This is a genomic window from Cupriavidus yeoncheonensis, assembly GCF_905397275.1.
In the GTDB taxonomy this organism is placed as follows: Bacteria; Pseudomonadota; Gammaproteobacteria; order Burkholderiales; family Burkholderiaceae; genus Cupriavidus; species Cupriavidus yeoncheonensis.
Map to the genome: position 1 here is coordinate 55,550 of NZ_CAJPUY010000021.1, position 56,006 is coordinate 111,555.

Sequence of the window (56,006 nt, forward strand, 5' to 3'; positions counted from 1 at the left end):
CACGATCTCGGCCACGTACTCGGCGTGCGTGGAAAACTCGTTGCCTTCCGTGCGGACCTTCGGCGCTTCACGCAGGGCCTGGTCATACTGCTCCGGCGTGATGTAGCGCAGGTCGCGCATGCGCTGCAGGATGTATTCTTGGCGTACCTTCGCGCGCTTGGGATTCACCACCGGGTTGTAGGCGGACGGCGCCTTGGGCAGGCCGGCCAGCATGGCGGCCTCCGCCGGCGTGACGTCGCGCACCGACTTGCCGAAGTAGACGCGCGCGGCGCTGTCGAAGCCATAGGCGCGCTGGCCCAGGTAGATCTGGTTCATGTACAGCTCGAGGATCTGGTCCTTGCTCAGGTTCGCCTCGATCTTGTACGCGAGCAGCATTTCGTAGATCTTGCGCGTGTAGGTCTTCTCGCTGGACAGGAAGAAGTTGCGCGCCACCTGCATCGTGATCGTCGAAGCGCCTTGCGACAGCCCGCCGCGCAGGTTTGCCAGGCCCGCCCGCATCACCCCGACAAAGTCCACGCCGCCGTGCTCGTAGAAGCGGTCGTCCTCGATCGCCAGCACCGCCTTCTTCATCACGTCGGGGATCTCGGCGATCGGCACGAAGTTGCGGCGCTCTTCGCCGAACTCGCCGATCAGGACATTGTCGGCGGTGAAGATACGCAGCGGAATCTTGGGCCGGTAGTCCGTGATGGTATCGAGCGACGGCAGGTTGGGCGCAGCCACCAGCAACGCGTAGCCAAGCAGCAGCGCGACCGCCACGATGCCGGCGACGATCAGACCGACCACCCAGAACGTGAGCCGCGCCCAGAGCGGGCGGCGGGCAGGGAGGGACGGCTTCTGGTGTGCTGTGGCCATAAGGGAAAAACCTAGTCAGGAGTGCGGGGGATTATATCGCCCGGGATAGCGGCACCTTCCTGCACAGTGGCGCCTGCGGCGCTACTGTGCTGTTACAAGATGTAATGTCCCCGACAGCGGAAGCTTGCGCCGATGTGCGAGCAGGAAAAAGGCTGGGAAGGGAACCCGACGACCGTGGGGTTTTGGCAACGCTTTGGAGGAGCCGTCGCAAAAATAAAAGCGTGGCCAGACCGGCACATTGCCAGCACTGCCGGTTTTTGTGAGAATCGGCCAACATAAAAGAGCAAAACGTTTCATCGAGAAACAGGGCTCGCCCGATTAGAGCAGTCAAGCCAGGGGTGAGTTCAAATGTGAGGGGGTCACCTTGCGACGGGGCATTTTGTCGGGGCTTCTGCGCCGGACTACGGTCGGCGTAGATATCGGGTCGTCCAGTGTCAAGGTAGTCGAGCTGTCCGTGGGGGGCAGCAAACATGACTACCGGCTGGAAAAGTGTGCCAGCGAACTGCTGGACCGCAATGCCGTTGCCGACGGCAACGTGGTCAATATCGAGGCTGTCGGCATCGCGCTCAAGCGCGCGCTCGGCAAGGCCGGCATCCGCACCAAGGACGTGGTGCTTGGCGTGCCTTCGATGCTGACCGAATCACAGACGGTCAGTCTGCCGGACAACCTGTCCGAAGACGAACTCTATTCCCAGGTCGAATCCGAGGCGCACCGGCTGTATCCGCCGTCGCAGACGGTGAATTTCGACTTCGCCGTGATTGGCCCGAGCGAAACCGAGGGCGGTATCGGCGTGCGCGTGACCGCGGCCAACAGCGATCGCGTGCAGGAGCGCGTCACCGCCGCCGAAATGGCGGGCCTGCGCCCGCAGGTCATGGACGTCGAGGAATACGCGGTGCAGCGGACCATCGTGCAGATGCTCGGCGTGCCGCGCGATATGCCTGAAGCCGATGCACGCGCGCTGCCGGTGGTGGCCGTCGTTCATCTCGGCGGCAGCCGTTCCAAGGCCATCTTCTACCAGGGCTGGAAAGAGCTGTACGAGCAGCCCCTGAATAGCTACGGCGACCAGCTCACGCAGAGCGCCGCGCGCATGTTCACGCTCGACGCGCTCAAGGCCGAGATCAAGAAACGCAAGAACACGCTGCCGGAAGCCTGGCGCGCCCAGCTGCTCAAGCCGTCGCTCGAAGCGCTGGCCATGGAAGTGCAGGCCGCGGTGGGGAATTTCATCGCGAGCTCCAGCCTCGGCCGGGTCGACGAGATCCTGCTGTCGGGCGGGCATGCGTCGCTGGTCGGCGTGCAGGCGGCCATCCAGCAGCAGACCCAGATCACCACCACGCTGGCGAACCCGTTCGCCAACATGATCACCAACGGCAAGGTCAACGAGCGCTACCTGCAGCGTGACCTGCCGGCGTATATCGTCAGCGCCGGACTGGCCTTGCGCGGCCTGCAATAACGCACCCCGGGGGAAACCGAATGTCAACGAACACGCTCCCGTCGGTCAACCTGCTGCCCTACCACGAAGCCCGCAAGGCCGCCCGACGCAAGCGCGTCTACGCGATCCTTGGCGGTGCGGCTGCGGGTGGGGCGCTGGTGGTGCTGCTGGGCGGGCTTTATATCGATCGCCAGATCGAATCGGTCGTCGGGCTGAACCAGGTCCTGACCACCGAGAATGCGCGGCTGGACGGCCAGATCCGCGAGGTCAACACACTCAAGAAGGACATCGAGGCCCTGCTGCAGCGCCAGCAGGCCGTGGAAAGCCTGCAGACCGAACGCAACCGCCCGGTGCAGCTGCTTGAAGAGCTGGTGCGCCAGGTGCCGGAAGGGGTCTACCTGACCAGCCTGAAGCAGACCGGCGAGGCCTTCACGATTGCCGGCGTGGCGCAGTCCAACGAGCGCATTTCCGAGCTGTTGCGCAATGTTGGCGCGGTGCCCTGGCTCGACAAGGCAGAGCTGGTCGAGTCCAAGGCGGTGACGATGACCAACAACCTGCGTGAGCAGCGCCGCCTGTTCGATTTCTCCATGCGCTTCGCCTACCGCGCTCCCGAAACGCCGGCCGACAAGAAGGATGGTCCGGCACGCCCGGCCCAGACGCCGGCCGCCAACGGAAAGGCCTGACCATGGCGCTCAACTCCGACATCAACCTGGCGGACCTGGCAGGCCAGTTCCGCGGGCTCAACTTGAACGAGCCCGAAACCTGGCCCACGGCGCCGCGCGTGGCCTTCGCCATCCTGGCGGCGGCGATGGTGCTGGTGCTTGGATGGCAGTTCTACTGGAGCGGCAAGTCCGAGGAGCTGGACCGCCAGCGCGCCGAGCAGGAGACCCTCAAGCAGGCCTACCAGTCCAAGATCGCGCAGGTGGCAAACCTCGAGGCGCTGCGTGAGCAGAAGAAGCAGGTCGAGCAGCGTGTCGCGCAGCTGGAGCGCCAGCTTCCCAACAAGACGGAGATGGATGCCCTGCTGGCCGACGTCAACCACGCCGGCGTGGCGCGTGGCCTGCAGTTCGAACTGTTCAAGCCGCAGGCCGCCGTGCTCAAGCCTTACTTTGCCGAGATCCCGGTGAACCTGAAGGTGACTGGCCGCTACCACGACGTCGCGCAGTTCAACGCCGATGTCGCCGCCCTGTCGCGGATCGTGTCGATGCAGAACCTGCAGCTCGCCAATACCAAGGACGGCGCGCTGACCATGGAGGCGGTCGCGATGGCCTACCGCGCGCTGGACCCGGACGAGCAGGCCGCGCAACGCAAGGCTGCCGCCAACGCCGCCAAGCCGGCCGGAGGTGCCAAATGAGCCGCCTCGTGAGCCTTTCCATGCATCGCGCCCGCGTGCTGGCCGCTGCCGCGCTGGCCGCAGGCCTGCTGGGCGCATGTGGCTCCAGCGACGAACAGGCGCTGCACCAGTGGATGGACGCCACGCGCAACGCCAAGGCGCAGCCGCCGGCGCCCCTGCCCGAACCCAAGCCCTACGTGCCGCGCGAATACGCAGGGCGCAGCGCACCGGAGCCATTCGCACAGACCAAGATCGGCGAACTCAACAAGATGCTGGCGGAGTCGCCCGAAGCCGGGCGGCACCGCGAGCCGCTGGAGGACTATCCGCTCGAAAACTTCAAGATGCTCGGCATGATGAAGAAACACGGCGAGACCTTCGGCATTGTGCGTGTTGATAACAAGATCCACCACGTCAAGGTGGGTCAGTATCTCGGCCAGAGCTACGGCCGGGTGGTCCGCATCACCGATCAGGAGATCGTGTTGCGCGAATTGGTCCGGGAAGGGGTATCCGAGTGGAAAGAGAAAATGACCAGTCTGAAGCTGGAGGTGTCGGCATGACCCTGAGTCGCTGGTACCGAGCGCTTGCGGGCGCGGCAACGATGGCTCTGGTGCTGGCCTCTCCGGCCGCGCTGGCACAGACAAACCAGGTGAAGTCGGTCGACTCCAATGTCGTGGGCGAGCAGACCGTGTTCACCATCGACCTGCAGTCGCCCCTGGCGCAGAAGCCGGCGGACTTCACGACGCAGAATCCCGCGCGCGTCGCGATCGATTTCTTCGATACCGGGTTTTCCGCCGGACGCGCCCAGTATGACTACGGCAGCAAGCTGCTGCGCGGCGCCAACGTCATGCAGATCGGCGACCGTACGCGCGTGGTGCTCGACCTGACGCGCACGGCGACCTACCGCACCGAAGTCCGCGGCAACCAGTTCGTGGTACTGCTGGACAACGTCGCACCAGGGGCCAGGGCGGCCGCGCCCACCTTCGCGGCGCCTTACGCGCCGACCTCGGCTGCCGCGGGGCGTGCCTCGGTGCGCAATATCGACTTCCGTCGCGGTACGGATGGAGCGGGGCGCGTGGTGGTTGACCTGTCCTCGCGCGATTCCGGCATCAATATCGCGCAGCAGGGCCAGAACGTGGTGGTCGACTTCCTTGGCACCTCGCTGCCCGACAACCTGCGCCGCCGCTTCGATGTGAGCGACTTCGGGACGCCGGTGCAGGGCATGCGCGCCACGGACAGCAGCGGCAATACCCGCCTGACCATCGAGCCGCGCGGCAACTGGGAGTACAGCTCCTACCAGACCGACACCCAGTTCGTCGTGGAAGTGCGTCCCGTCAAGGAAGATCCGACCAAGCTGATCAGTGGTCCGGGCTACCGTGGCGAGCGCCTGTCGCTCAACTTCCAGAACATCGACATCCGCTCGCTGCTGCAGGTGTTTGCCGATTTCACCAACCTGAACATCATCACCAGCGACACCGTGCAGGGCAACATCACGCTGCGTCTGAAGGACGTGCCGTGGGACCAGGCCTTGCAGATCGTGATGGATGCCAAGGGGCTGGCGTCGCGCCGCAATGGCAATGTGCTGTGGGTGGCGCCCAAGGCGGAACTGGCGACCAAGGAGAAGCTCGAGCTGGAGGCGCAGCAGCAGATCAATGACCTGGAGCCGATCCGCAGTCAGGTGTATCAGCTGAACTACCAGCGTGCCGAAGACGTGCGCAAGATGCTGCTGGGCGTGACCACGGGTGCTCCCGGTGCGGCGGCTCCGGCCATTGGTGGCGCGGCCGGCCTGGCGTCGCGCATGCTGTCCAAGCGCGGTTCGCTGACGGCCGATGCCCGTACCAACCAGCTGTTCGTATCGGACATTGCCAGCAAGCTCGAGGAAGTGCAGAACTTCCTGGTCAAGATCGACATCCCGGTGCGCCAGGTCATCATCGAGGCGCGCATCGTCGAGGCGACCGATACGTTCAGCCGCAACCTTGGTGTCAAGCTCGGCTTCGCCGGCCAGTACAACAACGCCAAGGTGGGGAACACCTACGGCAACGTGCTGCCCGGTGCCACATCCGACAACGGCCCGTTCCTGAGCCTGCCGGCCGGCGCGATCAACGGCGCGAACCCGGCGAACATCGCGGTCAGCATCTTCAACAGCGCGGCCACCAAATTCCTGGCGCTCGAGCTGTCGGCGCTCGAGGCGGACGGCAAGGGCAAGATCATCTCCAGCCCGCGCGTGGTCACGGCCAACAATATCAAGGCATTGATCGAGCAGGGCACGGAGCTGCCTTACCAGGCGGCGACGTCCAGCGGTGCCACGTCAGTCCAGTTCCGCAAGGCCAACCTGAAGCTGGAGGTGACGCCTCAGATCACGCCGGAGGGCAATGTGCTGCTTGACGTGGACGTGAACAAGGACAGCGTCGGCATCCAGACCACGTCGGGCTTTGCCATCGATACCAAGCATGTGCAGACCCAGGTGCTGGTGGACAACGGCGGCACGGTGGTCATCGGCGGTATCTACACGCAGACCGAGTCCAACGACACCGACAAGGTGCCGTTCCTGGGGGATATCCCCGTGCTCGGCTACCTGTTCAAGAGCAACGCCAAGGTGCGCAACCGTACCGAACTGCTGGTCTTCCTGACGCCGCGTGTCCTGAATGAGAGCGTCACGCTGAAATAAGGCACGCCCCGGTGCGAATGAGGCGTAATTGGCGCCCGGGACGCTGGATGCAGTAGACTGCAAGGCCGCATCGACCGATGCGGCCTTTTTTTGTCCGTGACGGCCAATCGCAAGGCCATGCCGCATCCGGCACTTGCTGCATGCGGCCCAACATAAGAAGATGATGCAGTTTCCAACGGAGGAGGGCGGACCGGAATCCGCGTTCCCAAGCGACAATCCAGTGATAGCCTTGCCGACGGCCACGGAGACCGGCCGTCCCAATCTCTTCTTCGTCGGCCTGATGGGCGCCGGCAAGACTACCGTGGGCCGTACGGTCGCGCGGCGCCTGCACTATCCGTTCTTCGATTCCGACCATGAGCTGGAAGCGCATTGCGGCGTGCGCATCCCGGTGATCTTCGAACACGAGGGCGAGGAAGGCTTCCGCGACCGCGAGGCCGCGATGATCAGCGAGCTGACCGGGCGCAGCGGCATCGTGCTGGCCACCGGCGGCGGCGCGGTGCTGCGGGCGGAGAACCGCGAGCTGCTCAAGTCCCGCGGCACCGTGGTCTACCTGCGCGCCAGCCCGCACGACCTGTGGCTGCGCACCCGGCACGACCGCAACCGCCCGCTGTTGCAGACCGAGGATCCGAAGGGCAAGCTGGAAGCGCTCTACGCCGCGCGCGACCCGCTGTACCGCGAGGTGGCCGATTTCATCATCGAGACCGGCAAGCCCTCGGTGGCGCAGCTTGCTAATATGGTGCTGATGCAACTGGAAATGGCCGGTTTCCGCATCGATCCCGTCGCTGAGGCGCCGGAACAGCCGGCTAACGATACGCATTCATGATCACGCTACAAGTCGACCTGGGAGAGCGCAGCTATCCCATCCATATCGGTACCGGCCTGCTCGGCAATGCCGAACTGCTGCGCCCGCACGTGCGTGGCCAGCATGCCGTCATCGTCACGAACGAAACCGTCGGTCCGCTTTACGCGGCGCGCGTGGAAGCCAGCCTGAAGGCGCTGGGCAAGACCGTGCGCGTGGTGACGCTGCCCGACGGCGAGGCCTTCAAGCAGTGGGAAACGCTCAACCTGATCTTCGACGCGCTGCTGTCTGCCGGCGCCGACCGCAAGACCACGCTGGTCGCGCTGGGCGGCGGCGTGGTGGGCGACATGACGGGGTTTGCGGCAGCCTGCTACATGCGCGGCGTGCCGTTCGTGCAGGTGCCGACCACGCTGCTGTCGCAGGTGGATTCGTCGGTGGGCGGCAAGACCGGCATCAACCACCCCCTTGGCAAGAACATGATCGGCGCGTTTCACCAGCCCAACGCGGTGATTGCCGACATCGACACGCTGCGCACGCTGCCTCCGCGTGAACTGGCCGCGGGCATGGCCGAGGTCATCAAGCATGGCGCGATCGCCGATGTGGAGTACTTCGCCTGGATCGAGCGCAATATCGCCGCGCTCAACAACTGCGATCCGGACCTGATGGCGCTGGCCGTGCAGCGCTCCTGCGAAATCAAGGCGGGCGTGGTGGCCCAGGATGAGCGCGAAGGCGGGCTGCGCGCTATCCTCAACTTCGGCCACACCTTCGGCCATGCGATTGAAGCCGGCATGGGCTATGGCGAATGGCTCCATGGCGAGGCGGTCGGCTGCGGCATGGTGATGGCGGCCGACCTGTCGCACCGCCTGGGCTTCATAGACACCGAAACCCGTGCGCGCATCCGCGAACTGACGCACGCGGCGATGCTGCCCATCGTCGCGCCGGAACTGGGCACTGACCGCTATATCGAACTGATGAAGGTGGACAAGAAGGCCGAAGCCGGCAGCATCAAGTTCATCCTGCTGAAGAAGCTAGGCGACGCGTTCATCACAACGGTTCCCGATGCCGACCTGCGCGCGACGCTGGCGCAGGCAGTCCTTAAACCTCCCACCGAGGCCTCGGTCGCGTAAACGATCGGTTATGCCTCGCAACCCTGACCCAGCCCACGGATTGCCGCATGACCGACCTTGAAAGCCATCTCGCTCCCTACGCCGCCCGCTCCGCGCAGACGCGCGGACGGGTCCATGCCGAGCCTGCGTCGTCGTCGCGCAGCGAATTCCAGCGCGACCGCGACCGCGTCATCCACAGCACGGCCTTCCGCAGGCTGGAGTACAAGACCCAGGTCTTCGTCAACCATGAAGGCGACCTGTTCCGCACGCGCCTGACGCACAGCCTGGAAGTGGCGCAGATCGCACGCTCGATCGCGCGCAACCTGCGCCTGAACGAGGACCTCGTCGAAGCGATCTCACTCGCGCACGACCTTGGCCATACCCCGTTCGGCCATGCCGGCCAGGACGCGCTCAATGCCTGCATGAAGAACCACGGCGGCTTCGAGCACAACCTGCAAAGCCTGCTGGTCGTGGACGAACTGGAGGAGCGCTATGGCGGCTTCAATGGCCTGAACCTGACCTTCGAGACGCGCGAGGGCATCCTTAAGCATTGTTCGCGCGTCAACGCGGCCGCGCTTGGCGAACTGGGCCGGCGCTTCCTGGAGGGCTCGCAACCGTCGCTGGAGGCGCAGCTGGCCAACCTTGCCGACGAGATCGCCTACAACAACCACGATATCGACGATGGCCTGCGCTCGGGCCTGCTGACGCTGGAGCAGCTCGACGAAGTGCCGATGTGGGGGCGCCACCGCGCCGAGGTGGCTGAAGCCTTCCCGGGCATCAACGGCCGCCGCGCCATCAATGAAACCGTGCGGCGCATGATCAATACGCTGATCGTGGACCTGATCGAGACCACCAGCCGGAACATCGCCGCGGCGAACCCGCGCTCGATCGAGGCCGTGCGCGCGGCGGGGCCACTGATCGGGTTCAGCCCGCAGATCCACGAAGAGGCGGCCGCACTCAAGCGCTTCCTGTTCCGGCACCTGTACCGGCATTACCTGGTCATGCGCATGTCGTCCAAGGCGCAGCGCATCGTCTCCGACCTGTTCGGCGTCTTCATGTCCGATTCGCGCCTGTTGCCGCCCCAGTACCAGGCCGCGCATGGCGGCGACCAGTCGCGGCTGATCGCCAACTACATCGCGGGCATGACCGACCGCTACGCCATTCGCGAACATCGCCGCATCTTCGCGGTCAGCGAAGGCAGCTAGCACGGTCCTTTGCGTGCAAAAGCGGGCACGAGGCGGTGCCCGCAGAAATTGGGGACGGATCAGGCTATCATTCGGGGCAACCCGGTCCTGATCTCTGCAGCTTCCCGATGGCACGACTTCCACGCTTTTCTCCGGCCGGCCTGCCGGCGCTTGTGTTGCAACGCGGCAACAACCGTCAACCGGTCTTCCTGGGGCCGGACGATTACCTGCACTACCTGGACAGCCTGCGCATGGCTGCGCGCGAACATGACGTCGCCATCCATGCCTACGGCCTGCGACCCAATCACATCCATCTGGTGGCCACGCCGCGCGGGCAGGATTCGCTGAGCCTGACCATGCAGGCCGTGGGGCGCCGCTACGCGCGCTACTTCAACCGGAGCGCCGGACGCACAGGCACGCTATGGGAAGGGCGCTTCCGGTCCGCGGTGTTCGACCCCGCCGACTGGATGCTGCCGGCGATGCTGTACGCCGAAGGCAATGCCATGCGGGCCGGCGAGGTCACGACGCCGGAGGCCGACCGGTGGAGCAGCCACCGCCACCATGTCGGCATAGAGGCCAGCGCACTGGTGAGCGATCACTCCGCGTACTGGGGGCTGGGCAATACACCGTTCGAACGGCAGTCCAACTACAGCTCCCTGAGCAATGAAGGCCTCTCGGGCCGGACCCTCGCCACCTTGCGCAAGCACGCCCACAGTGGCTGGCCGCTCGGAGGCGAGGCTTTCCTCGCGCAACTCGAGCGCCAGGGCGCGCGACGCGTGCAGCCGTTGCCAAAAGGCCGGCCCAAACGTGAACCATCCGCGGAGCCGGGCGAACCGAACGCATCGGCGGCGTAGCTGGCTCCTGGGCTGCTCAAACGTCACGTAGCGGTCAATACGTCCGGATTTAATGTGTCCCCATTTAAATGGGAATTCTAATTGGCTCGATTTTAAATGTGTTCTGACCCCATTTAAAAATTTTGCGGCGTTCGCGGGATTCCCATATAGTTGCTCCACCCACAGTCATTGTGCGGCGCGTCACGCTCGTGTACGCCGCTTCGGATCCCCGTAGTCCCCTGACAGCAGATGAGCCGGTCCAAACCGGCCCACCCGGTCCAAATTGTGTCCGGCGCGCAGGCAGCACGCGGTACCCGTTCGGTTTACCTGGCATTCCGCGCAGCCTTCACCGGAATTCAGCCCGTGGACCAATCGCAAAACCAATCGGCCCAGGAACTGGCCCAGGCGCAGACCAGCGCAATTTCCACTGACATCGCCCTGCGACCCGAGTCGCAAGGCCTGTACGACCCGACCAATGAGCACGATGCCTGCGGCGTCGGCATGGTCGCGCATATCAAGGGCAAGAAGTCGCACGAGATCGTCAGCCAGGGCCTGAAGATTCTTGAAAACCTGGACCACCGCGGTGCGGTCGGCGCGGATGCGCTGATGGGCGACGGCGCCGGCATCCTGATCCAGATTCCCGACCAGTTCTATCGCGAAGAGATGGCCGCGCAGGGTGTGAGCCTGCCGCCCGCCGGCGAATACGGCGTGGGCATGATCTTCCTGCCGAAGGAACACGCCTCGCGCCTGGCGTGCGAACAGGAACTCGAGCGCACCGTCCGCCTGGAAGGCCAGGTCGTGCTGGGCTGGCGCGACGTGCCGGTCGACTGCAACATGCCGATGTCGCCGACGGTCCGCAAGACCGAGCCTGTCATCCGCCAGATCTTCATTGGCCGCGGCCGCGACATCATGACCACGGACGCGCTGGAGCGTAAGCTCTACGTGATCCGCAAGACCGCCAGCCACGCCATCCAGGCGCTCAAGCTGAAGCACGGCAAGGAATACTTCGTGCCGTCGATGTCGGCGCGCACGGTGGTGTACAAGGGGCTGCTGCTGGCCAACCAGGTCGGCGAGTACTACCTGGACCTGCAGGACCAGCGCGCCGTTTCGGCCCTGGCCCTGGTGCACCAGCGCTTCTCGACCAACACCTTCCCGGCCTGGGAACTGGCCCACCCGTACCGCATGGTCGCCCACAACGGTGAAATCAACACCGTGAAGGGCAATGTGAACTGGATCAACGCGCGTACCGGCGCCATCTCGTCGCCGGTGCTCGGCGACGACCTGCCCAAGCTGTGGCCGCTGATCTACCCCGGCCAGTCCGACACCGCATCGTTCGACAACTGCCTCGAACTGCTGACGATGGCCGGCTACCCGCTCGTCCACGCGATGATGATGATGATCCCGGAAGCCTGGGAACAGCACACGCTGATGGACGACAACCGTCGCGCCTTCTACGAGTACCACGCCGCCATGATGGAGCCGTGGGACGGCCCGGCCGCGATCTGCTTCACCGACGGCCGCCAGATCGGCGCCACGCTGGACCGTAACGGTCTGCGTCCGGCCCGCTTCTACGTGACCGAGGACGACATCGTCGTGCTGGCCTCGGAAGCCGGCGTACTGCCGTTCCCCGAGTCGCGCATCGTCGAAAAGTGGCGCCTGCAGCCGGGCAAGATGTTCCTGATCGACATGGAGCAGGGCCGCATCATCGACGACAAGGAACTCAAGGACAACCTGGCCAACGCCAAGCCGTACAAGAGCTGGATCGACGCCGTCCGCATCAAGCTGGACGAGATCGATGCCAAGCCGGAAGACGTCGCCGCCGAGAAGAAGCCCGTGGCCAAGCTGCTGGACCGCCAGCAGTCCTTCGGCTACACGCAGGAAGACGTCAAGTTCCTGATGGCGCCGATGGCGCTGTCGGGCGAGGAAGCTACCGGCTCGATGGGCAATGACTCGCCGCTGGCCGTGCTGTCGTCGAAGAACAAGACCCTGTACCACTACTTCAGGCAGCTGTTCGCCCAGGTGACCAACCCGCCGATCGACCCGATCCGCGAGAACATGGTGATGTCGCTGGTGTCGTTCATCGGCCCGAAGCCGAACCTGCTCGAGCTGAACAACATCAACCCGCCGATGCGCCTCGAAGTGTCCCAGCCCGTGCTGGACTTCAAGGACATTGCGAAGATCCGCAACATCGAGCACTACACCGGCGGCAAGTTCCGTTCGTACGAGCTGAACATCTGCTACCCGACCGCATGGGGCAAGGAAGGCATTGAAGCCCGCCTGGCCTCGCTGTGCGCCGAAGCCGTGGATGCGGTGCGCTCGGGCTACAACATCCTGATCGTGACCGACCGCCGCGTCGATGCCGACCAGGTCGCGATTCCCGCGCTGCTGGCCACGTCCGCGATCCACCACCACCTGGTGGAGAAGGGCCTGCGCACGTCCACCGGCCTGGTGGTCGAGACCGGCACCGCGCGCGAAGTGCACCACTTCGCGCTGCTGGCCGGCTACGGCGCGGAAGCCGTGCACCCGTACCTCGCCATGGAAACGCTGGCCGACATGGCCGCTGAGCTGTCGGGCGACCTGTCGGCCGAAAAGGCGATCAAGAACTTCGTCAAGGCGATCGGCAAGGGCCTGTTCAAGGTGATGTCCAAGATGGGCATCTCCACGTACATGTCATACACCGGCGCGCAGATCTTCGAAGCGATCGGTCTGTCGCGCGAGCTGGTGCAGAAGTACTTCCATGGCACGCCGTCGAACGTCGAGGGCATCGGCATCTTCGAGGTGGCCGAGGAAGCGCTGCGCCTGCACAAGGACGCGTTCGGCAACAACCCGGTGCTGGACACCATGCTCGACACCGGCGGCGAGTACGCTTTCCGCGTCCGCGGCGAAGAGCATATGTGGACCCCGGACTCGATCGCCAAGCTGCAGCACTCGGTGCGCGCTGACGACGGCAAGGGCGCCTACCAGACGTACAAGGAATACGCCAATATCATCAACGACCAGAGCAAGCGCCACATGACGCTGCGTGGTCTGTTCGAGTTCAAGGTCGATCCGGCCAAGGCGATTCCGCTGGAAGAAGTCGAGCCCGCCAAGGAAATCGTGCGGCGCTTCGCCACCGGCGCGATGTCGCTCGGCTCGATCTCGACCGAAGCCCATGCCACGCTGGCCGTGGCGATGAACCGCATCGGCGGCAAGTCGAACACCGGCGAAGGCGGCGAGGACGAGAAGCGCTACCGCAATGAACTGCGCGGCATCCCGATCAAGCAGGGCGACAGCCTGAAGAGCCTGCTGGGCGACGTGATCGAGGCCGACCTGCCGCTGCAGGATGGCGACTCGCTGCGTTCGAAGATCAAGCAGGTGGCATCGGGCCGTTTCGGCGTGACCGCCGAGTACCTGGCCTCCGCCGACCAGATCCAGATCAAGATGGCGCAGGGCGCCAAGCCGGGCGAAGGCGGCCAGCTGCCGGGCCACAAGGTGTCGGACTACATCGGCAAGCTGCGTTACTCGGTGCCGGGTGTGGGCCTGATCTCGCCGCCGCCGCACCACGACATCTACTCGATCGAGGATCTGGCGCAGCTGATCCACGACCTGAAGAACGTCAACCCGTCGTCGGATATCTCGGTCAAGCTGGTGTCCGAAGTGGGCGTCGGCACCGTGGCTGCTGGTGTGTCCAAGGCCAAGGCCGATCACGTCGTGATCGCCGGCCACGATGGCGGCACCGGTGCTTCGCCGTGGTCGTCGATCAAGCACGCCGGCTCGCCGTGGGAACTGGGCCTGGCCGAAACGCAGCAGACGCTGCTGCTCAACGGCCTGCGCAACCGCATCCGCGTGCAGGCCGACGGCCAGATGAAGACCGGCCGCGACGTCGTCATCGGCGCGCTGCTGGGCGCCGACGAGTTCGGTTTTGCCACGGCACCGCTGGTTGCCGAGGGCTGCATCATGATGCGCAAGTGCCACCTGAACACCTGCCCGGTGGGCGTGGCCACGCAGGATCCGCAGCTGCGCAAGAAGTTCCAGGGCAAGCCGGAACACGTCGTCAACTTCTTCTTCTTTGTTGCCGAGGAAGCCCGCGAGATCATGGCCCAGCTGGGCATCCGCACCTTCGACGAACTGATCGGCCGCGCCGACCTGCTCGACACGAAGGCCGGCATCGAACACTGGAAGGCACGCGGCCTGGACTTCGCCCGCATCTTCCACCAGGTGGCACTGCCGGCGGACACGCCGCTGTTCCACACCGACGTGCAGGACCACGGCCTGTCGGCTGAAGCCGGCAAGGCGCTGGACCACGTGCTGATCGCCAAGGCGCGCCCGGCGATCGAGAAGGGCGAACGCGTGTCGTTCATCCAGCCGGTCAAGAACGTGAACCGTACCGTCGGTGCGATGCTGTCGGGCGTGGTGGCCAAGCAATACGGCCACGAGGGCCTGCCGGACGACACCATCCATATCCAGCTGCAAGGCACCGCCGGCCAGTCGTTCGGCGCGTTCCTGGCGCACGGCATCACGCTGGACCTGGTGGGCGACGGCAACGACTACGTTGGCAAGGGCTTGTCGGGCGGCCGCGTGATCGTCCGTGCTCCGCACGAATTCCGTGGCGACCCGACCCGCAACATCATCGTCGGCAACACCGTGCTGTACGGCGCGATTGCCGGTGAGGCGTTCTTCAACGGCGTGGCCGGCGAGCGCTTCGCGGTGCGCAACTCGGGCGCGGCGGCCGTGGTGGAAGGCACTGGCGACCATGGTTGCGAGTACATGACCGGCGGTACCGTGGTGGTGCTGGGCGGCACCGGCCGCAACTTCGCGGCGGGCATGTCGGGTGGCGTGGCCTACGTCTATGACGAGGACGGCCTGTTCGACAAGCGCTGCAACACCTCGATGGTGGCACTGGAAGCCGTGCTGGCCGCGGCCGACCAGGAGAAGGGCCAGAGCCCGGCTTCGTGGCACAAGGTCAACGGCACGCGCCAGCTCGACGAAGTCATCCTGCGCAACCTGATCGAGCAGCACTTCCGCTACACCGGTTCCGAGCGCGCCAAGGCGTTGCTGGCGGACTGGACCACGGCACGCCGCAAGTTCGTCAAGGTCTTCCCGACCGAGTACAAGCGCGCGCTGGGCGAGATGTACGCCAAGGAACAGGCCACCCGCGACAGCGACCGCGAAGCCATCGCCGCCTGATCCGCGGCATCACGAGACAGGGGCCGCAGCCAGGGCAACACCGGCGGCGGTCCCGACAAGATACTGACCTCACAGCAAGGCCGGCCACGCCGGTCTTGCCAGCAAGACCAAGGACGCAACATGGGTAAGGCGACTGGCTTTCTCGAATTTCCGCGCCAGAACGAAGGCTACGAAGCGGTAGTCAAGCGCGTGAAGCACTACAAGGAATTCGTGTTCGCGCTGTCCGACAGCGAAGCGAAGCTCCAGGGTGCGCGCTGCATGGACTGCGGCATCCCGTTCTGCAACAACGGCTGCCCGGTCAACAACATCATTCCGGACTTCAACGACCTGGTGTACCGCCAGGACTGGAAGAGCGCCATCGAGGTGCTGCACCAGACCAACAACTTCCCCGAATTCACGGGCCGCATCTGCCCGGCACCGTGCGAGGCCGCCTGCACGCTGGGCATCAATGAACTGCCGGTCGGTATCAAGTCGATCGAGCACGCCATCATCGACAAGGCCTGGGAAGAAGGCTGGGTCGCACCGCAGGCACCCAAGCACAAGACCGGCAAGACCGTGGCCGTGGTCGGCTCGGGCCCCGCCGGCATGGCTGCCGCGCAGCAACTGGCACGCGCCGGCCATGACGTGACCGTGTTCGAAAAGAACGACCGCATCGGCGGCCTGCTGCGCTACGGCATCCCCGACTTCAAGATGGAGAAGACGCTGATCGACCGGCGCATCGAGCAGATGCAGGCCGAAGGCGTGACCTTCCGTGCCGGCGTGATGGTGACCGACGGCGCGCTGCCGGCCGGCATCAAGAACTACGCCCGCGAAACCATCTCGGCCAAGAACCTGATGGACCAGTTCGACGCTGTCGTGCTGGCCGGTGGTTCGGAAGTGCCGCGCGACCTGCCGGTGCCGGGCCGCGACCTGGACGGTATCCACTTCGCGCTGGAATTCCTGATTCCGCAGAACAAGGAAGTGGCCGGCGATGGCGAGAACGATATCCGCGCCGAAGGCAAGAACGTGATCGTGATCGGTGGTGGTGATACGGGTTCCGACTGCGTCGGCACCTCGAACCGCCATGGCGCTGCCTCGGTGAACCAGTTCGAACTGCTGCCGCAGCCGCCGGAAGAAGAGGACAAGCCGCTGGTGTGGCCGTACTGGCCGATCAAGCTGCGCACCTCGTCGTCGCACGAAGAGGGCTGCGACCGCGACTGGTCCGTCGCCACCAAGGAATTCATCGGCGAGAACGGCAAGGTCACCGCGCTGAAGGCCTGCCGCGTCGAGTGGAAGGACGGCAGGATGCAGGAAGTGCCGGGCAGCGAGTTCATCCTGCCGGCGGACCTGGTGCTGCTGGCCATGGGCTTCACCAACCCGGTGGGTTCGATGCTGGACGCGTTCGGTGTCGATACCGATGCGCGCAAGAACGCCAAGGCCGCCACCGAGGGCGAGCGTGCCTATCAGACCAATGTGCCGAAGGTGTTTGCCGCCGGCGACGTGCGCCGCGGCCAGTCGCTGGTGGTGTGGGCCATCCGCGAAGGCCGCCAGGCCGCGCGTTCGGTCGACGCATTCCTGATGGGGCATTCGGAACTGCCGCGCTGATCGGGTCATCACGACCCATCGCGAAACCCGCCTGGCGCGAGCCAGGCGGGTTTTTTCTTTTTCCGTCGAGGTACTACGCGCTCAGTGTGCGCTCCATGATCAGCGCGCCCGGCCCATAGCAGGCGAGCTTGCCGGCATGCATGGCGGCCTGGTGCGCCGCCATCGGCGCGTACCCGAGCCTGCGCCACCAGTCCGCCGCGGCCTGCACGGCAATCAGCCGCGAATGCTGCCAGCCGGCGTCCAGGGCAGCCTGCAGGGCAGCCTCATACAGTCGTAGCGCGAGGCCACCCCCGCGTCCTGCCGGCGCCACGGCCATGTCATGCACAAACCAGGTCATGGGGGCGGCCTCGGTTCTGTCGTGCGTGAATGGCTTCAGTACGCCGTCCAGCGGCGGCAGGCTGCGCTGTGGCCATGGGTGGGTAAACAGATAGCCAGCCAGGGCCGGGCCCTCGGCTGCGCTTGCCACCAGGCAAGTTGCCGGCGAAAGCGCGAGCCGGCTCGCGAACGCATCGATGCCTTCAAGCAGGTCGTTTTGATAGCAGTGCGCCTGGACCCCGAGTACGCCGGGCAGGTCAGCGGCCGTCATGCGCCGCACAAGGAAATTTGACATCGCGCCATTGTAGGCGGCATTGCATGCCATTGCGTAAAGATGCTGTACGTTCAGGCAACGTTTCGCGAGTTTCAGGGTTCTCCCGCGCTATGGTTTACGTGCCTGTGCCCTGCCGGAGGTTGTTCATACAATTTACAAAAACAATAAACGGAATCTGCCTCGAATCCTTTTTCAGCCGACCCAGATGCGGTCCTGCTAAGCGGGACGTGCGGAGAAAATTGATGTCCGAAGTGCGCATCTTGTCGCGGCTTTGGCGAGGTAAAGCGAGGTTGACGCTTCCTGCTGCCATCCGGAACGCTGCAGTGACGTGGTTTGGGGTGTTGGCCGCCTTGCTGGCGGTGGGGACGCCTTTTGCCGCGCAAACCGTATCGGCCGCTACCGCGTCGGCGCCGCCCGCCATGGCGCGGACGATGTCGTTTCCGGCGCGGCCGATGCGCCTGATCGTTCCGTTTCCCGCGGGCGGCGTGGCCGATGCCATCGCACGCCTGCTTGCCGAGCGCCTGTCGGCCCGGCTGGGGGTGCCGGTGGACGTGGACAACCGGCCCGGCGCGGCCGGTACCACGGCCGGCGAAATCGTTGCCAAGTCCAGCTCGGACGGGCATACCTTGCTGTTTCACCAGGCCAATATGCTGATTCAGCCCGGGCTGGAGCCCGTGCCGTATGACGTGGTGCGCGACTTCACGCCGGTGGCCCGCGTCGCCACCACGCCGCTCTTCCTGGTCATCGACGGCCGCTTGCCCATGCGCACGCCGGAACAATGGGCTGTCGCAGTCAAGTCGAATCCCGGCTCTTACAGTTACGGATACGGCCAGCCGGGCAGCCCCTCCCACCTGTATGCGGAATACGCGGTGCGCGGCATCCGCAACGGCGTGCCGCTCGTGACGGCCAAGGGCGAGGGGGCGATCGTGCAGGAGATGCTGGCTGGCCGTATCAGCGCCTGCTTCTGTTCCTATGCGGCGGTGCAGAGTCATGTGCGCAACGGCTCGCTGCGCATGATCGGCGTGACCGGCGTGTCGCGCTCACCGCTGGCGCCGCTGGTGCCGACACTGCAGGAATCCGGCCTGGAAGGCTTTGCCGCCGCCGCCTGGTTCGGTGTGATGGCGCCGGCCAAGACGCCGCGCGCGATCATTGCGAGGCTGGCTGTCGAGCTGGACGAGGTCATGGCCGAGCGTGAAGTCCGCGCCCGCCTGATGGCCGCGGGCCTGACGCCGCTGCGCGATTCGCCGGAGGCCTTTGCCACCGCGATCCGCTCGGAATCGATCCAGTGGCAGGTCATCCTGCGCGATGCCGCACAAGGAGAGCCATAATCCCGGCGGCCGGTCAATGTGGCGGCCGCCACACGGCCGTCTGCAGGTGTAGGTAGTAGCCCTTATAATGGCCGACTGCCCGGAACCCTGCCAACGTGACTGATTCTGCCCACAATCTCGTCGAACTCAATGCGGTAGATTTTGCCTACTCGCGTGATGCCAAGCCGATCCTGTCCGGCCTGACCATGCAATTCTCGCGTGGCAAGGTGATCGCGGTGATGGGCGGATCGGGCTGCGGCAAGACCACCGTACTGCGCCTGATCGGCGGCCAGGTGCGGCCGCAATCCGGCGCGGTCGCGTTCGATGGTGCCGACATCCACGCGCTCGATGTGAAGGGGCTGTACGCCGTGCGGCGCCAGATGGGCATGCTGTTCCAGTTCGGCGCGCTGTTTACGGACCTGTCGGTGTTCGACAATGTGGCCTTCCCGCTGCGTGAGCACACGGACCTGCCGGAATCGATGATCCGGGACCTGGTGCTGATGAAGCTCAATGCCGTGGGCCTGCGCGGCGCGCGCGACCTGATGCCGTCGCAGATCTCGGGCGGCATGGCGCGACGGGTGGCACTGGCGCGGGCCATCGCGCTGGATCCGATGCTGTTGATGTACGACGAGCCCTTTGCCGGGCTCGATCCCATTTCGCTGGGGCTCACCGCGCGGCTGATTCGCAGCCTCAACGACGCGCTGGGCGCCACCACGATCATCGTCTCGCACGACGTGCACGAGACTTTCCAGATCGCCGACTACGTGTATTTCATTGCCAACGGCCGCATCGCCGCACAGGGCGAGCCCGAGGCCCTGCGCGCCTCGACGGATCCGTTCGTGCACCAGTTCGTCCATGCCGAGGCCGACGGTCCGGTGCCGTTCCACTATGCGGGTCCGACGCTGGCCGAAGATTTTGCCGCCGGAGGTGCGAGGTGACGGGCATGCTGATTGCCATCGGCGCCGCGGTACGGCTGGGCGTTGCCGGGCTCGGTCGTGCCGCCCGGATGTTCTTCACCGTGCTGGGCCTGTCGCCGGCGCTGCTGCGGCGTTTCCGCCTGGTGTCCGACCAGATCTTCTTCGTCGGCAACCTGTCGCTGGTGATCATTGCCGTGTCCGGCCTGTTCGTTGGCTTCGTGCTCGGGCTGCAGGGCTACTACACGCTGAACCGCTACGGGTCCGAGCAGGCACTCGGCCTGCTGGTGGCGCTGTCGCTCGTACGCGAACTTGGCCCGGTGATCACCGCGCTGTTGTTCGCCGGCCGCGCGGGCACCTCGCTGACCGCGGAGATCGGCCTGATGAAGGCTGGCGAACAGCTCACGGCCATGGAGATGATGGCCGTTAACCCGTTGCAGCGCGTGATCGCCCCGCGCTTCTGGGCGGGCGTGGTGGCGATGCCGGTGCTGGCCGCGATCTTCAGTGCGGTCGGCATCCTGGGCGGCTACCTGGTCGGCGTGCAACTGATCGGCGTGGATGCCGGCGCCTTCTGGTCGCAGATGCAGGGTGGCGTGGATGTGCGCGCCGATGTGATCAACGGCGTCATCAAGAGTTTCATCTTCGGCATTGCCGTGACGTTCATTGCGCTTTACCAGGGTTTCGAAGCCAAGCCCACGCCGGAAGGTGTATCGCGGGCCACGACCCGCACCGTGGTGATTGCGTCGCTGGCCGTGCTGGGGCTGGATTTCCTGCTGACCGCGCTGATGTTCAGCTGATGAACAACGGCAACGGGGCAACTGACAGGACAACGGGTAGAAAGAGATCCCAATGAAAAAAAGTGCACTCGATTTCTGGGTGGGGTTGTTTGTGGTGGCAGGCTTCGTTGCCTTGCTGTTCCTCGCCCTGAAGGTCGGCAACATGAGCGCCTTCACGTTCCAGGAAACCTACACGGTCGAAGCGCGCTTCGACAATATCGGCGGCCTGAAGCCGCGCGCGCCGGTCAAGAGCGCCGGCGTGGTGGTGGGGCGCGTGGCCGCGATCCGCTTCGACGACAAGATCTACCAGGCGACCGTGGTCATGAACCTGGAGAAGCAGTACCAGTTTCCCAAGGACACCTCGGCCAAGATCCTGACCTCGGGCCTGCTCGGCGAGCAGTACATCGGCCTGGAGGCTGGCGGCGATACCGCCATGCTGGCACAGGGGTCGCGCATCACCATGACGCAGTCGGCGGTGGTGCTGGAGAACCTGATCGGCCAGTTCCTCTACAACAAGGCGGCCGATGCCGGATCCGGCGGGGGCAGCAGTGGTGGCGCGGCGAGCGCACCGGCCCTTGGCGGAGCCGCTAAATGACCGCTTGCGCCTGTAGGGCGGCGCCCCGGCGCGCCGCGCTGGCCTTCGCGGCCAGCGCGCTGATGCTGCTGGCCGGTTGCGCCACGGGCCCGACCGCCAATCCGAAGGATCCGATCGAACCGTTCAACCGCGAGATCTCGCGCATCAACGAGGACTTCGACAAGGGCGTGCTGAAGCCGGTTGCCCAGCTCTATTCCGACTACATTCCGTCGCCGGTCCAGACCGCGGTCGACAACTTCTTTTCGAACGTCAGCGACGTCTATTCGGCGGTGAACAACCTGCTGCAGGGCAAGCCGACGCGCGCCGCCGAGGACACCATGCGGGTGGCGATCAACACCGTGCTTGGCATCGGCGGGCTGATCGATATCGCTACCCCGGGCGGCCTGCCCAAGTACAAGGAAGATTTCGGCCAGACCCTGGGCGTCTGGGGCGTGCCGTCGGGGCCGTACCTGGTGCTGCCGCTGTTCGGGCCGAGCACCGTACGCGACACCGCGGGCATGCTGGTGGACCGGCAGATCGACCCGTCGGCGTATTTCTATCCGGTTTCGCTGCGCAATTCGCTGGTCGGGGTGCGCATCGTCGCGGGCCGCGCGCAACTGCTTGGCGCGACCAACCTGCTCGAGCAGGCGGCGCTGGACAAGTACGCGTTCATGCGTGATGCGTACCTGCAGCGGCGCGAGTACCTGATCTACGACGGCAATCCTCCGAGCCGGGAGAACGACGAATCCGAGAGCGACGGCGCACCCCAGCAGCCGCCACAGGAGCCGTCCCAGCAGCCGTCCCAACAACCGGCCGCGCCCTCGGAGGGGACGACGCAGCCCGAGGGCCAGAATCTGCCGGTGCCACCGACGTCGCCGATGCAGCGCATCGTCCCGGGCGGCGGCCTGCGCATTCGGTGACACCATGCAGCGGCGCTGTGAATGCGCTGTGAGCACTGAAACAAAATGTTTTCAAGTGGCGCCGGATGCGCTGGCGCCAGAAACGCGCCGCCGTGGACTGTGTTCCAATGTGCGCAACACCTCGGATTGCGGGCCTGCCCGAAGCAACGGCCGGTTCTCCGGGGCGGGCGAATCACTCTGACTGAGAAGGAAAATCCATGATCAAGCGACTGTTGCTCCCCTTCCTCGCTGTAGCCGCCTTTGCCGGCGCCGCCCATGCGCAAGTCTCGGCGCAGGATACCGCCAGCCCCGAAGCGCTGGTCAAGTCGGTGGTGAACGATGTGATGGCCAGCGTCAAGAGCGACAAGGACATGCAGGCCGGCAATATTGCCAAGATCTCCGCGCTGGTCGAGCAGAAGATCCTGCCGAACGCGAACTTCCAGAAGACCACGCAGATCGCCATGGGCCGCAACTGGTCGAAGGCCACGCCCGAGCAGCAGAAGGTGATCACCGATGAGTTCAAGACGCTGCTGATCCGCACCTACGCCGGCGCCATCGCGCAGATCCGTGACCAGACCGTCCAGTACAAGCCGTATCGCGGTTCGCCGGAGGACACCGATGCGACCATCCGCACCCAGGTGATCAACAAGGGCGAGCCGATCCAGCTCGATTACCGCCTCGAAAAGACGGCGCAGGGCTGGAAGGTCTATGACATCAACGTGCTGGGCGCGTGGCTGACCGAAGCCTACAAGGGCAGCTTCAACACCATCGTCGGCCAGCAGGGCGTGGATGGCGTGATCAAGACGCTGCAGGACCGCAACCGCCAGCTGGCCAACGCCAAGAGCTGATGCCACGGGGCGCGCTGTCGCTGCAGCGTCGCTGCGTTGCGGCACGCGCCCCCGAAACTGCTCTACAATAGGCCGCACGCACACAAGCTCCCGCCCCTGGCGGGAGCTTGTGTTTTCCGGAATTTCGCTGGCTTCGCCGACCCGTCCTTTCCCATGCTGTCGCTTGGCACCTCGCTGACCAACCAGAACGCCGCCGCCGTGCTGCGTGATGGCCTGTCGCGCGTTGCGCAAGGCGAAACGCAGGTGGACTGCGCCGCGCTGGAGCAGGTGGATTCGTCCGCCGTGGCCGTGCTGCTGGCCTGGCAGCGCGCCGCCGCCGCCCGCCAGGGCACGCTGGCGCTGCAAGGCGTCCCGCCGCAGCTCGCCGAGCTGGCTTTGCTGTATGGTGTCGACAGCCTGCTGGGCCTGGCGCAAGCGGCTTCGCATCGACATTGACCCGGCATCCCTGACCGCGCGCCTCAATAGCGGTCATCAGGATGCCCCGGCCGCTGCCTGACGCGGTGGCTGCGCCCCAAGCGGGAGTCTCCCCGCATCCCCTATAATTCCGGGTTGTTCGCCCATTCCCCCGCAGCACTTCGGGCCGGTTCAGGGTAGCCCGGGCACCAGTTGCTCCAAGTTGGTCCCCATTTCCAGACAGCCGGTCCCAGTCGGGCCAGCCCCAGACATTCGGCCATGAAAGCCATCGAACTCACCGACGTTCGCAAGCGCTACAGCAACCTGCAGGCGCTCAAGGGCGTCAGCTTCACCGTCGAGCGCGGCGAATTTTTTGGGCTGCTCGGCCCCAACGGTGCCGGCAAGACCACGCTGATCTCCATCCTGGCGGGCCTGAACCGCGCGGACTCGGGCCGCGTCAGTGTGCTCGGGCACGATGTCGTGTCCGACTACCGCATGGCGCGGCGTATGCTCGGCGTGGTGCCGCAGGAACTGGTGTTCGATCCGTTCTTCACCGTGCGCGAGACGCTGCGGCTGCAGTCCGGCTACTTCGGCCTGACGCGCAATGACGACTGGATCGACGAGATCATGGCCAACCTGGATCTCACCAACAAGGCCGACGCCAATATGCGCCAGCTCTCTGGTGGCATGAAGCGGCGCGTGCTGGTGGCCCAGGCGCTGGTGCATCGTCCGCCCGTGATCGTGCTCGACGAACCCACCGCCGGCGTGGACGTGGAGTTGCGCCAGACGCTGTGGAAGTTCATCTCGCGGCTGAACCGGGAAGGGCACACCATCATCCTGACCACGCACTACCTGGAAGAGGCCGAAGCGCTGTGCGACCGCATCGCCATGCTGAAATTCGGCGAGGTGGTGGCGCTGGACCGGACCAGCAACCTGCTGACGCAGTTCGCCGGGCTGCAACTGGTGCTGACGTTCGCGCGCGGCACGCTGCCCGTGGCGCTGGAGCCGCTGCGCATGCCGGCCAACCCGGGCGAGCGCGCGGTGCGCCTGCGCCTGTCGGGCTACCCGGCCGTGGAACCCATCCTGGCCGCCTGCCGCGAGGCGGGCTGTGAAATCGAAGACATGGAAATCAACAAGGCCGATCTCGAAGACGTGTTCGTCCAGATCATGCGGCGCGAGGGCCACATGCCCGGCGCCTTGCCCGACCAGGCCATGGAGGCCGCGGCATGAAGCAGCCTGGCGATATCGAAATGCTCGACAGCACCCGGCTCGCGCCGATGGCCGTAGGCGGGCTGGTCGGTTTCCGGACCCTGCTCTACAAGGAAGTGCTGCGCTTCTGGAAGGTCAGCTTCCAGACGGTGGCCGCGCCCGTGCTCACGGCCGTGCTGTACCTGCTGATCTTCGGCCACGTGCTGGAAGACCGCGTCAAGGTCTATGACCAGATCAGCTATACCGCCTTCCTGGTGCCGGGACTGGTGATGATGAGCGTGCTGCAGAACGCCTTCGCCAACAGCTCGTCGTCGCTGATCCAGTCCAAGATCACCGGCAACCTGGTGTTCATCCTGCTGCCGCCGCTGTCGCACTGGGAGATGTTCGGCGCCTACGTGGTGGCCTCCGTCATCCGCGGGCTGACGGTTGGCCTTGGCGTGCTGCTGGTGACCGCGTGGTTCGCCAACCTGCATTTCGCCAGCGTCGGCTGGATCCTGGTGTTCGCGCTGCTCGGTGCGGGCATCCTGGGCACGCTCGGGCTGATCGCCGGTATCTGGGCCGAGAAATTCGACCAGCTGGCCGCCTTCCAGAACTTCCTGATCATGCCCGCGACCTTCCTGTCGGGCGTGTTCTATTCCATCCATTCGCTGCCCGCCTTCTGGCAGGCGGTGTCCCATGCCAACCCGTTCTTCTACATGATCGACGGCTTCCGCTATGGCTTCTTCGGCGTCTCGGACGTGTCGCCGCTGTTCAGCCTGGCGGTGGTCGGCGCGGCCTTCGTGCTGCTCGCGATGCTGGCGTTGCGCCTGCTGAAGTCGGGTTTCAAGCTGCGCCACTGAAGACGCGGCCATCCACACAGAAGAGAAGAAATCATGCTGCCTACTCCGGAACAAGTCAGGGATTACATTGCCCAAGGGTTGCCCTGCGAACACCTGGAAGTCGAGGGTGACGGCCAGCACTTCTTTGCCACCATCGTCAGCACCGAGTTCGACGGCAAGCGCCTGATCCAGCGTCACCAGCGCGTGTACGCCGCGCTCGGCGACCGCATGCGTGCCGAGATCCATGCGCTGTCGATGAAGACGCTGACGCCGGCCGAATGGCAGGCGGGCGCCGGCAAATAAGCGGCCGGGGCCGGCGATTTCACAGATTCGGGCTGCATGCCGGTGCGTGCGGCTCCCGCGATAACGACGCCGGGCGTGCTCACTCCGTCCGGCTGCAACTGACAGAACATGGACAAATTCCAGATCCAGGGCAATGGCCCGCTCAAAGGCGAGATCCGTGTTTCCGGCGCCAAGAACGCCGCGCTGCCGATCCTCTGCGCCGGCCTGCTGACGGCCGACACCGTCACCATCGACAACGTGCCGAACCTGCAGGACACGCGCACCATGCTCAAGCTGCTGCGGCAGATGGGCATGCATGCCGAGATGACCGGCGCTACCGCCACGCTTGGGGGCGCCGACATCAATTCGCCCGAGGCGCCGTATGAGCTGGTGAAGACCATGCGCGCGTCGATCCTGGTGCTCGGCCCGCTGGTCGCGCGCTTCGGCGAGGCGCGCGTCTCGCTGCCCGGTGGCTGCGGCATCGGCGCGCGTCCGGTGGACCAGCACATCAAGGGCCTGCAGGCCATGGGTGCCGAGATCACTATCGAGCATGGCTTCATCCATGCCCGCGCCAGCCGCCTGAAGGGCGCGCGCGTGGTGACGGACATGATCACCGTGACCGGCACGGAAAACCTGCTGATGGCCGCGACCCTCGCCGACGGCGAGACGGTGCTGGAGAACGCCGCGCGCGAACCCGAGGTGACCGATCTCGCCAACCTGCTCGTCAAGATGGGCGCGAAGATCGACGGCATCGGGACCGACCGGCTGATCGTGCAGGGCGTCGACAAGCTCCATGGCGCGAAGCACTCGGTCGTCGCCGACCGCATCGAGGCCGGCACCTTCCTGTGCGCGGCCGCGGCCACGCTGGGCGACCTGGTGCTGCGCGATATTCCTCCGCTGATCCTCGACGCCGTGCTGATCAAGCTGCGCGAGGCCGGTGCCAACGTGGAAACCGGTGATGACTGGATCCGCCTGTCGATGCCGCGCCGCGCCCAGGCCGTGAGCTTCCGCACCTCGGAATACCCGGCCTTCCCGACCGACATGCAGGCTCAGTTCATGGCGCTGAACGCCGTGGCCGAAGGCACCGCGCGCATTACCGAGACCATCTTCGAGAACCGCTTCATGCACGTGCAGGAGCTGAATCGCCTGGGTGCCAGCATCACGGCGGAAGGCAATACGGCCGTGGTGACGGGCGTGCCGCGCCTGTCCGGCGCCAACGTGATGGCCACCGACCTGCGCGCCTCGGCGAGCCTGGTCATTGCCGGCCTGGTGGCCGACGGCGACACCGTGATCGACCGCATCTACCACCTGGACCGCGGCTACGACCGCATGGAAGACAAGCTGTCGGCAGTTGGCGCCAAGATCCGCCGCATTGCCTGAGGAACCCGATGAGCCCCGCTTTCAACGCTTCGCCCAGCCAGCTCACCCTGGCGCTTTCCAAGGGCCGCATCTTCAAGGAAACACTGCCGCTGCTCGAGGCCGCCGGCATCCGTGTCACCGAGGATCCGGAGACTTCGCGCAAGCTGATCCTGCCGACCTCGGACCCGGCCGTGCGCGTGATCATCGTGCGCGCGTCCGACGTGCCGACCTACGTGCAATACGGCGCCGCCGACTTCGGCGTGGCCGGCAAGGACGTGCTGATGGAGCACGGCATGACCGGCCTGTACGCGCCGATCGACCTGAACATCGCACGCTGCCGCATGTCGGTGGCGGTGCCGGCCGGGTTTGACTACGCCAAGGCCGTGCGCCAGGGCGCGCGCCTGGCGGTGGCCACCAAGTACGTGCAGACCGCGCGCGAGCACTTCGCCAAGAAGGGTGTGCACGTCGACCTGATCAAGCTGTACGGCTCGATGGAACTGGGCCCGCTGGTCGGCCTGTCGGATGCCATCGTCGACCTGGTCAGCACGGGCAATACGCTGCGCGCCAACAACCTGGTGGAAGTCGAAGAGATCGTGCAGATTTCGTCGCGCCTGGTGGTGAACCAGGCTGCGCTCAAACTCAAGCGCGAACGGCTGACGCCGATTCTCGACGCGTTCGAGAAGGCATCGGCGGCGCTGGCCTGAGGCCTGCGCCCCAGAGAGGAATGGAGTCATGAACGCAACCGAATTGGAAAACGTGTCGATCCGCCGGCTCGACTCCGCCGCGCCGGGCTTTGCCCAGGCGCTGCGCGAGGTGCTGGCCTTCGAGGCCGGCGAGGATGAGGCCATCGACCGCGCCGCGGCGCAGATCCTGGCCGACGTGAAGGATCGCGGCGACGCCGCGGTGCTCGAGTACACGCAGCGCTTTGACCGGGTCGAGGCCGCGTCGATGGGCGCGCTGGAAATCGCGCAAAGCGAACTCGAAGCTGCGCTCGAAGAGCTGGAGCCCAAGCGCCGCGCCGCGCTGGAAGCCGCCGCCGCGCGTGTGCGTGCCTACCACGAGAAGCAGAAGATCGAATGCGGCAGCCACAGCTGGGAGTACACCGAGGCCGACGGCACCATGCTCGGCCAGAAGGTGACGCCGCTGGACCGCGTGGGCATCTACGTGCCGGGCGGCAAGGCCGCGTATCCGTCGTCCGTGCTGATGAACGCGATTCCGGCGCGCGTGGCCGGTGTCAAGGAAATCATCATGGTCGTGCCCACGCCGGGCGGCGTGCACAATGAACTGGTGCTGGCTGCCGCGCAGATCGCGGGCGTGGACCGCGTGTTCACCATTGGCGGCGCACAGGCGATTGGCGCGCTGGCCTACGGCACGGCGACGCTGCCGCAGGTGGACAAGATCGTTGGCCCCGGCAATGCGTATGTGGCCGCCGCCAAGCGCCGCGTGTTCGGCACGGTCGGCATCGACATGATCGCGGGTCCGTCGGAAATCCTGGTGATTTGCGATGGCACGACCGATCCGGACTGGGTGGCGATGGACCTGTTCTCGCAGGCCGAGCACGACGAGCTCGCACAGTCGATCCTGCTGTGCCCGGACGCGGACTACATCGCGCAGGTGGCAGCCAGCATCCAGCGCCAGCTCGACAGCATGCCGCGCCGCGAGGTGATTGCCGCATCGATCTCGGGCCGGGGCGCGCTGGTCAAGGTGCGCGACATGGAAGAGGCCTGCGAGATCGCCAACGCGATCGCGCCGGAGCACCTGGAAATCTCCACCGAGAATCCGCGCCAGTGGAGCGAGAAGATCCGCCACGCGGGCGCCATCTTCCTGGGCCGCTATACCAGCGAATCGCTGGGCGACTACTGCGCCGGCCCCAACCACGTGCTGCCGACTTCGCGCACCGCGCGCTTCTCGTCGCCGCTGGGCGTGTACGACTTCCAGAAGCGTTCGAGCCTGATCGAGGTGAGCGAGGGCGGGGCGCAGATGCTCGGCCAGATTGCCGCCGAGCTGGCGTATGGCGAAGGCCTGCAGGCCCACGCCCGCAGCGCCGAGTATCGTTTCAAGCGTAGTTGAACCCATGGCTGCCGCATCGGTGCGGCAGCGCACACAGGAGCATCCATGTCAGTCGTAGACCCTTCCCTGATCGAGCGAATCATCCGTGACGACGTGCGCGCCATGGGCGCCTACCACGTGCCGGATTCGCATGGTCTGGTGAAGCTCGATGCCATGGAGAACCCGTACCGCCTGCCGCCCGAATTGCGCGCCGAACTGGCCGCGCGGCTGGGCGAGGTGGCTCTGAACCGCTACCCGGTGCCCAGCAGCGAGGCGCTGCGCGTGAAGCTGAAGGAAGTCATGCAGGTGCCGGCCGGCATGGACGTGCTGCTCGGCAACGGGTCGGATGAAATCATCAGCATGCTGGCGCTGGCCGCGGCCCGCCCCGGTGCGAAGGTGATGGCGCCCGTGCCCGGCTTCGTGATGTACGCGATGTCGGCCCAGTTCGCCGGCCTTGAGTTCGTGGGCGTGCCGCTGCGCGCCGACTTCACGCTGGACCGCGAAGCAATGCTGGCCGCCATGGCCGAACACCAGCCCGCCATCGTCTACCTGGCCTATCCGAACAATCCGACCGGCAACCTGTTCGATGCCGCCGACATGGAGGCCATCGTCCGTGGCGCGCAGGGTCCGGTGTGCCGCAGCCTGGTGGTGGTGGACGAGGCCTACCAGCCGTTCGCGCAGGAAAGCTGGATGCCGCGCCTGACCGAGTTCGGCAATCTGCTGGTCATGCGCACGGTGTCCAAGCTGGGCCTGGCCGGTATCCGCCTGGGCTATGTGGCAGGCGCACCACAGTGGCTGGAGCAGCTCGACAAGGTGCGGCCGCCCTACAACGTGAACGTGCTGACCGAAGCGGCGGCCCTCTTCGCGCTCGAGCACGTCGCGGTGCTCGACGAGCAGGCGGCGCAGCTGCGCGCTGAACGTGCGCGCGTCGCGCAGGGCATGGCTGCCCACGCCGGCGTGACCGTGTTCCCCAGCGCGGCCAATTTCCTGCTCGCGCGCGTGCCGGATGCGGCACAGACGTTCGACCGGCTCCTGGCCCGCAAGGTGCTGATCAAGAACGTGAGTAAAATGCACCCATTGCTGGCCAACTGTCTGCGCGTGACGGTCAGCACTCCCGAAGAAAACGCGCAGTTCCTTGAGGCATTCGCAGCGTCGCTGCAGGATTAACACCATGCGTGTTGCAGAGGTCACCCGCAATACTTCGGAAACGCAAATTCGCGTTTCCCTGAACCTTGATGGCACCGGCCGCCAGAAACTGGCGTCCGGCGTGCCGTTCCTCGACCACATGCTCGACCAGATTGCCCGCCACGGCATGTTCGACCTGGAAGTCGAGGCTACCGGCGATACGCATATCGACGACCATCACACTGTGGAGGACGTCGGCATCACCCTCGGCCAGGCAGTCGCCAAGGCCATCGGCGACAAGAAGGGCATTACCCGCTACGGCCACAGCTACGTGCCGCTGGATGAATGCCTGTCGCGCGTCGTGATCGACTTTTCCGGCCGCCCGGGCCTGGAATTCCACGTGGCGTTCACCCGTGCGCGCGTGGGCAGCTTCGACGTCGACCTCACCATCGAATTCTTCCGTGGATTCGTCAACCATGCGGGCGTGACCCTGCATGTCGACAACCTGCGGGGCATCAATGCCCACCACCAGTGCGAGACCGTGTTCAAGGCCTTTGGCCGGGCACTGCGCATGGCGGTGGAGCTGGACCCGCGTTCGGCGAACACCATTCCATCGACCAAGGGCACGCTCTGACCGGCTGCTGAACCGAAGGCGTGCCGGCTGGTTGCGGCGCCCGCTGACCGAACTTCGCGAAACTGGGCCGGGGCACCGGATACCCGCAACCGATGGATACGCTCAAGTCGTTCATTTCGCTGCTGGCGCTGATCAACCCGATCGGCGCCATTCCATTCTTCATCAGCCTGACCGGCCAGCAGTCGGAAGCGGAGAAACTGCGTACCATCAAGATCGCATCGGTCTCGGTGGCCATCGTGGTGGCGGTATCGGCGCTGCTGGGCCAGCAGATCATCGAGTTCTTCAATATCTCGGTGGCGTCGCTGCAGGTCGGCGGCGGGCTCATCATGATCATGATGGCCATGAACATGCTGAATGCCCAGACCAGCCGGACCAAAGCCACGCCGGAAGAAGAGGACGAGGCCGAGGCCAGGTCCAGCATCGCGGTGGTGCCGCTGGCGCTGCCGCTGCTGACCGGCCCCGGTTCGATCAGCACGGTGATCGTCTATGCCGGCAAGACCCAGCACTGGTATCAGTTGCTGATCCTGGTCGGTATCGGCGTGGTGCTGGGCGCGGTAGTCTATGCGGTGTTCCGCGCGGCGGATCCGATCGCCCGGGTGGTCGGGCGTACCGGCATCAATATCGGCACGCGGCTGATGGGGCTGATCCTGTCGGCGCTGGCCGTTGAATTCATTGTGGACGGGCTGAAGACATTGTTGCCTGTTTTGAAATCATGACTACCATAGCAATTGTGGATTACGGCATGGGCAATCTGCGCTCGGTGGCGCAGGCCTTGCGTGCCGCGGCGCCCGAAGCGGACGTGCGCGTAGTGGATGTCCCCGAAGGCATCCGCAGCGCGGACCGTGTGGTGTTGCCGGGACAGGGCGCCATGCCTGACTGCATGTCGGCGCTGGGCGCTTCGGGGCTGCAGGAGGCGGTGCTCGAGGCGGCGGCCAGCAAGCCGATGTTCGGTGTGTGCGTTGGCGAACAGATGCTGTTCGAACACAGCAGGGAAGCCAGGGCCGGCACCGACAAGACGCCTTGCCTCGGGCTGATGCCCGGCGAAGTCATCCGCTTCGAGCTGGACGGGATGATCCAGCCGGACGGGTCCCGCTTCAAGGTGCCGCAGATGGGGTGGAACCGCGTCAGGCAGTGCAGGGCCCATCCGCTGTGGGATGGCATCCCGGACGAAAGCTGGTTTTACTTCGTGCACAGCTACTTTGTGCACGCGCAGGATCCGGCCCATATTGCCGGCGAAACGGAGTATGGGAGTGTGTTTACCAGCGCGGTAGCACGCGATAATATTTTTGCCACGCAGTTCCACCCCGAAAAAAGCGCAGCCATGGGGTTGCAGCTTTACCGGAACTTCGTGCACTGGAATCCCTGAAGATCCGATCCGAGCCAGTCAACGCCATTCAGGAATACTTGCCTATTGAACCGGACTTGCCGGCCGTTGGCCGGACTGGCTCTATCTCACTCACTTAACCACGCTCGTCACGATTATGTTGCTCATTCCGGCCATCGACCTGAAGGACGGTCAGTGTGTACGCCTCAAACAAGGCGACATGGACCAGGCCACCGTCTTTTCCGAAGATCCCGCCGCCATGGCACGTCACTGGGTCAATCAGGGTGCGCGCCGGCTGCACCTGGTCGATCTCAACGGCGCATTTGTCGGCAAGCCCCGCAACGAAGCTGCCATCAAGGCCATCATCGCGGAAGTCGGCGATGAGATCCCGGTGCAGCTCGGCGGCGGCATCCGCGACCTGAACACCATCGAGCGGTGGCTGGACGATGGCCTGTCGTACGTCATCATCGGCACCGCCGCGGTGAAGAACCCCGGTTTCCTGAAGGACGCCTGCTCGGCCTTCGGCGGCCACATCATCGTCGGCCTGGATGCCAAGGACGGCAAGGTGGCGACCGACGGCTGGAGCAAGCTGACCGGCCACGAAGTGGCGGACCTCGCCCGCAAGTACGAAGACTATGGCGTGGAAGCCATTATCTATACCGATATCGGCCGCGACGGCATGTTGCAGGGAATCAATATCGATGCCACCGTGAAGCTGGCGCAATCGATGTCGATCCCGGTGATCGCCAGCGGCGGGCTGTCCAACCTGGCCGACATCGACAACCTGTGCGCCGTGGAGAACGACGGTGTGGAAGGTGTCATCTGCGGCCGTGCCATCTACTCTGGCGATCTCAATTTTGTCGACGCGCAGGCGCGCGCGGACAAGCTGAGCACCGGGGAATAAGCCAATGCGCCCCACGGGGCGCCGCCGCCGTCGGGCCGCCACCGCCCGCGGCGGACAAGGAATCTCATGCTAGCCAAACGTATCATCCCCTGCCTCGATGTGACGAACGGGCGGGTGGTCAAGGGCGTCAATTTCGTCGAGCTGCGCGATGCGGGCGACCCCGTGGAAATTGCGCGCCGCTATGACGAACAGGGCGCCGATGAAATCACTTTCCTGGACATCACCGCGACCAGCGACGGGCGCGACCTGATCCTCCACATCATCGAAGCGGTGGCTTCGCAGGTCTTTATCCCGCTGACCGTGGGCGGCGGCGTGCGCGCCGTGGAAGACGTGAGGCGCCTGCTCAATGCCGGCGCGGACAAGATCAGCGTCAATTCGTCGGCCATCGCCAATCCGCAACTGGTGTCGGACGCTACCGGCAAGTACGGCTCGCAGTGCATCGTGGTGGCCATCGACGCCAAGCGCAGTTCGGCGCCGGGCGAGCCGCCGCGCTGGGAAGTCTTTACGCATGGCGGACGCAAGGCCACTGGGCTGGACGCGGTGGCGTGGGCGAAGGAAATGGCTGCGCGCGGCGCCGGTGAAATCCTGCTGACCAGCATGGATCGCGACGGCACCAAGAGCGGCTTCGACCTGGAGCTGACGCGGGCCGTCAGCGACGCGGTGCCGGTGCCGGTGATTGCCTCGGGCGGCGTTGGCGGACTGCAGGACCTGGCCGACGGTATCCGTCTCGGCCACGCCGATGCGGTCCTCGCCGCCAGCATCTTCCATTACGGCCAGCATACGGTTGGCGAGGCAAAGGCATTCATGGCCCGAGAGGGCATCCCCGTGCGGATCTGATCATGGCAAAGAAGTGGCTCAACAAGGTCAAGTGGGACGATAACGGCCTGGTGCCGGTGATCGTGCAGGAAGTCGGCAGCAACGACGTGCTGATGTTCGCGTTCATGAACCGCGATGCGCTGCAGAAGACGGCCGAACTCGGCGAGGCCGTGTTCTGGTCGCGTTCGCGCAAGCGCCTGTGGCACAAGGGCGAGGAGTCCGGCCACGTGCAGAAGGTGCACGAGATGCGGCTGGACTGCGATGAAGACGTGGTGCTGCTCAAGGTCACGCAGGTCGACAGTATTGCGTGCCACACCGGCCGGCATTCCTGCTTCTTCCAGAAGTTCGAGGGCGATGCCGAAACCGGCGACTGGCAGACCGTCGAGCCAGTGCTCAAGGATCCTTCCCAAATCTACAACGCAAAGCCATGACCGAATCCCACTCCGGCGGTGCCGACGTGCTGGCGCGCCTGGCCGCGGTGCTGGAATCGCGCAAGCCTGAAAACGGCGGCGACCCCGAGAAATCGTACGTCGCGCGACTGTTCCGCAAGGGCGACGATGCCATCCTCAAGAAGATCGGCGAGGAAGCCACCGAGACCGTGATGGCTGCCAAGGACGCGCGCGCGGCCGGGAAGACCGGCACGGAAGCGGACAAGGTTGTCTACGAGGTGGCGGACCTGTGGTTCCACACCATGGTGCTGCTGGCCAACTTCGGCCTGAAGCCGGCGGATGTCGTCAACGAACTGGCGCGCCGCGAAGGGTTGTCCGGCCTCGAGGAAAAGGCCAGCCGCCCGGAGCAGGGTTGACGGGCAGGCGCCAATCCGGCGACGGAATCGGGAGGGCGAGCATGGCGAACGACTACACCGGGCAGGCCACGATCAGCGATAGCGAACGGCTCGCCAGCCTGCGCAAGCTGATGCACATCCTTTATGCGCTGTATGCCATCTTCTGGCTGACCGGTGGCGTGACGGCGCTGATCGCCATCATCGTCGACTACGTCAAGCGCGACGATGCGCGCGGCACGCTGTATGCGTCGCACTTCGCGTGGCAGATCCGCTCGTTCTGGTGGTCGGTGGCGTGGGCGGTGCTCGGCGGCGTGTTTTTCTTCAGCGTGGTGCTGATTCCGCTGGCCTTCGCGGTGTGGGGCATTCTGTCCTTCTGGATGCTGTATCGTATCGTCAAGGGCTGGCTCTATCTCCATGACAGCAAGCCGATGTATCCGGAACAGGGCTTTTAGCGTTCAGCTATATCGCGGCGGGGGGGTATGTGCCCGACATCGCAACGAAAACTTCATGAATTCCCACGATAATTGCATCTTCTGCAAGATTGTGGCCGGCCAGATCCCGTCGCGTAAGGTCTATGAAGACGACGACATGATGGCCTTCCACGATATCCACCCGAAGGCCCCGGTACACTTCCTGCTGATCCCCAAGTCACACGTCGATTCGCTGGCGGAGTGTGGTCCAGCCGAAGGGGAGGTGCTTGCTAGAATGATGCTGAAGGTGCCCGAACTGGCGCGCGCGGCGGGCTGTGGCAATGGCTTCCGGACGGTGATCAATACCGGCCCGGATGGCGGCCAGGAGGTCTACCACCTGCACGTTCATGTGCTGGGTGGGCCGCGCAACCAATGGAAGGTGTCGCTGCCCTGACCGGGCAGACGAAGCATGAGGAGCCGGACCGCGAGCGCGGGCCGGACGCTGCGCCGGCAACCGTCGCCCGGCGCAGCCAGATTTGGACGGAACAACGGGTCCGGGCGGCAACAGGTAACGCCCGCGGCTTCATCAGGAGCAAAAAATGGGTTCGTTTAGCATTTGGCATTGGCTGATCGTTCTGGTGATCGTCATGCTCGTTTTCGGTACCAAGAAGCTGCGCAATATCGGCCAGGACCTGGGCGGTGCAGTCAAGGGCTTCAAGGACGGCATGAAGGAAGGCGGCGACGACAAGCCGGCAGAGGCCAAGGAACTGCGTGATTCCACCACGATCGACGTGGACGCCAAGGAAAAGAGCCGCCAGCAGTAAGCCTGGCCTTGCCGCCTTTTCCCTTTTCGCCCTGTCTCCGCACCGAGTGGTTGCACGACCGATGATTCTCGCCCTGGCAGTAATCCGCCTGACGCCCGCATGATCGACCTTGGCATTTCGAAGCTGGCGCTGATCGGCGCCGTGGCGCTGATCGTGATCGGCCCCGAGCGCCTGCCCCGCGTGGCGCGGACGGTGGGCGCACTGGTCGGGCGTGCTCAGCGCTATATCAACGACGTCAAGGCTGAGGTCAGCCGCGAGGTGGAGCTCGAGGAACTGCGCAAGATGCGCACGGAATTCGAAGACGCCGCGCGCGATGTCGAGCGCACCATCCACAAGGAGGTCAGCGAGCAGACGCAGGCGCTGAACGAGGCGCTGGGCGGTGCTGATGGATCTGTCCCGTCCGGCGGTGGTGCTTCGAGCTTCTCGCCTAGCTGGGACTCGGCTCACAAGTCGCACAACGGCCGCAAGAGCTGGCGGGTCAAGCAGGGCGCGCGCCCGCTCTGGTTCAAGCGCCAGAACAATGTCCGGGTCTGGGTCCAGTCCGGCGCCGCGCGCGTCAAGCGCCACCGCCCGGCCACCGGCCGGGCCCGATCCTTCTTAGAATGAGCATGGCCGGGCAGCAGCACGCATGCCGCCCGCCATCGCGATGCCTGCCGCGCAAGCGGTCTCACCGAAATCCAAATGCCAGCCGCCACGGCTGAGCGGTCCACGCCATGAGCGACAACCGGTCCAACGATCCCCAAGACGAATCGCAGCAGGAAACCTTCATTTCACACCTGGTCGAACTGCGCGAACGCCTGGTCAAGGCGGTGGCCGGCGTCATCCTGGTCTTCGTGGGATTGGTGTACTGGGCGCCGGTCATCTTCAACCTGTTCGCGCGTCCGCTGATGGACGCGTTGCCCAAGGGCGGCAGGATGATCGTGACCGATGTCACTGGCTCCTTTTTCGTGCCGATGAAGGTCACGCTGCTGGTCGCTTTCCTGATCGCTCTGCCGTGGGTCCTGTACCAGGTCTGGCAATTTGTCGCACCGGGCCTGTACCAACACGAGAAGCGGCTGATCGTGCCGCTCGTGAGCAGCAGCTACGTGCTGTTCCTGTGCGGCGTGGCATTCGCGTACTTCCTGGTCTTCCCGACCGTGTTCCATTTCATGGCGCACTACAACGCGCCGCTCGGCGCGGACATGTCGACGGATATCGACAAGTACCTGAGTTTCGCCATGACCACCTTTCTCGCCTTCGGCATCACCTTCGAGGTGCCGGTGGTCGTGATTGTCCTGGTTCGCTTTGGCGTTGTGGAGCTGGAAAAACTCAAGCAGATCCGTCCCTATGTGATCGTCGGGGCTTTCATTGTTGCCGCCGTGGTCACGCCGCCAGACGTGCTTTCGCAACTCCTTCTAGCCGTGCCACTGATCGCACTTTATGAACTCGGTTTGCTGATGGCACGCTTTGTGGGGCGGCCTGAAACCAGCGCCGATGCTGCGGGAGAAACGCAGGCCGATTGAGTCTATGGGACAGCGAAAGTGGTTGTTTTGCACCAAAATGGGGAATTTATTCCCCATTTCTGTTGTTCAGTCACAACAAAAAGGGCCCGTATACGCAGTTTACGCCGAAAAAGCCTTCTGACGGCCGGGGACGCTGGCCCATAATACGCAGCAGACGTGAACGTTAATGCGTCGCCCAAGTACTTGGGCAACCAAGATTTCCCAATCAGTTGACAAGGAAAGTGTCGATATGAAGATGAAACTGTTTGCTGCCGCCGTCGCCGCTCTGGCCGCTGGTGGCGCGTACGCCCAATCGAGCGTAACCCTGTACGGTGTGGTTGACGCTGGTATCGAATATCAGAACAACCAGCCTGCTGTTCCGTCGCAAGGCATCTCCAATGGCCACAGCGTGACCCGTCTGATCTCGGGTGGCCAGTCGGGCAGCCGCTGGGGCCTGCGTGGCGTGGAAGATCTGGGCGGTGGCCTGAAGGGTCTGTTCGTGCTGGAAAGCGGTTTCACCGTTGACGATGGCAAGATGGGCAACGACAGCCGCCTGTTCGGTCGTCAGGCTTACGTCGGTGTGGGCAGCCAGTACGGTCAGCTGACCCTGGGTCGTCACCAGACCCCGTTCTATGACTTCGGTCTGCAGTTCGACCCGATGGCCATTGCGTCGAACTACTCGATCACCGCTCAAGATGGCGCTTTCTCGAGCCGTGCCGACAACTCGATCAAGTACATCGGTACGTTCGGTGGCCTGACCGCCAACGCACTGTACAGCTTCGGCTCGAACACCGGCGGCGCTGCTGGCGTCTTCCAGGGCAACCAAGGTGAAGTTCCGGGCACGTGGAAGATTGGCCGCGAATACAGCCTGGGTCTGACCTACGCTGGTGGTCCGTTCTCCGTGGGCGCCATCTATGACGAAACGAACCTGGGCTTCACCGCCAATCCGGACGCCGTGGTTCGCCGCGCTTCGCTGGCTGGTACGTACGCCTTCGGTCCGGCCAAGGCATTCGCCGGCTACCGTTGGGCCAAGGGTGTTGACCTGGGCACGATCCCGTTCCTGGGCCTGAGCGCACAAGCTCTGACCGGCGCCAAGGCTTCGTCGAACCTGTACTGGCTGGGCCTGGGTTACCAAGTCACGCCGGCCTTCTCGCTGACCGGTGCAGCGTACTACCAGGACTTCCGTGGCAACAAGGCGGATCCGTGGCTGTTCGTGGCTACGGCTGACTACGCCCTGTCGAAGCGTACCGACGCTTACCTGAGCCTGGCATACGCCCACAACAAGGACAACTCGAACCTGGGTGTTAGCGGCTTTGGCAAGACCAACGTTGACGCTACCGGCCATGGTGACAGCCAGTTCGGCGCTACCGTTGGTATCCGTCATAAGTTCTAATCTGATGCGGGCCTGAGCCCGCTGTAGATTGGCTTGAAAAACGCCGGCACTCGAAAGGGTGGCGGCGTTTTACTTTGTCGGTCGCGTGCCAAACCTATGCCAAGGGGCTGCGCGGTGACAAGCGCGCGGAGCTGAGTCTTATGCGGGGAGGCATGGTTGGGCCTGGATTGTTGGGAGCCGCCGGACACACTGGCAAGCGTATGCGCCTCGCGCCGGGCGTTCGCGTGACCGCTGGCACGACAAGTCTGCGCTCTCGGCCATTGCCGCTTATGTTGCGCCCGGCCAGGATTCCCGTCGGCTGCAGACGCTGGCGATTTGTCGGCACCGAGCGGCGCGGTCTGCGCCATGAGTGATTGGGCAAGATCCTTCTCGGCAACAGACAACAAAAAACCCCGCCATCTACAGCGGGGTTTTTATTTTCGCAATCAGACCAGAGATCGGACGAACGCGCTATTCCTCATCATCAAACGGTACGGCACGCCGCGGAGGCGGAGGCCGCTTGCCAATGGTCACGGTCAGCTCGGCCGGCTTACCGCGGCGGATCACTTTCATCTTGATGTCCACACCCGGCTTGAGCTGGGCGATCGCGTTCAGCAGCGCGGTGGTATCGGTGATGGGCTGGCCATCAACGGAAGCCAGCACATCGCCGGGCTTCACTCCCGCCTTGTCGGCCGGGCCGCCTTGCACCACCGCCGCGATCAATGCGCCTTCCTTGGCGTCGAGCCCGAACGATTCGGCGATTTCGGGCGTCATGTCCTGCGGTTCCACGCCGATCCAGCCGCGCGTCACGCTGCCGGTCGAGATGATCGATTCCATCACCTGCTTGGCCGTCGACACCGGGATCGCGAAGCCGATGCCGAGCGACCCGCCCGAACGTGAATAGATGGCGGTGTTGATGCCCAGCAGGTTGCCCCGCGCATCCACCAGCGCGCCGCCGGAATTGCCGGGGTTGATCGCCGCATCCGTCTGGATGAAGTTCTCGAACGTGTTGATCCCAAGGTGGCTGCGGCCCAGCGCCGAGACGATGCCCATGGTCACGGTCTGGCCGACGCCGAACGGATTGCCGATTGCCAGCACCACATCGCCGACCTTGACGTTCTCCAGGCGGCCGAGCGTGATGGCAGGCAGGTCCTTCAGCGAGATCTTCAGCACTGCCAGGTCGGTTTCTGGATCCGAGCCCACGACTTTGGCGTTCGCCTTGCGGCCGTCGGTCAGCGCAACCTCGATTTCATCGGCGCCGTCCACCACGTGATGGTTGGTTAGAATGTAACCCTCGGCACTGACAATGACGCCCGATCCCAGGCTGGACACCGGTTCCTGGCGTTCCGGCAGGCGGTCGCCGAAGAAGAAGCGGAACCACGGATCCTCGGCCTGCGGGTGGGGAGAGCGTCGGGTGCCGTTCTTGCTGGTAAAAATATTCACCACGGCAGGCATCGCCAGCTGCGCAGCTTCGCTGTAAGACCCTTCCGCAGCGGTGCCGGCCACGTTGGGCACGACTTCCTTCAGCGCCACGATAGGCGACCCCGACTGCACCGCGACGCGCCCCCTCTGAAGCCACTCGGGCTTGAGCGTGGCGACGACGAACCAGACTGCCAGCACGACGGTGACAGCCTGGGCAAAGAACAGCCAAAAGCGCCGCAACATATTGGAGTTTGAGCAAAAAATGAAGACTAAAGAGCTGGAATTGTACTTGAACGACCTGTTGGCGGTTTCCCGCTACAAGGACTATTGTCCCAACGGCCTGCAAGTGCAAGGCAGCGCCGAGGTCACACATATCGTGACGGGGGTCACGGCCAGCCTGGCGCTGGTCGAAGCGGCCATCGAAGCCGGCGCACAGGCCATCCTCGTGCATCATGGCTACTTCTGGAAAAACGAGGACGCGCGCGTGGTTGGCCAGAAGCACGCACGCCTCAAGCGGTTGCTGGGCTCGGATGTCAACCTGTTCGCGTATCACCTGCCGCTCGACAACCATCCCGAGTTCGGCAACAACGCCCAGCTCGCACTTCAACTCGGCTTCACCCCGACGGGGCGCTTCAGCGACGACGAACTCGGCTGGACCGGCACGCTGCCTTCGCCGATGCCGCTGCAGGCGCTGGCTGCGCATGTCGGCGGAGTGCTCGGGCGCGAACCACTGGCCATTGGCGACCCCGATCAGATGATCCGCACGGTGGGGTGGTGCACCGGCGGTGCGCAAGGCTATTTCGATGCTGCCGTTGCAGCGGGCGTCGATGCCTATCTGAGCGGCGAAGTCTCTGAACAGACCACGCACCTCGCGCGCGAAAGCGGTGTGGCGTATCTTGCGGCCGGGCATCATGCCACCGAGCGCTACGGCATTCGTTCGCTCGGCGAGCATGTGGCGCAGCGCTTCGGCCTGCACCACACCTTCATCGATATTCCCAATCCTGTTTGACGCGTATCAATAAAAACGGCCCCCACTGGGGCCGTTGTCTTGTCAGAATCCTGCTCTTGCCCGATCAGGGCTGGCGGGCTTTCAGGCTGTCGCGGATTTCGCGCAGCAGGACAATATCTTCGGGCGTCGCTGGCGGTTCCGCCGGGGCTGCCGGTTCTTCGGCGCGCATCTTATTGAATGCCCGCACCATCAGGAAAATTATGAAGGCCAGAATCACAAAGTTGACCACAATGGTCAGGAAATTGCCGTAGGCAAACACCGGCACGCCTGCTTTCTTCAAGGCATCCAGCGTCATCGCCGTGCCTGCCGGCGGCTCAGCCAGCGTAACGAACATATTGGAAAAATCCAGCTTGCCAACGATGCGCCCGATCACGGGCATGATCAGGTCATTGACGATCGAATCGACGATTTTCCCGAATGCCGCGCCAATGATCACGCCGACCGCAAGGTCGATCACGTTGCCGCGCATTGCGAAGGTCTTGAACTCCGACACCATGCTCATGGGGCTTTCTCCTTCTTGTTGCAAGCAATGAACGCCTTCAAGCCCAGAAGCCTGCCGCATCGATGCGCGGAAATCAAGCTTGCACGCGGCAATCCGCGCGTCCGGCCGATAATCGTACATGCCCATTGGGTTTTTCGCCTATCTTGCGCGGAGGTGCCTCATGTACAATTTATGGTTGACGCAAAATCTAAATTGACTTCCCCTGGGGTTTGGAATGAGTGACCAGCAAGACGTGAAGAGCGTGGATAAAGGTCGCCGCAATTGGTTGATCGCGACATCCGTCGCTGGCGGCGTCGGAAGCGTAGCGGTAGCGGTTCCTTTCGTCAGTACCTTCGCACCATCCGAGAAGGCCAAGGCGGCCGGCGCGCCAGTGGAAGCCGATATCGGCGCCCTCAAGCCCGGCGAGATGATGACGGTCGAATGGCGTGGCAAGCCGGTCTGGATCCTGCGTCGCACCGACGAGATGCTGGCCTCGCTCAAGAAGACCGACGGCGAAGTCGCCGACCCCAAGTCAGACGTTGCGTTCACGATGCAGACGCCCGAGTACTGCAAGAACGAAACCCGTTCCCGCGCGGAACACAAGGACCTCCTGGTCGTCGTGGGCATCTGCTCCCACCTTGGTTGCTCGCCTTCGGGCCCTTTCGCTGCCGGCTCCAATCCTCAGCTCGGCACTGATCCCGGTTTTCTCTGCCCCTGCCACGGCTCCACCTTCGACCTGGCTGGCCGCGTCTTCAAGAACAAACCGGCTCCGCAGAATCTCGATGTTCCCCCCTACCAGTTCCTCACCGACACCAAGATCGTGATCGGCAAGGATGAAAAAGGAGAAGCTTGATCATGGCGGCCGATAAGCAAGTCAAGACAACCGGTCTGCTGGGCTGGATCGACGCCCGCTTCCCCGCCACGCAGCTGTGGGAAGACCATCTCTCCAAGTACTACGCGCCGAAGAACTTCAACTTCTGGTATTTCTTCGGCTCGCTGGCGCTGCTGGTCCTCGTGATTCAGATCGTCACCGGCATCTTCCTGGTGATGAACTACAAGCCGGACGGCACGCTCAATGCCGCAGGCATTCCCGTCGCCTTCGCCAGCGTGGAATACATCATGCGCGAAGTACCCTGGGGCTGGCTGGTGCGCTACATGCACTCGACCGGCGCCTCGGCGTTCTTCGTGGTGGTGTACCTGCACATGTTCCGCGGGCTGCTGTACGGCTCGTATCGCAAGCCGCGCGAGCTGGTCTGGATCTTCGGCTGCCTGATCTTCCTGTGCCTGATGGCCGAAGCCTTCATGGGCTATCTGCTGCCGTGGGGCCAGATGTCGTACTGGGGCGCCCAGGTGATCGTGAACCTGTTCTCGGCCATCCCCGTGATCGGCCAGGACCTGTCGCTGTTCATCCGCGGCGACTACGTGGTGAGCGATGCGACGCTGAACCGCTTCTTCTCGTTCCACGTCATTGCCGTGCCGCTGGTGCTGCTGGCGCTGGTGGTCGCGCACATCATCGCGCTGCACGAAGTGGGCTCCAACAACCCGGACGGCGTCGAGATCAAGGCCAAGAAGGACGCAAACGGCGTGCCGCTCGATGGTATCCCGTTCCACCCGTACTACTCGGTGCACGACCTGCTGGGCGTGGGCGGCTTCCTGATGATCTTCTCGGCCGTGATCTTCTTCTTCCCGGAAGTGGGCGGCTATTTCCTGGAATCCAACAACTTCTTCCCGGCTGATCCGCTCAAGACTCCGCCGCACATCGCGCCGGTGTGGTACTTCACGCCGTTCTACTCGATGCTGCGCGCCACCACGTCGAACTTCCTGCCGATCCTGTGGGTGTTCTTCGCGCTGGTGCTCGGCATGCTGTTCATGCGCAGCAAGGACGGCCGCATCAAGGCTGCTGCCGTGGCCATCGCCGTGATCCTGGCGGTTGGCTTCTACTTCATCGACGCCAAGTTCTGGGGCGTGCTGGTGATGGGCGGCTCGGTCGTGATCCTGTTCTTCCTGCCGTGGCTCGACTGCTCGCCGGTGAAGTCCATCCGCTATCGTCCCGCCTTCCATAAGACCATCCTGAGCGTCTTCGTGGTGGTGTTCATCGTCCTCGGCTACCTCGGTGTGCAACCGCCGTCGCCGGTTGGTGAAAAGGTGTCGCAGCTCGGCACGCTGCTGTACTTCGCCTTCTTCCTGACCATGCCGCTGTGGAGCCGCGCCGGCCAGTTCAAGCCGGTCCCGGAGCGCGTCACGTTCCACCCGCACTGAGCGAACGCGAACCCCGACAAGAGGACAAGGACACACGATGAAAAAGCTGCTTTCCATCATTGCACTGGCAGGCGCCTGCTTTGCCGCCGCGCCCGTCATGGCCAACGAAGGGGGGTATCCCCTGGAGCCGGCACCGGTGAATACTGCAGACCTGTCGTCGCTGCAGCGTGGCGCCAAGCTGTTCGTCAATTACTGCCTGAACTGCCACAGCGCATCGATGATGCGCTACAACCGGCTCAAGGACATTGGCCTGACCGATGACCAGATCCGCGACAACCTGCTGTTCTCCGCGGACAAGGTTGGCGAGACCATGACCATCGCCATGCAGCCGAAGGAAGCCAAGGCCTTCTTCGGCGCGCAGCCGCCCGACCTGTCCGTCATCGCCCGCGCCCGCGGCGACGACTGGCTCTACACCTACCTGCGTACCTTCTACCGCGACGACAGCCGCGCCACCGGCTGGAACAACCTGGTGTTCCCGAGCGTCGGCATGCCGCACGTGCTGTGGGAACTGCAGGGCCAGCGCGCCGCCAAGTTCGCCGAAGCGGAAGTGCATGGCGAGAAGGTCCACAAGTTCGCCGGTTTTGAGCAACTGAGTCCCGGCAAGCTGAGCAAGGTCGAGTATGACCAGGCGACTGCCGACCTGGTTGGCTTTCTGGACTGGGTGGCCGAGCCCGCGCAGAACCACCGCAAGCGCCTCGGCGTCTGGGTCCTGCTGTTCCTGGGCGTGTTCACCGTCTTAGCATGGCGCCTGAATGCTGCCTTCTGGAAAGACATAAAGTAACGCCCCAGGCCGGCCCGGCATGAAGGAGAGGGCCAGAGCGGAAGTTGCCGTTGCAGCACCGCTCTGGCCCTTTTTCTATTGGAATTGCCGCAGTAGGCCCTCTACAAGTGATTTATATATAACTTATTTGCTTTTCGGTGCCGGGTTTTGGCAGAATGGCTGACCTTACCGTCCGACCCCGCATCGGCTAAGCCCAAGGAATCCAACCATGATGGTGTTGTATTCGGGTACGACTTGCCCGTTTTCCCAACGTTGCCGCCTCGTCCTGTTCGAAAAAGGCATGGACTTCGAGATCCGCGACGTTGACCTGTTCAACAAGCCCGAAGATATTTCGGTGATGAATCCCTACGGCCAGGTACCTATCCTGGTCGAGCGCGACCTCATCCTGTATGAGTCGAACATCATCAACGAGTACATCGACGAGCGCTTCCCGCACCCGCAGCTGATGCCGGCCGACCCGGTGCAGCGCGCGCGCGCCCGCCTGTTCCTGTTCAACTTCGAAAAGGAACTGTTCACCCACGTCTACGTGCTGGAGAATGAAAAGGGTAAGGCCGCCGAGAAGAACCACGAGCGCGCCCGCGCCGCGATCCGTGACCGCCTGACCCAGCTCGCGCCGATCTTCGTCAAGAACAAGTACATGCTTGGCGAAGAGTTTTCCATGCTCGACGTCGCCATCGCGCCGCTGCTCTGGCGCCTGGACCACTATGGCATCGAGCTGTCGAAGAATGCCGCACCGCTGCTCAAGTACGCCGAGCGCATCTTCAGCCGCCCGGCCTATATCGAAGCGCTCACCCCGTCCGAAAAGGTGATGCGCCGCTAAGCCTGGCAGGCCCGATGCTTGCGCATCGGGCCGACCACTGGCGTCATGAAGAAGCACCATGCCTGAAACCTCCACCAAGCCCTACCTGATCCGCGCCATCTACGAGTGGTGCACGGACAACGGCTTTACGCCGTACGTCGCCGTTTTTGTCGACGCCAATACCAGCGTGCCGCGCGAGTTCGTCAAGAACAACGAGATCGTGCTCAACGTCAGCTTCGACGCCACGAGCGGCCTGGACATGGGCAATGAGTGGATCACGTTCAGCGCGCGCTTTGGGGGTATCTCGCGCAAGATCGACGTGCCCGTGGAAAACGTGCTCGCCATCTACGCGCGCGAAAACGGCCAGGGCATGGCTTTCCCGGTCGAGCGCAGCCTGCCGGAAACCCAGGCCGCAACCGAGCGCGAAAACAACCCGCCGCCCAAGCTGGCACCGGTGGAATCCGAGACTTCGGTCAGCACCGAGCAAGGCGCTCCGGACGACGACGAAACCCCGCCGCCCGTGCCGCGCATCGGTGGCAAGAAGCCGTCGCTGAAGGTGGTGAAGTAAGTCACCCGCAACGCACCAAAGCGGACCGCAATGCAGTAGAATCGCGGTCTGCATCAGATATGCCGGCTTAGCTCATCAGGTAGAGCAGTTGATTTGTAATCATCAGGTGGCGGGTTCGAGTCCTGCAGCCGGCACCAGATAAAACCAAGGGGTTACAGGCGAAAGCTTGCAACCCCTTGTCGTTTCTACCCGCACGTAACTCTCGTCCAACCCTGTTGAGGCTCGTCAGCGCTCCCGCGCTGTCACACGTCATCGCGGACCTCGCGATGAATGATGGCGAACTGGCGCAACTCGCCAAATACCTGCGAGCGACCTACGGCGGGCAGCCCGCGGATGTGAAGGCGGATGCGGTCAAGGCGTTGCGCGTGGCGCGGCCAGGGCACTAGTTACAAGGCGCGAGTCCTGCTGTCAGGCGGCGAAACGATAAAGTGCGGGAGGCTGGAATCTCCTGGGCCGCCTTTGATGCATTCGGCTCCGTCAGTCCGGTTTGCGTTGTTCCAATCCAACCTTATCGCGACATCACTGCCTCGATGCTTGCGATGTCGCCTTCCATCCACCGGCGCAGCAGGCCATCCGATATGACCAGCACTGCGCTGCCGCCGAGGATGCGGTAGACCTTCTTGCGATCGATCTTCGAGACCTTGCCCGGGTCGAGCCAGGCTTCGTTCTCCACGAGCAGCCGAAAGGTCTCAAGCCCGATCAAGATCGGCCACAGGCAGGCGAGCCGCAAGCGCACGGCGGTTCGCGGAATCGCCAGCGTGTAGGCCATGGCTTCGCGGAAGTGGTCCAGCGCCAGGCGCACGAGTTCGAACAGCACCGGCCGCATGCGCCGCGAATTTGCCGGCTCCAGCAGGTCGCGCGGCCCGTATCCGTGGCGATCGAGGAGTTCCTTCGGCAGATAGCAGCGCCCGATACGCAGGTCGCTGCCACAGTCGCGCAGCACATTGACCATCTGCAAGGCCTTGCCGAAGCGGATGCCCCGACGCTGCATGACGGCCGGCTCCTCCCTGAGTACGCCGGGCAAGTGGGCGTAAGTCATCGCCGTCCAGAACTCCCCCACGCAGCCGGCAACGAGGTAGGTGTAGCGATCAAGGTCGTCTGAGCCCTGCAACGCGCCAACTTCTCCCGAGCGTTCGTCCGGGAACGTGCGCAGGTCGAACTCCATGCCCTCGGTCAGCGTGGTGACGATGCCGCGCACGGCGGCACGGTCGGCGTCATCGAGCTGGGCCAGCACGTCGAACGCGGGCCGGATCGACTCCAGCAAGGCCTTTTCCCTGGACTCGGTCTGATGGTTGGCGACTTCGCGGGACAAACGATCGGCGAACGGCACGGGATCGCAGCGGCCGTTGACACACTCGCGCAGCGCCAGCAGCAGGTCAAGACGCTGCGCAGGGGGAATCAGCGCGGTGTCCGCAATCGTGTCGGCCGCGCGCGCCAGCAGGTAAGCCAGGCCGACCGGATCGCGCATGCCCGCCGGCAGGATGCGCAGCGTCAGATAGAACGAGCGGGAAACTCCCTTCAGCAGCGGGCCGAGCAGGTAGGCCCGGGTAGGGTTTGGCATGAGTGCGGTGTTGGCGCGAGGGTAGGGCGCATTGTAGCGGTCGTGGGCAAGCCGACGACGGCACGACAACGGCGAATTCGATTCTGCCGATAACCCTTACCAGAATATCGAGTTATACGCCGCCCTAGCCCGCTAGAGACAATGCGCGGATGTCCTCACCGTGGGCACTATATTCAGAACAAAAGGGGAGAAGACCATGACTGCCTCAGACCATCCTCACCGCCGCCCGACGCGCGAGCGGCGCCGCTTCCTGCAAGGGGCTGGTGCCCTGATGGCCCAGGCCGCGCTGGGCGCCACCGCGCTCGACGCGCTGGCCGCCGGCACGCCCGGCAAGGTCGCCATGCCCTTCGCCAATGGCGAGCGCGAACTGGCCACTTTCCCGCAGAAGCGTCCGCTGATCCTGCTGACCAGCCGTCCGCCGCAACTGGAGACGCCGTTCAGCGTGTTCAACGAGGGCATCCTCACGCCCAACGATGCCTTCTTCGTGCGCTACCACTGGAGCGGCATCCCGACCTCGATCGATCCCCAGACTTATCGCCTGCGCATTGGCGGCCATGTGAAGGCGCCGCTGGAACTGTCGCTGGCGGAACTGAAGACCCTGACCGATCCGGTCGAGATCGTGGCCGTGAACCAGTGCTCGGGCAACAGCCGGGGCTTCTTCGATCCGCGCGTCAACGGCGGCCAGCTGGGCAACGGTGCGATGGGCAATGCGCGCTGGACTGGCGTGCCGCTCAAGAAGGTGCTGGAAAAGGCCGGCGTGCAGCCGGGTGCCGTGCAGGTGACTTTCAACGGCCTCGACAAGCCGCCTCTCGAAACCGGCCCGGACTTCGTCAAGGCGTTGAACATCGATCACGCGCTCGACGGTGAGGTGATGCTCGCCTGGGCGATGAACGGGGCGGACCTGCCGATGCTCAATGGCTATCCGTTGCGTCTCGTGGTGCCGGGGCACTACGGCACGTACTGGGTCAAGCACCTGTCGGACATTCAGGTCGTGGACAAGGTCTTCGATGGCTTCTGGATGGCATCGGCCTATCGCATCCCGGCGAACCCGTGCGCCTGCGTGGCACCCGGTACGGCGCCGTCGGCCACCACGCCGATCGGCCGCTTCACCGTGCGCTCGTTCATCACCAGCCTGGAAGACGGCGCCAAGGTGCCGGCGGGCCGCGAAACGGTGGTGCGTGGCATCGCCTTCGACGGCGGTTACGGTATCGGCGAAGTCGGCTTCTCCGCCGATGGCGGCCGCTCGTGGCAATCCGCAAAACTCGGCCAGGACCTGGGGCGCTACTCGTTCCGTGAATGGACGGCTGTGCTGCGCCCGCCGCGCCGCGGCAAACTCGACCTGCGCGTGCGCGCGGTGAACCGGACTGGCCAGAGCCAGCCGCTGGAGGCGCTGTGGAACCCGCCGGGCTATATGCGCAACGTGGTCGAAACCACGCGCGTCACTGCGGTTTGAGGGAGGGGACGTCATGAACATGAAGACCCTGATCGCCGCCGCGCTTGCCGCTTTCGCCCTCCCAGCCATGGCGCTGGAGGTCACCCTGCCCGCGGAAGCCGCCGCCTATCGTCCGAGCGATCTGCCCGGCTACCGGCTCGTGCAGCAGAACTGCATGACCTGCCATTCGGCGCAGTACGTGGAGACACAGCCGCAGACCTCCTCGCGCGCCTACTGGGACGCGACCGTCAAGAAGATGAAGAAGCCCTTCGGCGCGCCGCTGCGCGACGAAGACATGCCGGCCATCGTTGATTACCTCGTCAAGACCTACGGTGCGGAGCGCGGCAGCGCAACGCCCGTGGCCGCCGCTCCCGCGGCTGCCACGCCGGCCGCTAGTGGCGCGCCGCGCACGGCGGATGCGCTGCTCGGCGCCAACCAGTGCAGCGCCTGCCATGCGGTTGACAAGAAGGTGGTCGGCCCCGCGTTTCACGACGTGGCGGCCAAGTACGCCGGCAATGCCGACGCTACCGCCAAGCTGATGCAGAGCATCCGCAGCGGCGGCAGCGGCAAGTGGGGGCAGGTGCCGATGCCGGCGTTCCCGCAACTGGAAGAGGCGGATCTGAAGACGTTGGCGACTTGGGTGTTGTCGCGGTAAGAGGATGGGGCTACGCAAATGCGTAGCCCGTTCTTCTTATGCCGCGACGCCTTCGTCCTGGCCTCGTGTCTCGAGCTTCGAGGACCAGCCGGACTTTGCATTCCCATCCGGACCGGAGGGCATCCTGGCGGACCTCAGCCGGGAAATGGCGAATCGCTCAATTGACCGTCGTCCGCCTGGCGCCTGTCGCGCTCGTCAAGGACGGCTGTGCCGCCTAGCACGAGGCCGTGCGGAAGCCTCAGGTGCTGCCGCGTTCCAGCTCCCGCCACGCCAGCCAAAGCCGCGTGTCGAACTCCAGCTGGTGGTAGCGCGGCTCCATGTGCTCGCACAGGCGATAGAACGCCTTGTTGTGGTCGCTCTCTTTGAGGTGGGCGAGTTCATGTACGACGATCATGCGCAGGAATTCGGATGGCGCTTCCTTGAACAGCGAGGCCACGCGGATTTCCTTCTTGGCCTTGAGCTTGCCGCCCTGTACGCGGGAGATCGCGGTATGCAGGCCGAGCGCCTTGTGGGCCGTGTCGAGGCGTGCGTCGTAGCCCACCTTGTGCAGCGGCGGGGCGCTGCGCAGGAATTCCTGCTTCAGTTCGGACGCGTAGTCGTACAGCGCGCGGTCGGACTGCACGCCGTGCTGGTCCGGGTAGCGGCGCGAGATGTGTTCACCTAGCTTGCCGGCCGCGGCAAGCTCGCGCACCTGGTCGAGCACGCCAGGCGGGTAGCCGCCCAGGAAGCGCATCGGGTCCTTGGCGGAAGGCTGCCAGGTGTTTCCGTTCACTGCGCGCGAATCAGTGGTGGTGGTGATGGTGGTGCATCCAGCTGTTGTCCATCGAATTGACGAAGGACTCCACGGCGTCCTTGTCGCCTGTCGCGTGGCGCATCAGTTCGCCGCACTTGCAGAAGCCCTGGTACGGCGTGATATGCGAGCAGGCCGAGGTCTTCTGCAGATACAGGATGACGGGCTTCGTGCACTTCTTGCACTTGAACTTCAGGGTCAGGGCAGGCTTGCTCATGGGCGAATGAAATCAAAGGGTTAGCGCAGGGGCGAACCTTGAATTGTACCGGCCGCGCAGGTATTTCGCAGGCCGTCGGACCCCCGCCTTTGTTAAACTCCGCCCATTCCCAAAAAGCACAGGCACCGCACTCCATGGCTCAGTACGTTTTCACCATGAACCGCGTGGGCAAGATCGTTCCGCCCAAGCGTCACATCCTGAAGGACATCTCGCTGTCCTTTTTCCCCGGTGCCAAGATCGGCGTGCTGGGCCTGAACGGCTCGGGCAAGTCCACGCTGCTGAAGATCATGGCCGGTCTCGACAAGGAGATCGAGGGCGAGGCCACGCCGATGCCGAACCTGAACATCGGCTACCTGCCGCAGGAACCGCAGCTCGATCCCGAGCAGACCGTGCGTGAATCGGTGGAGGCCGCGCTGGGCGGCGTGTTCGAGGCACGCAAGAAGCTCGACGAGATCTACGCCGCCTACGCCGAGCCGGATGCGGATTTTGACGCACTCGCCGCCGACCAGGCCAAGTACGAGGCGATCCTCGCCGCCAGCGACGGCAACAACGCCGAACTCCAGCTCGACATCGCCGCCGATGCGCTGCGCCTGCCGCCTTGGGAGGCCAAGGTCGGCAACCTGTCCGGTGGCGAGAAGCGCCGCGTGGCCCTGTGCCGCCTGCTGCTGTCGCGCCCCGACATGCTGCTGCTCGACGAACCGACCAACCACCTGGATGCCGAGTCGGTGGACTGGCTGGAGCAGTTCCTGACGCGTTTCCCGGGCACCGTGGTGGCCGTGACCCACGACCGCTACTTCCTCGACAACGCCGCCGAGTGGATCCTGGAACTGGACCGCGGCCAGGGCATTCCCTGGAAGGGCAACTACAGCTCGTGGCTGGACCAGAAGGAAGCCCGCCTGAAGCAGGAAGAGGCCAGCGAATCGGCCCGCCAGAAGGCGCTGCACAAGGAACTGGAGTGGGTGCGCCAGAACCCGAAGGGCCGCCAGGCCAAGTCCAAGGCGCGTCTGGCCCGTTTCGACGAGCTGAACAGCCAGGAATACCAGAAGCGCAACGAAACCCAGGAAATCTTCATCCCCGTGGGTGAGCGCCTGGGCAACGAAGTGATCGAGTTCGACAACGTCAGCAAGGGTTTCGGCGACCGCATGCTGATCGAGAACCTGAGCTTCAAGGTGCCGCCGGGCGCCATTGTCGGCATCATCGGCCCGAACGGCGCCGGCAAGTCGACGTTCTTCAAGATGCTCACGGGCAAGGAGCAGCCGGACAGCGGCGAGATCAAGATCGGGCCGACCGTGAAGATGGCCTTCGTCGACCAGAGCCGTGACGCGCTGGACGGCACCAAGACCGTGTTCGAGGAAATCTCGGGCGGCGCCGACGTCCTGACCGTCGGCCGGTACGAAACACCGTCGCGCGCCTACATCGGCCGCTTCAACTTCAAGGGCGGCGACCAGCAGAAGCAGGTCGGCACGCTGTCGGGCGGCGAGCGCGGCCGCCTGCACATGGCCAAGACGCTGATCGCCGGCGGCAACGTGCTGCTGCTCGACGAACCGTCGAACGATCTGGACGTGGAAACGCTGCGCGCGCTCGAAGACGCGCTGCTGGAATTCGCCGGCTGCGTGATGGTGATCTCGCACGATCGCTGGTTCCTGGACCGGATCGCCACGCACATCCTGGCCTTCGAAGGCGATTCGCACGTGGAATTCTTCCCGGGCAACTACCAGGAGTACGAGGCCGACAAGAAGCGCCGCCTCGGCGAGGAAGGCGCCAAGCCGAAGCGGATCCGCTACAAGCCGATTTCGCGCTGATCGGTGCGACAGCAGCAAAAAAGCCAGGCCTTTGTGCCTGGCTTTTTGTCTTGAGTGGTCGGATTACATGGGTTTTCGTCAGTCCCGCGCCCGCACCAGCCTCACCCGCGTAATCTCCGACGGCGCCCCGAACCGCTTGGGCGGGCCCCAGTATCCGGTGCCCCGGCTGACGTAGACCCACATCGACCCGTGCCGTGCCAGGCCCGCCGTGTATGGCTGCTGCATCGGCACGAACAGGTTCCACGGCCAGAACTGGCCGCCATGGGTGTGGCCCGACAGCTGGAGGTCGAAGCCGGCCTCGACCGCCGCCGGCGCCGTGCGCGGCTGGTGGGCCAGCAGCACGCGTGCGCCGGCGCGCGGCGCGCCTTGCAGCGCGCGCGTCGGGTCGCTGCGGTGGTGCTCGTGGAAGCGGCCGGCCGAATAATCGGTCACGCCGGCCAGCACCAGTACATCGCCGCCATGATCGAGCGCCACGTGCTCGTTCATCAGCACGCGCAGGCCCAGCCGCCGCAGTTCGGCGATCCACGGTTCGGCGCCGGAGTAATACTCGTGGTTGCCGGTGACGAAGTACACGCCGTGGCGCGCCTGCAGCCGCGCCAGTGGCGCGGTGTGGGCGGATAGTTCACGCACGGTGCCGTCGACAAGGTCGCCGGTGATGGCCACCGCGTCGGCCTGCAGGCTGTTGACCCGGTCGACGATGCGGTCCAGGTAAGGCCGCTTGATCGTCGGGCCGACGTGGATGTCGCTGATCTGGGCAATCGTGAAGCCGTGCAGCGCCTCGGGCAGGCCGCTGACCGGCACGTCGACTTCGACCACGCGGGCGAGCCGTCGCGCATTCACATAGCCGGCCAGCGTCACCAGCAGCGCCAGCAGCGGCACCGCGGCGGCGCTGTATGCGTTCAGCCCGACGGGTTGCCAGCCCGCGAGCCAGGCGACGCCCAGCCCGATGTCGCGTGCGACCGTCAGCACCAGCAGCGTGGAGAAGAAGCCCATGGCCAGCATGCCGATCCAGGACACGGCGTCCGACCACGGCTGGCTTACGCGGCGCGCCAGCAGGCCGGCGGGCAGCAGCGCGCATGACAGCGCCAGCCAGCCACCGCCGAGCGCCTTGACCAGCAGGGGCACGGGCAGGTCAGGCAGCAGGCGCAAGGCGATATAGGCATGCAGCAGTGCCGTGATGGCACCGGCGGTCAGGATGGTGGTCCTTGGGGGCATGGGGGCGGGTGCGGGCGACAGTCCCGTGAAGGTGGGGGCAGCGCGGCGCGCGTTCAAGGGGGCGCGCGCTGCCGGCGTGGCTGCAATGCGTCATTGACGGCAGTGGCAGGGATATACCGCGGATCTCCGGCGATCCAATCGGCATCGGCATGTGATGCCACCGGCGCGCCCCGCGCGCGCCGTGGATAGTGATCTGAGCCCTTTGCGGTCTCGTGCTGAATGTTTTTGAAACGGATTGTCCGCCTTTGCGGGCTCATCTAGATTCGCACACAGGGGCGCCGCTTGTGCAGCATCGTGCCCAGCGCACGCCTGCTCTGCCTGTGCAATGCGGTCATCCCCAGCCGGAGATAAACCATGTCGTTTCGCCTGAAGCACGCCAGCGCGCTGGTGGCTGCCGCCTGTATCGCGCTGGCGCCGGTCGCGCCACAGGCGGCAACCCCGCCCAAGACGGTCACGCCGCTCACCTGGCCCCGCAATTTCGACGCGGCCAGCGAGCATGTCGAGCTATATCAGCCCGAGATCGAGAAGTGGGAGGGCAACCGCATGTCCGGCCGTGCCGCGGTGGCAGTCGGCGCGAAGGACGGAACGCCGACTTATGGCGTGGTCCGTTTCTCGGCCATCGCCGATATCGACAAGCCATCGGCGCTGGTTCAACTGACCCGGATCACCATTGAAAGTGTCGAGGTGCCGACGCGCCCGGACGCCGCCGACCAGGTGCGCAACGCGCTGCTGGCCCGGCTGCCGCCCGACGGCCTGACCGTGCCGCTGGACGAACTCCAGGCCAGCTACGCCGTTTCGCGCCAGCTGGCCAGCGCCGCGCGGGTGACGGTGAAGAACGATGCACCGCGGATCATCTTTGCCACCACGCCGACCCTGCTGGTGCTGGTGGACGGCGACCCGGCCTGGCGCCCGGTACCGGGCACCGGGTACGAGCGCGCGCTCAACAGCCGGGCCCTGCTGCTGCGCGAGCCCGGCGGCGAGCTGTACCTGCAGGCGGCAGGGTACTGGTACCGATCCGAGTCCGCTGGCGGCTCCTGGGAGGTGATGTCGACCGTGCCGAAGGCCCTGCAGGCCGCAGCAGCCAAGGCCGCCGCGTCATCCAGACCAGATGCGATGCTGCCGGCGGACGGCAAGCGCCCCGCGCGCGGACCCGACATCCTGCTGGCGACGCGGCCGACCGAACTCGTGGTGACCAGCGGCGCGCCGCAGATGACGCCGGTGGGCGGTGGCAGGCTGCTGGCCATGTCCAATGCCGACCACGCGGTGTTCGTGGATCCGGCCTCCAACAACTACTACGTGCTGGTGTCTGGCCGTTGGTTCCGCGCCACGATGCTGCCAGGCCCCTGGGAGTATGTGCCGGGCGCCGAGCTGCCGGCAGATTTCGCGAAGATCGCCCCGAACGATCCCAAGGCCAACGTGCTGGTGTCGGTGCCGGGCACGCCGCAGGCGAAGGAAGCCGCGATCGCCGCCACCATTCCGCAGACGGCCACCGTGTCGCGCGCCAAGGCGGAGCTGACCGTGGCCTATGACGGCGCGCCGCGCTTCGTGCCGATCACCGGCACGTCGCTCAGCTACGCGGCCAACACCGGCACGCCGGTGATCGAAGTCGACAGCGGCCATTACTACGCCGTGGCCAACGGCATCTGGTTCACGGCGCTCTCGCCGGCGGGCGCCTGGCGCGTGGCGACCGAGGTGCCATCGGCCATCTACACGATTCCGCCGAGTTCCCCGGTCTACTACGTGACATACGTGCGCATCTACTCGGTCACGCCGGAGACCGTCGTGGTGGGCTACACCCCGGGCTATATGGGTGTGGTGGTCAATGCCGACGGTACCGTGGTGTACGGCACCGGCTACGTCTATCCGGCTTACGTGGGCGCGGTCTACTACGGCTATCCGGTCACTTACGGCTACGGCGCCGGCTTCGGCATCGGCCTGGCCGAGGGGTTTGCATTCGGCTTCGCGGCCGGTGCATTCTGGGGCGCGGCATCGCCGTACTGGGGACCGTACTGGTGGGGCGGCGGCCCCTACAACTGGAATTACGTGAACGTGAACCAGGCCAACTTCTATGGCCGCTGGGGGCAGGGCACGGTCACGCACGCCCAGGGCTGGAACGCCTGGACCGGCACTGAGTGGCGCGGCACCGCGGCCTCCGGGTTCAACCCGGCGACGGGAGCGCAGTTCCAGGGCAGCCGTGGCGCCGCCTTTAATCCGTATTCCGGCAATTTCGCGGCGGGGCGGCAGGGGGCGTTCGCCAATCCGTCCACCGGCCGTGAAGGCGCCGGGCGTGGCGGCGTCGTCGGCAACGAATACACCGGCAACTACGCGGCCGGGCGCCAGGCCGCGGGCTACAACGCCCAGACCGGGCGCGTG

Annotated in this window: 56 protein-coding genes and 1 tRNA gene (2 of these 57 running past the window's edge); 49 read left to right on the forward strand and 8 right to left on the reverse strand. The window is 64.8% G+C overall.

Annotated elements, in window-relative coordinates:
* Positions 1-852 carry the 5' end (the start) of a penicillin-binding protein 1A gene (locus KHO22_RS25030; protein ID WP_211949864.1) on the reverse strand. Its footprint begins 1,524 nt before the window's first position, so only the first 852 of its 2,376 coding nucleotides appear in the window; its start codon is at positions 850-852; its stop codon lies beyond the left edge, outside the window.
* 379 nt (positions 853-1,231) lie between these two features.
* On the opposite strand from KHO22_RS25030, the gene pilM reads away from it, so the two are divergent.
* The 11 genes from pilM (at position 1,232) to KHO22_RS25085 (ending at position 16,951) form a co-directional block, all read left to right on the forward strand.
* The gene (pilM, locus tag KHO22_RS25035; RefSeq protein ID WP_211949919.1) at positions 1,232-2,302 is read left to right on the forward strand and encodes a type IV pilus assembly protein PilM; all 1,071 of its coding nucleotides are present in this window, start codon (positions 1,232-1,234) and stop codon (positions 2,300-2,302) included.
* Between the two features lie 20 nt (positions 2,303-2,322).
* Positions 2,323-2,964, forward strand: a complete 642-nt coding sequence (locus tag KHO22_RS25040; protein WP_211949865.1) for a PilN domain-containing protein — start codon at positions 2,323-2,325, stop codon at positions 2,962-2,964.
* Positions 2,965-2,966: 2 nt separating this feature from the next.
* Positions 2,967-3,635 carry a type IV pilus inner membrane component PilO gene (locus tag KHO22_RS25045; RefSeq protein ID WP_211949866.1) on the forward strand — a complete coding sequence of 223 codons (669 nt, stop codon included), beginning with the start codon at positions 2,967-2,969 and terminating at the stop codon, positions 3,633-3,635.
* Positions 3,632-4,171: a pilus assembly protein PilP gene (locus KHO22_RS25050; protein ID WP_211949867.1), complete on the forward strand. Its 540-nt coding sequence runs from the start codon at positions 3,632-3,634 to the stop codon at positions 4,169-4,171. The genes KHO22_RS25045 and KHO22_RS25050 overlap by 4 nt, the downstream gene beginning before the upstream one ends.
* Entirely contained in the window at positions 4,168-6,279 is a 2,112-nt protein-coding gene (locus tag KHO22_RS25055; protein WP_211949868.1) for a type IV pilus secretin PilQ, read from the forward strand. The genes KHO22_RS25050 and KHO22_RS25055 overlap by 4 nt, the downstream gene beginning before the upstream one ends.
* Positions 6,280-6,559: 280 nt before the next feature.
* Positions 6,560-7,102: a shikimate kinase gene (locus tag KHO22_RS25060; protein ID WP_211949920.1), complete on the forward strand. Its 543-nt coding sequence runs from the start codon at positions 6,560-6,562 to the stop codon at positions 7,100-7,102.
* Entirely contained in the window at positions 7,099-8,205 is a 1,107-nt protein-coding gene (aroB, locus tag KHO22_RS25065) for a 3-dehydroquinate synthase (RefSeq protein WP_211949869.1), read from the forward strand. The genes KHO22_RS25060 and aroB overlap by 4 nt, the downstream gene beginning before the upstream one ends.
* A gap of 47 nt (positions 8,206-8,252) precedes the next feature.
* The gene (locus tag KHO22_RS25070; RefSeq protein ID WP_211949870.1) at positions 8,253-9,389 is read left to right on the forward strand and encodes a deoxyguanosinetriphosphate triphosphohydrolase; all 1,137 of its coding nucleotides are present in this window, start codon (positions 8,253-8,255) and stop codon (positions 9,387-9,389) included.
* A gap of 107 nt (positions 9,390-9,496) precedes the next feature.
* A complete protein-coding gene (locus tag KHO22_RS25075) occupies positions 9,497-10,222 on the forward strand; it encodes a transposase (protein ID WP_211949871.1) in 726 nt (241 codons plus the stop codon).
* A gap of 342 nt (positions 10,223-10,564) precedes the next feature.
* On the forward strand, positions 10,565-15,367 hold the full coding sequence (locus KHO22_RS25080; protein WP_211949872.1) for a glutamate synthase-related protein: 4,803 nt from the start codon (positions 10,565-10,567) through the stop codon (positions 15,365-15,367).
* A 120-nt stretch (positions 15,368-15,487) separates the two neighbouring features.
* Positions 15,488-16,951: a glutamate synthase subunit beta gene (locus KHO22_RS25085; RefSeq protein ID WP_211949873.1), complete on the forward strand. Its 1,464-nt coding sequence runs from the start codon at positions 15,488-15,490 to the stop codon at positions 16,949-16,951.
* Between the two features lie 73 nt (positions 16,952-17,024).
* Here the strand turns inward: KHO22_RS25085 and KHO22_RS25090 are convergent, their stop codons facing one another.
* The gene (locus KHO22_RS25090; protein ID WP_211949874.1) at positions 17,025-17,561 is read right to left on the reverse strand and encodes a GNAT family N-acetyltransferase; all 537 of its coding nucleotides are present in this window, start codon (positions 17,559-17,561) and stop codon (positions 17,025-17,027) included.
* Positions 17,562-17,782: 221 nt separating this feature from the next.
* Between KHO22_RS25090 and KHO22_RS25095 the strand changes: the two genes are divergently transcribed.
* From KHO22_RS25095 to KHO22_RS25225, 27 genes are all read left to right on the forward strand, one after another.
* Positions 17,783-18,868 (forward strand): Bug family tripartite tricarboxylate transporter substrate binding protein, encoded by a 1,086-nt coding sequence (locus tag KHO22_RS25095; RefSeq protein ID WP_211949875.1) that lies wholly within the window; start codon positions 17,783-17,785, stop codon positions 18,866-18,868.
* A 95-nt stretch (positions 18,869-18,963) separates the two neighbouring features.
* Entirely contained in the window at positions 18,964-19,785 is an 822-nt protein-coding gene (locus KHO22_RS25100) for an ABC transporter ATP-binding protein (protein ID WP_211949876.1), read from the forward strand.
* A 5-nt stretch (positions 19,786-19,790) separates the two neighbouring features.
* Complete coding sequence (gene mlaE / locus KHO22_RS25105) at positions 19,791-20,558, forward strand: lipid asymmetry maintenance ABC transporter permease subunit MlaE (RefSeq protein ID WP_211949877.1); 768 nt, start codon at positions 19,791-19,793, stop codon at positions 20,556-20,558.
* 52 nt (positions 20,559-20,610) lie between these two features.
* A complete protein-coding gene (gene mlaD / locus KHO22_RS25110; RefSeq protein ID WP_211949878.1) occupies positions 20,611-21,132 on the forward strand; it encodes an outer membrane lipid asymmetry maintenance protein MlaD in 522 nt (173 codons plus the stop codon).
* Positions 21,129-22,031: an MlaA family lipoprotein gene (locus tag KHO22_RS25115; RefSeq protein ID WP_211949879.1), complete on the forward strand. Its 903-nt coding sequence runs from the start codon at positions 21,129-21,131 to the stop codon at positions 22,029-22,031. The genes mlaD and KHO22_RS25115 overlap by 4 nt, the downstream gene beginning before the upstream one ends.
* A gap of 197 nt (positions 22,032-22,228) precedes the next feature.
* Complete coding sequence (locus KHO22_RS25120) at positions 22,229-22,858, forward strand: MlaC/ttg2D family ABC transporter substrate-binding protein (protein WP_211949880.1); 630 nt, start codon at positions 22,229-22,231, stop codon at positions 22,856-22,858.
* A 153-nt stretch (positions 22,859-23,011) separates the two neighbouring features.
* A complete protein-coding gene (locus KHO22_RS25125) occupies positions 23,012-23,293 on the forward strand; it encodes an STAS domain-containing protein (protein WP_211949881.1) in 282 nt (93 codons plus the stop codon).
* Between the two features lie 237 nt (positions 23,294-23,530).
* The gene (locus tag KHO22_RS25130) at positions 23,531-24,481 is read left to right on the forward strand and encodes an ABC transporter ATP-binding protein (protein WP_211949882.1); all 951 of its coding nucleotides are present in this window, start codon (positions 23,531-23,533) and stop codon (positions 24,479-24,481) included.
* Positions 24,478-25,299: an ABC transporter permease gene (locus tag KHO22_RS25135; RefSeq protein WP_211949883.1), complete on the forward strand. Its 822-nt coding sequence runs from the start codon at positions 24,478-24,480 to the stop codon at positions 25,297-25,299. Before KHO22_RS25130 ends, KHO22_RS25135 begins: the two co-directional genes overlap by 4 nt.
* Positions 25,300-25,332: 33 nt before the next feature.
* A complete protein-coding gene (locus tag KHO22_RS25140) occupies positions 25,333-25,581 on the forward strand; it encodes a BolA family protein (RefSeq protein ID WP_211949884.1) in 249 nt (82 codons plus the stop codon).
* A gap of 108 nt (positions 25,582-25,689) precedes the next feature.
* Positions 25,690-26,940: a UDP-N-acetylglucosamine 1-carboxyvinyltransferase gene (gene murA / locus KHO22_RS25145; RefSeq protein WP_211949885.1), complete on the forward strand. Its 1,251-nt coding sequence runs from the start codon at positions 25,690-25,692 to the stop codon at positions 26,938-26,940.
* Between the two features lie 8 nt (positions 26,941-26,948).
* Entirely contained in the window at positions 26,949-27,623 is a 675-nt protein-coding gene (gene hisG / locus KHO22_RS25150) for an ATP phosphoribosyltransferase (RefSeq protein ID WP_211949886.1), read from the forward strand.
* A 28-nt stretch (positions 27,624-27,651) separates the two neighbouring features.
* A complete protein-coding gene (gene hisD, locus KHO22_RS25155) occupies positions 27,652-28,989 on the forward strand; it encodes a histidinol dehydrogenase (protein ID WP_211949887.1) in 1,338 nt (445 codons plus the stop codon).
* A gap of 45 nt (positions 28,990-29,034) precedes the next feature.
* Positions 29,035-30,135 (forward strand): histidinol-phosphate transaminase, encoded by a 1,101-nt coding sequence (hisC, locus tag KHO22_RS25160; protein ID WP_211949888.1) that lies wholly within the window; start codon positions 29,035-29,037, stop codon positions 30,133-30,135.
* 4 nt (positions 30,136-30,139) lie between these two features.
* Positions 30,140-30,727, forward strand: coding sequence for an imidazoleglycerol-phosphate dehydratase HisB (gene hisB / locus KHO22_RS25165; protein ID WP_211949889.1), 588 nt, complete (start codon positions 30,140-30,142; stop codon positions 30,725-30,727).
* A gap of 92 nt (positions 30,728-30,819) precedes the next feature.
* Entirely contained in the window at positions 30,820-31,443 is a 624-nt protein-coding gene (locus tag KHO22_RS25170; RefSeq protein WP_211949890.1) for a YchE family NAAT transporter, read from the forward strand.
* Positions 31,440-32,093 (forward strand): imidazole glycerol phosphate synthase subunit HisH, encoded by a 654-nt coding sequence (gene hisH, locus KHO22_RS25175; protein ID WP_211949891.1) that lies wholly within the window; start codon positions 31,440-31,442, stop codon positions 32,091-32,093. The genes KHO22_RS25170 and hisH overlap by 4 nt, the downstream gene beginning before the upstream one ends.
* A 115-nt stretch (positions 32,094-32,208) precedes the next feature.
* Complete coding sequence (hisA, locus tag KHO22_RS25180) at positions 32,209-32,955, forward strand: 1-(5-phosphoribosyl)-5-[(5-phosphoribosylamino)methylideneamino]imidazole-4-carboxamide isomerase (protein ID WP_211949892.1); 747 nt, start codon at positions 32,209-32,211, stop codon at positions 32,953-32,955.
* Between the two features lie 66 nt (positions 32,956-33,021).
* Positions 33,022-33,792, forward strand: a complete 771-nt coding sequence (gene hisF / locus KHO22_RS25185; protein ID WP_211949893.1) for an imidazole glycerol phosphate synthase subunit HisF — start codon at positions 33,022-33,024, stop codon at positions 33,790-33,792.
* A gap of 2 nt (positions 33,793-33,794) precedes the next feature.
* Complete coding sequence (hisI, locus tag KHO22_RS25190) at positions 33,795-34,202, forward strand: phosphoribosyl-AMP cyclohydrolase (RefSeq protein WP_211949894.1); 408 nt, start codon at positions 33,795-33,797, stop codon at positions 34,200-34,202.
* Positions 34,199-34,576, forward strand: coding sequence for a phosphoribosyl-ATP diphosphatase (locus KHO22_RS25195; RefSeq protein WP_211949895.1), 378 nt, complete (start codon positions 34,199-34,201; stop codon positions 34,574-34,576). Before hisI ends, KHO22_RS25195 begins: the two co-directional genes overlap by 4 nt.
* A 41-nt stretch (positions 34,577-34,617) precedes the next feature.
* Positions 34,618-35,007, forward strand: coding sequence for a DUF4870 family protein (locus KHO22_RS25200; protein WP_211949896.1), 390 nt, complete (start codon positions 34,618-34,620; stop codon positions 35,005-35,007).
* 55 nt (positions 35,008-35,062) lie between these two features.
* A complete protein-coding gene (locus tag KHO22_RS25205; protein ID WP_211949897.1) occupies positions 35,063-35,419 on the forward strand; it encodes a histidine triad nucleotide-binding protein in 357 nt (118 codons plus the stop codon).
* Positions 35,420-35,564: 145 nt separating this feature from the next.
* On the forward strand, positions 35,565-35,789 hold the full coding sequence (gene tatA / locus KHO22_RS25210) for a Sec-independent protein translocase subunit TatA (RefSeq protein ID WP_211949898.1): 225 nt from the start codon (positions 35,565-35,567) through the stop codon (positions 35,787-35,789).
* Between the two features lie 99 nt (positions 35,790-35,888).
* Positions 35,889-36,395 (forward strand): Sec-independent protein translocase protein TatB, encoded by a 507-nt coding sequence (gene tatB / locus KHO22_RS25215; protein ID WP_211949899.1) that lies wholly within the window; start codon positions 35,889-35,891, stop codon positions 36,393-36,395.
* Positions 36,396-36,502: 107 nt separating this feature from the next.
* Complete coding sequence (gene tatC, locus KHO22_RS25220) at positions 36,503-37,291, forward strand: twin-arginine translocase subunit TatC (RefSeq protein WP_211949900.1); 789 nt, start codon at positions 36,503-36,505, stop codon at positions 37,289-37,291.
* Between the two features lie 229 nt (positions 37,292-37,520).
* A complete protein-coding gene (locus tag KHO22_RS25225; RefSeq protein ID WP_230427014.1) occupies positions 37,521-38,663 on the forward strand; it encodes a porin in 1,143 nt (380 codons plus the stop codon).
* 450 nt (positions 38,664-39,113) lie between these two features.
* On the opposite strand, the gene KHO22_RS25230 is transcribed toward KHO22_RS25225, so the two are convergent.
* Positions 39,114-40,307: a Do family serine endopeptidase gene (locus tag KHO22_RS25230; RefSeq protein ID WP_211949902.1), complete on the reverse strand. Its 1,194-nt coding sequence runs from the start codon at positions 40,305-40,307 to the stop codon at positions 39,114-39,116.
* A 19-nt stretch (positions 40,308-40,326) separates the two neighbouring features.
* Between KHO22_RS25230 and KHO22_RS25235 the strand changes: the two genes are divergently transcribed.
* Positions 40,327-41,073: a Nif3-like dinuclear metal center hexameric protein gene (locus KHO22_RS25235; protein ID WP_211949921.1), complete on the forward strand. Its 747-nt coding sequence runs from the start codon at positions 40,327-40,329 to the stop codon at positions 41,071-41,073.
* A 64-nt stretch (positions 41,074-41,137) separates the two neighbouring features.
* On the opposite strand, the gene mscL is transcribed toward KHO22_RS25235, so the two are convergent.
* Positions 41,138-41,575: a large conductance mechanosensitive channel protein MscL gene (gene mscL, locus KHO22_RS25240; RefSeq protein WP_211949922.1), complete on the reverse strand. Its 438-nt coding sequence runs from the start codon at positions 41,573-41,575 to the stop codon at positions 41,138-41,140.
* A 214-nt stretch (positions 41,576-41,789) separates the two neighbouring features.
* Here mscL and petA point away from each other — a divergent pair, with 214 nt between their 5' ends.
* From petA to KHO22_RS25270, 6 genes are all read left to right on the forward strand, one after another.
* Positions 41,790-42,407, forward strand: coding sequence for a ubiquinol-cytochrome c reductase iron-sulfur subunit (gene petA, locus KHO22_RS25245; RefSeq protein WP_211949903.1), 618 nt, complete (start codon positions 41,790-41,792; stop codon positions 42,405-42,407).
* A gap of 2 nt (positions 42,408-42,409) precedes the next feature.
* Positions 42,410-43,813 (forward strand): cytochrome b, encoded by a 1,404-nt coding sequence (locus KHO22_RS25250; RefSeq protein ID WP_211949904.1) that lies wholly within the window; start codon positions 42,410-42,412, stop codon positions 43,811-43,813.
* Positions 43,814-43,850: 37 nt separating this feature from the next.
* Positions 43,851-44,594 (forward strand): cytochrome c1, encoded by a 744-nt coding sequence (locus tag KHO22_RS25255; RefSeq protein WP_211949905.1) that lies wholly within the window; start codon positions 43,851-43,853, stop codon positions 44,592-44,594.
* 208 nt (positions 44,595-44,802) lie between these two features.
* Positions 44,803-45,414, forward strand: coding sequence for a glutathione S-transferase N-terminal domain-containing protein (locus KHO22_RS25260; protein WP_008643086.1), 612 nt, complete (start codon positions 44,803-44,805; stop codon positions 45,412-45,414).
* Positions 45,415-45,472: 58 nt separating this feature from the next.
* The gene (locus tag KHO22_RS25265) at positions 45,473-45,961 is read left to right on the forward strand and encodes a ClpXP protease specificity-enhancing factor (RefSeq protein WP_211949906.1); all 489 of its coding nucleotides are present in this window, start codon (positions 45,473-45,475) and stop codon (positions 45,959-45,961) included.
* 61 nt (positions 45,962-46,022) lie between these two features.
* Positions 46,023-46,098 (forward strand) — tRNA-Thr (locus KHO22_RS25270).
* 371 nt (positions 46,099-46,469) lie between these two features.
* On the opposite strand, the gene KHO22_RS25275 is transcribed toward KHO22_RS25270, so the two are convergent.
* Positions 46,470-47,522: a phytoene/squalene synthase family protein gene (locus KHO22_RS25275; RefSeq protein WP_211949907.1), complete on the reverse strand. Its 1,053-nt coding sequence runs from the start codon at positions 47,520-47,522 to the stop codon at positions 46,470-46,472.
* 196 nt (positions 47,523-47,718) lie between these two features.
* On the opposite strand from KHO22_RS25275, the gene sorA reads away from it, so the two are divergent.
* Together sorA and sorB are read left to right on the forward strand one after the other, a co-directional pair.
* Entirely contained in the window at positions 47,719-48,975 is a 1,257-nt protein-coding gene (gene sorA, locus KHO22_RS25280) for a SorA family sulfite dehydrogenase catalytic subunit (RefSeq protein ID WP_211949908.1), read from the forward strand.
* 13 nt (positions 48,976-48,988) lie between these two features.
* Positions 48,989-49,609 (forward strand): SorB family sulfite dehydrogenase c-type cytochrome subunit, encoded by a 621-nt coding sequence (gene sorB / locus KHO22_RS25285; protein ID WP_211949909.1) that lies wholly within the window; start codon positions 48,989-48,991, stop codon positions 49,607-49,609.
* A gap of 238 nt (positions 49,610-49,847) precedes the next feature.
* On the opposite strand, the gene KHO22_RS25290 is transcribed toward sorB, so the two are convergent.
* Together KHO22_RS25290 and KHO22_RS25295 are read right to left on the reverse strand one after the other, a co-directional pair.
* Positions 49,848-50,342 carry a M48 metallopeptidase family protein gene (locus KHO22_RS25290; protein WP_211949923.1) on the reverse strand — a complete coding sequence of 165 codons (495 nt, stop codon included), beginning with the start codon at positions 50,340-50,342 and terminating at the stop codon, positions 49,848-49,850.
* A 49-nt stretch (positions 50,343-50,391) separates the two neighbouring features.
* Positions 50,392-50,616 (reverse strand): hypothetical protein, encoded by a 225-nt coding sequence (locus KHO22_RS25295; RefSeq protein ID WP_211949910.1) that lies wholly within the window; start codon positions 50,614-50,616, stop codon positions 50,392-50,394.
* Positions 50,617-50,750: 134 nt separating this feature from the next.
* Here KHO22_RS25295 and ettA point away from each other — a divergent pair, with 134 nt between their 5' ends.
* Positions 50,751-52,418 (forward strand): energy-dependent translational throttle protein EttA, encoded by a 1,668-nt coding sequence (ettA, locus tag KHO22_RS25300; RefSeq protein ID WP_211949911.1) that lies wholly within the window; start codon positions 50,751-50,753, stop codon positions 52,416-52,418.
* Positions 52,419-52,496: 78 nt separating this feature from the next.
* Here the strand turns inward: ettA and KHO22_RS25305 are convergent, their stop codons facing one another.
* Positions 52,497-53,633 (reverse strand): metallophosphoesterase, encoded by a 1,137-nt coding sequence (locus KHO22_RS25305; protein WP_211949912.1) that lies wholly within the window; start codon positions 53,631-53,633, stop codon positions 52,497-52,499.
* 354 nt (positions 53,634-53,987) lie between these two features.
* Between KHO22_RS25305 and KHO22_RS25310 the strand changes: the two genes are divergently transcribed.
* A protein-coding gene (locus tag KHO22_RS25310) for a carbohydrate-binding family V/XII (RefSeq protein ID WP_211949913.1) crosses the window boundary here: on the forward strand, positions 53,988-56,006 show its 5' portion. Its footprint extends 366 nt past the window's final position; only the first 2,019 of its 2,385 coding nucleotides appear in the window; its start codon is at positions 53,988-53,990; its stop codon lies beyond the right edge, outside the window.

Bases quoted from the DNA above. Each gene is read 5' to 3' on its own strand.
- KHO22_RS25040 (WP_211949865.1), top strand. From the start codon at position 2,323: ATGTCAACGAACACGCTCCCGTCGGTCAACCTGCTGCCCTACCACGAA.
- KHO22_RS25045 (WP_211949866.1), top strand. From the start codon at position 2,967: ATGGCGCTCAACTCCGACATCAACCTGGCGGACCTGGCAGGCCAGTTC.
- KHO22_RS25050 (WP_211949867.1), top strand. From the start codon at position 3,632: ATGAGCCGCCTCGTGAGCCTTTCCATGCATCGCGCCCGCGTGCTGGCC.
- KHO22_RS25055 (WP_211949868.1), top strand. From the start codon at position 4,168: ATGACCCTGAGTCGCTGGTACCGAGCGCTTGCGGGCGCGGCAACGATG.
- KHO22_RS25060 (WP_211949920.1), top strand. From the start codon at position 6,560: ATGGGCGCCGGCAAGACTACCGTGGGCCGTACGGTCGCGCGGCGCCTG.
- aroB (WP_211949869.1), top strand. From the start codon at position 7,099: ATGATCACGCTACAAGTCGACCTGGGAGAGCGCAGCTATCCCATCCAT.
- KHO22_RS25070 (WP_211949870.1), top strand. From the start codon at position 8,253: ATGACCGACCTTGAAAGCCATCTCGCTCCCTACGCCGCCCGCTCCGCG.
- KHO22_RS25075 (WP_211949871.1), top strand. From the start codon at position 9,497: ATGGCACGACTTCCACGCTTTTCTCCGGCCGGCCTGCCGGCGCTTGTG.
- KHO22_RS25085 (WP_211949873.1), top strand. From the start codon at position 15,488: ATGGGTAAGGCGACTGGCTTTCTCGAATTTCCGCGCCAGAACGAAGGC.
- KHO22_RS25090 (WP_211949874.1), bottom strand. From the start codon at position 17,561: ATGTCAAATTTCCTTGTGCGGCGCATGACGGCCGCTGACCTGCCCGGC.
- KHO22_RS25095 (WP_211949875.1), top strand. From the start codon at position 17,783: ATGTCCGAAGTGCGCATCTTGTCGCGGCTTTGGCGAGGTAAAGCGAGG.
- mlaE (WP_211949877.1), top strand. From the start codon at position 19,791: ATGCTGATTGCCATCGGCGCCGCGGTACGGCTGGGCGTTGCCGGGCTC.
- mlaD (WP_211949878.1), top strand. From the start codon at position 20,611: ATGAAAAAAAGTGCACTCGATTTCTGGGTGGGGTTGTTTGTGGTGGCA.
- KHO22_RS25115 (WP_211949879.1), top strand. From the start codon at position 21,129: ATGACCGCTTGCGCCTGTAGGGCGGCGCCCCGGCGCGCCGCGCTGGCC.
- KHO22_RS25120 (WP_211949880.1), top strand. From the start codon at position 22,229: ATGATCAAGCGACTGTTGCTCCCCTTCCTCGCTGTAGCCGCCTTTGCC.
- KHO22_RS25125 (WP_211949881.1), top strand. From the start codon at position 23,012: ATGCTGTCGCTTGGCACCTCGCTGACCAACCAGAACGCCGCCGCCGTG.
- KHO22_RS25130 (WP_211949882.1), top strand. From the start codon at position 23,531: ATGAAAGCCATCGAACTCACCGACGTTCGCAAGCGCTACAGCAACCTG.
- KHO22_RS25135 (WP_211949883.1), top strand. From the start codon at position 24,478: ATGAAGCAGCCTGGCGATATCGAAATGCTCGACAGCACCCGGCTCGCG.
- KHO22_RS25140 (WP_211949884.1), top strand. From the start codon at position 25,333: ATGCTGCCTACTCCGGAACAAGTCAGGGATTACATTGCCCAAGGGTTG.
- murA (WP_211949885.1), top strand. From the start codon at position 25,690: ATGGACAAATTCCAGATCCAGGGCAATGGCCCGCTCAAAGGCGAGATC.
- hisG (WP_211949886.1), top strand. From the start codon at position 26,949: ATGAGCCCCGCTTTCAACGCTTCGCCCAGCCAGCTCACCCTGGCGCTT.
- hisD (WP_211949887.1), top strand. From the start codon at position 27,652: ATGAACGCAACCGAATTGGAAAACGTGTCGATCCGCCGGCTCGACTCC.
- hisC (WP_211949888.1), top strand. From the start codon at position 29,035: ATGTCAGTCGTAGACCCTTCCCTGATCGAGCGAATCATCCGTGACGAC.
- hisB (WP_211949889.1), top strand. From the start codon at position 30,140: ATGCGTGTTGCAGAGGTCACCCGCAATACTTCGGAAACGCAAATTCGC.
- KHO22_RS25170 (WP_211949890.1), top strand. From the start codon at position 30,820: ATGGATACGCTCAAGTCGTTCATTTCGCTGCTGGCGCTGATCAACCCG.
- hisH (WP_211949891.1), top strand. From the start codon at position 31,440: ATGACTACCATAGCAATTGTGGATTACGGCATGGGCAATCTGCGCTCG.
- hisA (WP_211949892.1), top strand. From the start codon at position 32,209: ATGTTGCTCATTCCGGCCATCGACCTGAAGGACGGTCAGTGTGTACGC.
- hisF (WP_211949893.1), top strand. From the start codon at position 33,022: ATGCTAGCCAAACGTATCATCCCCTGCCTCGATGTGACGAACGGGCGG.
- hisI (WP_211949894.1), top strand. From the start codon at position 33,795: ATGGCAAAGAAGTGGCTCAACAAGGTCAAGTGGGACGATAACGGCCTG.
- KHO22_RS25195 (WP_211949895.1), top strand. From the start codon at position 34,199: ATGACCGAATCCCACTCCGGCGGTGCCGACGTGCTGGCGCGCCTGGCC.
- KHO22_RS25200 (WP_211949896.1), top strand. From the start codon at position 34,618: ATGGCGAACGACTACACCGGGCAGGCCACGATCAGCGATAGCGAACGG.
- KHO22_RS25205 (WP_211949897.1), top strand. From the start codon at position 35,063: ATGAATTCCCACGATAATTGCATCTTCTGCAAGATTGTGGCCGGCCAG.
- tatA (WP_211949898.1), top strand. From the start codon at position 35,565: ATGGGTTCGTTTAGCATTTGGCATTGGCTGATCGTTCTGGTGATCGTC.
- tatB (WP_211949899.1), top strand. From the start codon at position 35,889: ATGATCGACCTTGGCATTTCGAAGCTGGCGCTGATCGGCGCCGTGGCG.
- tatC (WP_211949900.1), top strand. From the start codon at position 36,503: ATGAGCGACAACCGGTCCAACGATCCCCAAGACGAATCGCAGCAGGAA.
- KHO22_RS25225 (WP_230427014.1), top strand. From the start codon at position 37,521: ATGAAGATGAAACTGTTTGCTGCCGCCGTCGCCGCTCTGGCCGCTGGT.
- KHO22_RS25230 (WP_211949902.1), bottom strand. From the start codon at position 40,307: ATGTTGCGGCGCTTTTGGCTGTTCTTTGCCCAGGCTGTCACCGTCGTG.
- KHO22_RS25235 (WP_211949921.1), top strand. From the start codon at position 40,327: ATGAAGACTAAAGAGCTGGAATTGTACTTGAACGACCTGTTGGCGGTT.
- mscL (WP_211949922.1), bottom strand. From the start codon at position 41,575: ATGAGCATGGTGTCGGAGTTCAAGACCTTCGCAATGCGCGGCAACGTG.
- petA (WP_211949903.1), top strand. From the start codon at position 41,790: ATGAGTGACCAGCAAGACGTGAAGAGCGTGGATAAAGGTCGCCGCAAT.
- KHO22_RS25250 (WP_211949904.1), top strand. From the start codon at position 42,410: ATGGCGGCCGATAAGCAAGTCAAGACAACCGGTCTGCTGGGCTGGATC.
- KHO22_RS25255 (WP_211949905.1), top strand. From the start codon at position 43,851: ATGAAAAAGCTGCTTTCCATCATTGCACTGGCAGGCGCCTGCTTTGCC.
- KHO22_RS25260 (WP_008643086.1), top strand. From the start codon at position 44,803: ATGATGGTGTTGTATTCGGGTACGACTTGCCCGTTTTCCCAACGTTGC.
- KHO22_RS25265 (WP_211949906.1), top strand. From the start codon at position 45,473: ATGCCTGAAACCTCCACCAAGCCCTACCTGATCCGCGCCATCTACGAG.
- KHO22_RS25275 (WP_211949907.1), bottom strand. From the start codon at position 47,522: ATGCCAAACCCTACCCGGGCCTACCTGCTCGGCCCGCTGCTGAAGGGA.
- sorA (WP_211949908.1), top strand. From the start codon at position 47,719: ATGACTGCCTCAGACCATCCTCACCGCCGCCCGACGCGCGAGCGGCGC.
- sorB (WP_211949909.1), top strand. From the start codon at position 48,989: ATGAACATGAAGACCCTGATCGCCGCCGCGCTTGCCGCTTTCGCCCTC.
- KHO22_RS25290 (WP_211949923.1), bottom strand. From the start codon at position 50,342: ATGCGCTTCCTGGGCGGCTACCCGCCTGGCGTGCTCGACCAGGTGCGC.
- KHO22_RS25295 (WP_211949910.1), bottom strand. From the start codon at position 50,616: ATGAGCAAGCCTGCCCTGACCCTGAAGTTCAAGTGCAAGAAGTGCACG.
- ettA (WP_211949911.1), top strand. From the start codon at position 50,751: ATGGCTCAGTACGTTTTCACCATGAACCGCGTGGGCAAGATCGTTCCG.
- KHO22_RS25305 (WP_211949912.1), bottom strand. From the start codon at position 53,633: ATGCCCCCAAGGACCACCATCCTGACCGCCGGTGCCATCACGGCACTG.